The sequence below is a fragment of the Kitasatospora sp. NPDC051705 genome, assembly GCF_044453265.1.
Taxonomy (GTDB): Bacteria; Actinomycetota; Actinomycetes; order Streptomycetales; family Streptomycetaceae; genus Kitasatospora.
The window spans coordinates 42041-99313 of sequence record NZ_JBITCO010000029.1; the positions used below are offsets into that span (position 1 = coordinate 42041).

The following is a 57273-nucleotide window of genomic DNA, read 5'->3' on the forward strand; positions in this document are numbered from 1 at the left end:
GGGGGGGGGGTGTTCGGTGTGAACTTCCCTAACACTCGCCGTTCTGGCCGCAAATCTAACATTTGGCGCCCCCCCCCACAACGGCGCGGGGGGGGGGGGGGGGCGCCCCCCCCCCCCCCCCACCACCCCCCTGACCGGGCGCTACCGGCCGACGTAGGCGGCGAGGTGTTCACCGGTGCGGGTCGAACGGGCGGCGACCAGCTCGGCCGGGGTGCCCTCGAAGACGACCCGGCCGCCCTCGTGGCCGGCGCCGGGGCCGAGGTCGATGATCCAGTCGGCGTGCGCCATCACGGCCTGGTGGTGCTCGACGACGATCACCGACTTCCCGGCGTCCACCAGCCGGTCCAGCAGTCCGAGCAGGTTCTCGACGTCGGCCAGGTGCAGCCCGGCGGTGGGCTCGTCCAGGACGTACACGCCCCCTTTGTCGGCCATGTGCGCGGCCAGTTTCAGCCGCTGCCGCTCGCCGCCCGACAGCGAGGTGAGCGGCCGGCCGATGCCGAGGTAGCCGAGGCCCACGTCGGCGAGGCGCTCCAGGACGCGCCGCGCCGCGGGGATCCGAGCGGGGCCGGCGCCGAAGAACTCCAGCGCCTCGTCGACCGGCATGGCGAGCACCTCGCTGATGTCGCGGCCGCCCAGCAGGTGCTCCAGGACGGCCGGCTCGAAGCGCCGGCCCTCGCAGTCCTCGCAGGTGGTGGCGACCCCGGCCATCACGGCGAGGTCGGTGTAGATCACGCCGGCGCCGTTGCAGGTGCCGCAGGCGCCCTCGGAGTTGGCGCTGAACAGCCCGGGCTTGACGCCGTTGGCCTTGGCGAAGGCGGTGCGGATCGGGTCGAGCAGGCCGGTGTAGGTCGCCGGGTTGCTGCGCCGTGAGCCCTTGATCGGCGACTGGTCGACCGCCACCACGCCCTCCCGGCGCGCGACCGAGCCGTGGATCAGCGAGCTCTTGCCGGAGCCGGCCACGCCGGTGACCACGCACAGCACGCCGAGCGGGACGTCCACGTCGACGTCCCGCAGGTTGTGCCGGGTGGCGCCGCGGATCTCCAGCCGGCCGGTCGGCGTGCGCACCGCCGCCTTGGGGGCGGCCCGGTCGTCGAGGTGGCGGCCGGTGACGGTGCCGCTGGCCCGCAGCCCTTCGAGGGTGCCCTCGAACACCACCTCGCCGCCCTCGGAGCCGGCCCGCGGCCCGAGGTCGACGACGTGGTCGGCGATCGCCATCGCCTCCGGCTTGTGCTCCACGACCAGCACCGTGTTGCCCTTGTCCCGCAGCCGCAGCAGCAGGCCGTTCATCCGCTGCACGTCGTGCGGGTGCAGGCCGGTGGTCGGTTCGTCGAAGACGTAGGTGGTGTCGGTGAGCGAGGAGCCGAGGTGGCGGATCATCTTGACGCGCTGGCCCTCGCCGCCGGACAGGGTGCCCGCGGGCCGGTCGAGCGAGAGGTAGCCGAGCCCGACCTCCACGAAGGAGTCCAGGGTGTGCAGCAGCTTGGCCAGCAGCGGTGCCACCGACGGTTCGTCCAGCCCGCGGACCCAGGCGGCGAGGTCGCTGATCTGCATCGCGCAGGCCTCGGCGATGCCGGTGCCGCCGATCCGGGCGGAGCGGGCCTCCTCGTTGAGCCGGGAGCCGTCGCACCCGGGGCAGGTGGCGAAGGTGACGGCCCGGTCGACGAAGGCCCGGACGTGCGGCTGCAGCGCCTCGCGGTCCTTGGAGAGCATCGACTTCCGGATCTTCGGGATCAGGCCCTCGTAGGTCAGGTTGACCCCGTCGACCTTCACCTTGGTCGGCTCGCCGTGCAGGAAGTCCCGCATCTCCCGGGCCGTGAAGTCACGGATCGGCTTGTGCGGGTCGAGGATGCCCGACTCGGCGTAGACCCGGGTGGTCCAGAAGCTGTCGCGCGTCCAGCCGGGGATGGTGAACGCGCCGTCGGCGATCGACCTGGAGTCGTCGTAGAGCTGGGTGAGGTCGATGTCGGAGACGGTGCCGCGGCCCTCGCAGCGCGCGCACATGCCGCCGTGGTAGACGGCCTTGCGCACCACGACCCGCTCGCCCCGCCCCTTGTCGACGTTCATCGCCCCGCTCGCGGTGCGCCGCGGGACGTTGAAGGCGAAGGCGCTGGGCGGGCCGACGTGCGGCCGGCCGATCCGGCTGAACAGGATCCGCAGCATCGGGTTGACGTCGGTGGCGGTGCCGACGGTGGAGCGCGGGTCGCCGCCCAGCCGCTGCTGGTCGACGGTGATCACGGTGGTCAGCCCGTCCAGGACGTCGACCTCGGGGCGGGCCGGCGTCGGCATGAAGCCCTGGACGAAGGCGCTGTAGGTCTCGTTGATCAGCCGCTGGGACTCGGCGGCGATGGTGCCGAACACCAGGGAGCTCTTGCCCGAGCCGGACACGCCGGTGAACACCGTCAGCCGGCGCTTGGGGAGCTCGACGCTGACGTCCTTGAGGTTGTTCACCCGGGCCCCGTGCACCCGGATCAGGTCGTGGCGGTCCGCGGGGTGCGGCCCGGTCTCGGTGGAGGCCTGGTCCGCCCCGGTGTCCTTGCCCATGGTCTCTCCATCTCGCGGGATGGGGACCGTGCGCGCCCGGCCCCGTCCGGCGAGCCTGCGGCGCCGCCCTCGATTCCCCCTCAAGGAACGCTCGAGGGGCGCTCGAGGGGGATTCGAGGCGTTGCCCCGGGTCAGCGGTCCTGCAGCAGCCCGAGCACGTTGCCGTCGGCGTCGGTGACGGTGGCCACCAGCCGGCCGCCGCCCACGTCGGCCGTGGCGTTCTGCACGGTGGCGCCCGCGGCGGTCACCTCGGCCAGCTTCGCCTGGATGTCCGGGACGTGCCAGTAGGCGACCGGCCCGGTCATGCCCTGCGTCCCCGCCCCGGGCACCAGACCGATGTGCTGACCCGCGATGTCGAAGCCGACGTAGAAGTCCTCGTCGGTCTGCGGCTCGACGCCGAGCAGGGCGGTGTAGAGCTTCTTGGCCGTTGCCAGGTCCTTGACGGGATGCAGAACGGTCTTGATTCCCTGGGTGGCGGTGTCAGCCATGGTCACTCCTGGGGTTGAGATCATGTCAATTGATGCTAGGGAGCATTCCAGACGCGGCGCTTCTCCATTTGTGCTCACTCCAGTGCCGGTCCAGCCGCCGTCGACCGGAAATAAAGACGTCCTTGTCAGGCTGCGAGCGCGTTGCATCCAGAAGGGGAATCACGTGAAAAAGCTCGCATTGGTCACGACGGTGATCGCGGCCAGTCTGGTGGGGTCGACCGTCGCCCCGGCCGCGGCGGACGCTCCCGCGCCGGCCGCCGGCAGCGTCTCCTGGACGCTGTGTCCGGACAACGACCCCGTTCTCGGCGCCCTGCTCAAGGGCCTGGAGTGCGGCTCGGTGCAGGTGCCGCTCGACTACGACAAGCCCAACGGCCAGAAGATCAGCCTCGCGCTGACCCGGGCCAAGCACACCGCCCCCGACGCCCAGTACCAGGGCGTCGTGATCCTCAACCGCGGTCAGTGGCCCGGCGGCATCGGTCGTGACCTGCCGACCCGTTACGCCAAGGGGACCACCGGGCTGGCCAAGGACGTGGGCGCCGCCTACGACTGGATCGGCTTCGACCCGCGCGGTGTCGGGGCCAGCGAGCCGTCGGTCGTCTGCGACCCCGACTACGTGGACCCCGGCCACGCCAAGCCGGACCCGGTGCCGAGCTCGCCCGCCGCCGAGCAGGCGCTGGTGGAGCAGGCCAAGGCCTACGCCAAGAGCTGCGGGGACAAGTACGGCGACGTCCTGAAGCACCTCAGCACCAAGGACGCCGCGCGCGACCTGGACCGGATGCGGATCGCGCTCGGCCAGGACAAGATCACGTACTTCGGCACCGACTGGGGCACCTACCTCGGCTCGATCTACGCCTCGATGTACCCGAACCGGGTCCGCCGGATGCTGCTCGACAGCGTGGTGAGCCCCGGCGGCGCCTGGTACGACGACAACGTCGACAAGAACGAGACCTCGGAGGAGAACGCGAAGATCTTCTTCACCTGGGTCGCCAAGTACGACTCGGTCTACCACCTCGGCACCACCGAGCAGGCCGTCGAGGCGAACTACTACAAGGGCCAGGACGCGCTGCGCGCCACGCCGCTCGACGGCAAGATCGGCCCGGCCGAGTGGACGGACGTCTTCGAGCCGGTGCTCTACCGCAGTTGGACCTGGATATCCCGGGCGAAGGTGCTCTCCGACTGGGTCGTCAAGGGGGACGGGACCTCGCTGAAGGCCACCTTCACCGTCCCGGGCTTCCCGCACCAGAACCGGCAGGCGATGAACAACGCCTCCCAGTGCACCGACGCCTCCTCGCCGCGTGACTGGGACACCTGGCACGACGACTACGCCGGCCAGTACGCCGACGGGAACCGCTTCATCACCTGGACCAACGCCTGGTACAACGCCCCGTGCGCCTTCTGGCCGGTGAAGGCCCAGCCCACGCCGCGGATCGGCAACCGCCAGGTGGACGTGCTGCTGGTGCAGCCCCAGTACGACACCGCGCACGGCGTCTACGGCGCCTACGAGACCCACTGGCTGTTCCCGAACTCCCGCCTGATCGTGGAGAAGGACGGCCACAACGTCGGCGCCGCGCTCTCCGCCAACGGCAACACCTGCCTCAACGCCTACGCCAGCGACTACCTGCGCGACGGCACCCGCCCCGCGGCCGGCGCCTTCGTCGACGCCACCTGCGCGGCGGCGCCGGACCCGGTCCCGACCGCCTCCTGATCCGGATCCCGGCCGGGCTCCCGGTCCGGCTCCGGCACCCGTCTGCCGGGCGGCCCCGCATGGGACAGACATGCGGGGCCGCCTGCACGGGGGGGCTGGTGACCGATGATCAGCCCGGCTTCGGCGGACGGGTGTTCAGCGTGCGGGCGGACGGGTGTTCAGCGTGCGCCGGCGGGGGCGGCGCCGGCCCGGTGGGCGAGCACCAGCACCTCCAGGGTGCGGGTCAACTCGTTGGGCGACGGCATGGAGAGCACCTCCTGGCGCAGCCGCTGCGCGTTCGCCCGGAGGCCCTCGTCCTCCAGCAGGCGGACGATCGCCTCCCTGACCCCGGGGCCGTCCACCTCGGCGGGCTTCATGGAGAGCCCCGCGCCGGACCGTTCGAGGCACTGGAGCTTCAGCGGGAGGTCGAACGCCCGGCTGATCAGCAGCTGGGGGACGCCGTAGCGCAGTGCGCAGCCGAAGGACCACGTCCCGCCGTGGTGCACCATGGCCGCGCAGCCCGGCAGGACCTCGGAGAGCGGGACGGACTCCACCAGGCGGGTGTTGGCGGGCACCTCGGTGAGCTTGCGCTGGGACTCCTCGGGCAGCGTCAGGACCAGCTCCATCTCCAGGTCGCCCACCGAGTCCAGGATCTCCTGGATCTTCTCGACCGGCAGCAGGTGCTGCACCGGGCCGTCGTTGACGGAGTCCCCGAAGGTCATCAGCACCCGTGGCGCCCGCGGCGGTTCGGCCAGCCAGCGCGGCATGACGGTCGGCCCGTTGTAGGGGACGAACTGCATCGGCAGCGTGGTCGGGCGCGGGTCGGGGCGGAACGCCTCCGGCAGCGGGTCGATGGTGAACTGCCCGTTCACCAGGTCCTCGGAGAACTCGAAGCCGTACTTCCCGGCCCAGCCGCCGAGCCACTCGCGCAGCCCGTCGACGCGTTCCTCCGGCGGCTGCTGTGCCATCGCGTGCAGGTAGTCCTCGCGCATCCGGGTGTAGACGTCGACCGAGTACAGCACCCGGGCGTGCGCCGCCCCGACGGCCGCGGCGGCCACCGCACCGGCGAAGGCCTTCGCGCCCCAGAGGACGAGGTCGGGCCGCCACTCGCGGGCGAAGGAGACCAGGTCGTCCATCATCGAGTCGTTGGAGCGCCGGGCCTGCGGCAGCACCAGGTCGTCGAAGACCTTGGTGACGGCCTCCCAGCCGAGCCGCTCCCGGCCGGGGTCGGCGTCGAACAGCGGGCCGAGGTCGTTGCCGGCCGGGCCGCCCTTCGCGGGACCTCCCTTCGCGGGACCTCCCTGTGCGGGACCCCCTCGGCCCGGGCCGCCGCCGGCCGGGCTGCCCCCGGCCGGACCGCCCGCCGCCGGCGCGGGACCCGCCCTGCGCTGGTCCCGCCGCTTCCGCTCCTCCGGGGTCTCGCCGGGCCCGACGCCCAGACCCATCAACCCGGCCCCGGTGACGGCGTCGAGGAGGTCGGGCCAGCCGGCCACCCGGACCTCGTGCCCGGCCGTCTGCAGCGACCACGCCAGCGGCACCAGGTTGAAGAGGTGGGTCTTCCAGGGGAACGGCACGATGAGAACGCGCATGGCGGACGTCCTTAGCTTCAGGGGCGGAAGAATTCGCGGGCGAACGCCTCGCTCACCGCCGCTTCCATCATCCTGACGCGTCCGCTACAGATCTTCTCCAGACTTGCCTGGTGCTCCCGGTCGCCGCGGTCACCGCGACGGTGACGGCGGCGACCACGAGGGTCGCCGGCAGCGGGCCCGTCAGGTCGCAGAGCGCGCCCACGAGCAGGATCGACACCGCCACGCCCGACGGCAGCAGCGTGGCCCGCAGCGTGACCACCGAGGACAGCTCCTCGGCCGAGGCGGTGGCCAGCAGCCGGTTGTTGTAGTGCACGAAGGCGATCTCGAAGAACACCAGGAAGAGCGCGTACAGCACGAGGGTCGGCACCGTGCGGCCGATCAGCACCGCCGCCAGCAGCGGCGGCAGCGGGAGCAGCGCCCAGGCGGCGGAGGGCACCCGGTCGAGGTGGCGCTGGACCGGCAGGGCGGCGAGCGAGCCGGCGAAGACGGCGACCGCCGAGACCGCGACGAACACCCCCACCAGACGGGTCCCGCCGTGCAGCAGGTCGAGCGGGACGACGGTCACGGCCACGGTGTGGAAGCCCTGCCAGAACGCCACCAGCAGGAACCGCCCGAGCAGCCGGCGCAGCGCGGGGTCGTCCACCCGCAGCCGGGTGCCGCCCGTGGCGCCCGCGGCGGCCCGGCCGCCGTCGGATGCCACCGCGGTGGCCGGGGGCAGCGCCCAGGCGAGCAGCGCGGAGAGCGCCAGCGTCGCCACGTTCAGCGCGACCAGCCCGCGCAGGGACAGGATCGAGGCGGCCGGCCCGGCGAGTGCGGCGCCGACGCTGACCCCGGTCAGCTTGCCGATCTCGGCGACGGTGTTGGCCCGGTCCAGCCGCTCCGGCGGCACGGCGCCGCGCAGCACGACCGCGGTGGCCGAGCGGGTGATCGCCTCGAAGTACCCGCGGACGACCACGAGCACGGTGGCGGTCACCAGCAGCGCGCGGCCCGGCGCCAGCAGTGCGGCCGCGGTCAGGGCCAGGCTCGCCGCCTCGGCCAGCCGGACCAGCCGCTCGGGGGCGGGGCGGGCGAGCAGCCGGTTGAGCGGGGCGGCCAGCAGCAGGGCGGGCAGCCAGGGCGCGCTGAGCAGGGCTCCGGCGAGCAGCCCGGAGCCGGTGTCGGAACCGACCCGGGTGGAGAGGCTCACGAGCAGCAGGAAACTCCCGCAGGTATTGACGAACAGTAATGCGGGAGTGGAATTCGGCGAGCGCAGCGCCGTGGGAAACAACGTCATCTCTTCCTCCTTGCGTCCCCCTTCAGGGGTGGAGGATGGCAGAGCTGAACGGATATCGGCGATGGCCGATCCTGTCTATCGTTGAACACATGACAGCAGCTATTGGGGAAAACCCGTGCATCGTGCTGGTGGACGCCTACGCCGGGGTCCGCTCGCTCGTCCTGGAATTCCGTGAGCAGGGATGTTCGGTCGTCCGTGTGCAGAGCACGCGGGATGTTCCGGCCGCGTACCGCGGTTCGCCGCACGTCCCCGGGGACTTCATCGCGGACATCGTGCACGACGGCGATCCGGCGGCGACCGCCGCGGCCGTCGCGGCGTACTCGCCGGTCGCCGTGCTCTCCGGCGGCGAGGTCGGGGTGGAACTGGCGGACGAGCTCGCCGAGCGGCTCGGCCTGCCCGGGAACGGGACCGCGCTCAGCGCGGCCAGGCGGGACAAGCACCTCATGGTCGAGGCGGTGCGCGCCGCCGGCCTGCGGGCGGCCCGGCAGCTGTGGGCCACCGACGCGGACGAGCTGGCCGCCTGGCACGCGGAGCTCGGCGGGCGGGTCGTGGTCAAGCCGCCGCGCGGCGCGGCCAGCCAGGGCGTCCACTTCTGCGACACCCCGGAGGAGTCGGTCGCCGCCTTCCGCTCCCTCGTCGGCGCCGACGACGTCTTCTCCCGGCCCAACCGCGGGGCGGTGGCGCAGGAGTACCTGGCCGGCACCGAGTACATGGTGAACACGGTGAGCCGGGACGGCCGCCACCACGTCTGCGACGTCTGGCGGACCAGCCGGGTCAGCGCCAACGGCGTCGTCGACCTCTGCGACGCGCTGTCGCTGATCGACTCCGACAGCCCGGTCGTCGAGCCGCTCACCGCGTACGGGTTCCGGGTGCTGGACGCCCTCGGCATCGCGCACGGCCCGGCGCACCTGGAGATCCGGATGACCCCCGACGGGCCGTGCCTGGTCGAGGTCGGCGCCCGGATGGCCGGCGGCGGCATCCCGGCGACCGCCGGGCTGGCGATCGGCGAGTCCCAGCCGGAGTGGACCGTGGACGCTTACCTGCGGCCCGAGCGCTTCCACGCCCGGGCGGGCCGCCCGTACCGGGTGCGGAGGTACTGCGCGATCTTCGGCATGGTCTCGCCGGTGGAGGGACTGCTGGAGGAGTACCGGGGGATCGAGCGGATCGAGGCGCTGGAGGGCTTCCACGCCCTGGCGACCCTGGTGGAACCGGGCCAGCCGATCCGGCGGACGGTCGACGACCTGACGTACCCGGTGATCGTGACGCTGCTGCACGACCTCGACGAGGTCGTGCAGCGCGACCTCAACACCATCCGGCACCTCGACGGGGCCGCGTTCTACGGGCTCGAGCGCGGCTGAGGCGGCGTTCGAGCGCGGACCGGCCGCAGTCGAACCTCAGCGGTGGACGGCGGCCGGCTCCAGGCTCGACCAGGACGGCAGCGGCACCCGGTAGACGAAGCTGACCGCGGTGCGCGGCTCCGCCGCCGTCGTGTTGGGCGCCGAGCGGTGCAGCACCAGACCGTCGAACACGACGGCCGAACCGGGTTCCAGCGGCACCGGGACCGGTTCGGTCGTGCGCGGCAGGTGCTCGTCCGCCACGTGCGGCTCGACCGCCCGGGCCAGCGGCGCCTCGCCGGGCAGGCGCTCGCGGTCCCCGGAGTGCGGGAGCAGCCCGAGCAGGTGGGAGCCGGGGTGGAACTCCAGGCAGCCGTTGCGCTCGGTGGCCGGGTCCAGCGCGATCCAGACCGTCACGATGCCGTGCTCGCCGGTGCCGAAGCCGGGCGGCGCGAAGGCCATGTCCTGGTGCCAGGGCTTCGCCGAGCCCACCACGGGCGGCTTGGCCCACAGGAAGGCGTTGACCAGCGTGCCCGGTCCGCCGACGGCGCGCCCGACCACGTCGTCCGCCAGGCCGAGCGAGCGCTGCACGGCGTCGAACTCGGGGACGTGCTCGTGGATCCGGTCGGCCGACCGGAGCACTCCGGGCAGGGCGCCGGAGCCCTGCTGCCAGGCCGCCCAGCCGCCGATGCCGGGCGCCTCCAGCACGAAGTCCCCGGTGGAGACGGTGCGGTCGCGGACGAGGTCGGCCAGCCGGCCCGCCGCGCCGCGGAGCCGGTCGAGCACCTCGCCGGCGGCCAGCCCGGGGAGCCGGGCGAACCCGTTCTCCCGCAGGTCAGGGGAATGGGGATCAACCATTTCTCTCTCTCCCTCGCTGATGTCGGATCCTCGCGGACCCACCCACAGGAATACCGGACCGTTCATGTTCAAGTGATGCCGGAATGCGGCCGTTGCCGCGTTCCGGCGGCCCTGCCTAAGCTTTCGGGCCATGAGGTCGTCCGGCCTCGTGAAAACTGGTTCAGGAAGGAGTGGAACATGTCCGACGGTACTTTCATGGACAGCCGCGACGCCCAGCAGGAGACCAGCAAGTGGTAATCCGCTGACCAGCGAATGCGCCGCCCGTATGGAATTCGATTCCGTACGGGCGGCACGTCGTCCGAGAGAGGTTGAGATGGTAGGAAATCGCGTAACACAGGTCATCGACGTCCCCGCCGACTTGCTGGTGATCGACGACTCCGCCGACGACCGCTACTGGGCCTCGGTCGAGCGCGTCCTCGGCCTGGCCGAGGAGAAGGGCCGGGCCGCCGACGGGGTGCCGCTGCTGGCGAGCCTCGTGGTCTCCCACCCGGAGTGGCCGGTGCGGGCCGGCGCGGTGCGGCTGCTCGCCGAGCACCACCTCGGCGACTCCGCCGCGGACACCGCCGTGGCCGCCGCGACCCACGACACCGTCGACTGGGTCGCGTTCACCGCGCTCAAGGTCATCACCGAGCACCGGATCGCCACCGCCGTCCCCGACCTCATCCGCATCTCGGGCTGGCCCAGCAACTTCACCCGGCCCGACTGGGCGCGCAAGCCCGTCGGCTGCGGCGCCGCGCTCACCAAGCGCGCCCTGATCAGCATCTTCGGCACCCGCGACCCCGCCGAACTGCGCCGCCTGGAGGACGAGTACTTCACCGACATGCGGGCCCGGCTGGACGCCGTGCGCAAGCGCCCCCGGCGCAACCCCGACGTCGTCCTGGTGCCCGGCGGCCCGGCGATCATCGGCGCCGACGAGAAGCCCGACGCCTTCCGGATGGCGCAGGACGACAGCACCCTGCGCGCCGTGGACGTGCCCGCGTTCCTCGTCGACCGCACCACCGTGACCAACGCGCGCTACCGCGAGTTCCTGGAGGAGGTCGGCGACTCCGGCGAGTTCGACCACCCCGACCAGCCGCTGGAGCGCTCGCACCGCCCCGTGCACTGGCACGACCCGCGCTTCAACGCGCCCGACTTCCCGGTCGTCGGCGTCGACTGGTACGACGCGTACGCCTTCGCCCGGTGGGCCGGCGGCACGCTGCCCAGCGAGGTGCAGTGGGAGAAGGCCGCCCGCGGCGTGGACGGCCGCCGCTACCCGTGGGGCCAGCAGTGGGACCCGGAGCGGGTGAACTACGTCGAGCGGTCCTTCGGCGAGCAGGTGGCCGACCTCGACTCGCTGGAGGCCCTGCTGATCACCATCGAGCAGGGCGCGAACCCCGAGCACCCGGTGCTGCCCGCGGACGCCCTCCCGCAGGGCGCCAGCCCGTACGGGGTGCTCCAGATGTCCGGCAACGTCTGGGAGCTGACCCGGACGAACTTCTACACCGGCGAGGACATGGACCCCTTCTTCAAGGGCCGCCACCCGCTGGACTTCATGAACCGCAAGGAGGCGTTCCACGTCCTGCGCGGCGGCACCTGGACCTCGCCCCCGGCCTGCCTGACCACCTTCTACCGGGGCAAGGACCTGATCACCGACCGGCACAACGAGGTCGGCTTCCGCTGCGTGTACGAGGCGGCGGACTGATGCGGCTCACCTCCCTCGGGCACGCCGCCGTCCTGGTCGAGACGGGGACGGAGCGGATCCTCTTCGACCCGTGGCTCACCCAGCGCCTGGACCGCTTCTGGGAGCACCACCCGCCGCTGGGCGACGACCTGGTCCGGGAGGTGCTGGACGAGGGCGTCGACTACGTCGTCCTCAGCCACCACCACTTCGACCACCACCACTTCCCCTCCCTGCGGCGCCTGGTCGACGGCGCCGACGTGGACTTCGACGACAGCCCGCGCCGGAGCACCGGGGTCACCTGCCTGTACCCGGCCGGCCCGGTGCCGCCGCAGCTCACCGCCTCCGGGCTCGGCCACCAGGCGATGGCCTGGACGCTGCGCCGGCTCGGCTTCGAGCGCCTGCACCCGGTGACGCCGGGCGACACCGTGACCCTCGGCGGCGCCGTCCTGCGGACCTTCCCCTCGGCGGTGTCCTTCCCCGAGATGAGCGTGCTGGTGGAGACCGCCGACGCGTCCGTCATGCTCTGCGGGGACGCCCTCCTGCACGAGGCGACCGTGGCCGCCTTCCGCCGCGAGGACACCCCCCGGCTCGACGCGGTGCTGGTGCCCGCGCACAGCGTCTCGCCGCCCGGCGTGCTCACCGAGCGCCGCCCGCTGACCGACCCGGACGCCGTCCGCGCCCGCGCCGTCGCCAACTTCGACCGCTACGTCGCGTCGATCCCGGCCGCCGTCACGGTGCCCTCCTCGTTCGGCTGGCGGGTCAGCGGCGAGGACGGGCACGACTACGACTGGTGCAACCGGGCGATGTTCCCGTTCACGCCCGTCCAGGCCCTGCGCCGCCTCGCCGACCTGGGCCGCGACGGCCTGCTGTGGGGCCCGGGCCAGGTGCTGGAGGTGGCGGACGGCAAGACCGCCCTGGTCGACGGGCCGGTCGGGCCCGACGGGTACGACTTCGAGCAGGTCTACGCCGCGGTGACGCTCGACCCCGGAGTGCGGGTGCCGCCGTTCGACGCCGCCGCGGACCGGGTCGGCCGGCAGACCCGCAACTGCGAGGACCTGCTGCGCGAACTGCTGGACCGCCTGGTGGCGACCGACTACTGGTACCGGGCGATGGACGGCGGCGCCGGACGGCACGTCGTCTCGCTGTACGAGAACCCCGGCGGCGAGAGCTCCTTCCTGCTCGACCCGGTGGCCGGCCGGGTGACCAGGCTCGGCGCCGGGCCGGCCCGCAGCCACCTGACCGGGGCGGAGGGCTGGACCGAGATCGCGGCCAGCACGCTGGAGGCCCTGCTCTCCGGCGAGCTGCTGTTCGGCAGCTCCTTCGCGCTGTGGGCCAGCGACGGCGTCCTGCTCTCCGCGGTCTTCCACCACCCGTCGTTCTACACGCGGCACGTGGACCGCGCGCTGAGGGAGGCGAGCGGCACGTGAACGCCCCGGTCGTCCTCGACCTCGACAGCGGCAGCCTGCGCGGCAACCCGCTGGGCGACCCGCACCGGCGCCGGGTCGAGGTGCACCTGCCGCCCGGGTACGACGGGATCCGCCGCTTCCCGGTGGTGTACTGGCTGCCGGGCTTCGGCGCGTACCCCGGCCTCGGCGGCCGGGCGCTGTCCTTCGGCGCCTCCGTCGCCGACCGCCTGCGCGAGGCCATGGCGGACGGCCGGGTGCCGGCCGCGCTGCTCGTCGTCCCCGACTGCACGACCGCGTACGGCGGTTCGCAGTACCTCGACTCCGCGGCCTCCGGCCGGTACGCCGGGTTCCTCGCCGAGGTCGTGGCGGAGGTGGACCGGCGGTTCGCGACCCTGGCGGAGCCGGCCCGGCGGGCCGTCGGCGGGAAGTCCAGCGGCGGCTACGGCGCGCTGGTCGCCGGGATGACCTCCGAGCTGTTCGGCTCGGTGGTCGCCTGCTCGCCCGACGCCGGCTTCGAGCACTGCTACCTGCCGCTGGTGCCCGGCACGCTCGACACCGTCCGGGCGGCCGGCGGGGTCGACGCGCTGCTGGCCCGCCGCGCGAGCGGCCCGCACGACGTCCCGTTCATGGTCGCGATGAGCATCATCGCGATGGGCATGTGCTACGCCGACGACCCGGCGACGACCCCGGCGGACGCGCTGCCCTGCGACCCCGGCACCGGCCTGTTCCGGGACGCGGTCTGGCGGCGCTGGCTGGAGCACGACCCGGTGCGGATGCTGCCCGCCCACGCCGACCGGCTGTCCCGCCTCGGCCTGCTCCACCTGAGCGTGGGGCAGCGCGACGAGTACGGCATGCACTGGGGGGTCCGCGCGCTGCACGCCGCCCTGGAGGCGCACGGCGTCCCGCACGACTACCGGGAGCACGAGGGCGGGCACCACGGCATCGAGCACGTCTTCACCGACGCGCTGGCCGGGCTGTGGCGGGTGTGGCCGGAACCGGAGCGTGACGCATGTGCGGCATAGCGGGCTTCATCAGCCTGGACGGGCGGCGCGACCCGGGGTGGCTGGACGCCCTGGGCCGCACGATGACCGCGGCCATGGCGCACCGAGGCGAGGGGGCCGGCGCCCCGTACGTCTCCTCGTGCGGCACCGTCATGCTGTGCGCGACCCGGCTGGCGGTGCGCGACCGCAGCGACGCGGGGGCCCAGCCGATGACCGACCCCGGCGGCAGGGTCGTGCTGGTGCACAACGGCGAGGTCTACGGCTCCCGGGCGCCCGGGGCGCCGCTGTGGCCCCGCCGCACCACCTGCGACACCGAGTTCGCGCTCCAGCAGGTCTGCCGCGAGTCCGACCCGGCGGCCGCGCTGCGCCCGCTGTCCGGCATGTTCGCCCTCGCCTGGCACGACACCGCGACCGGCCGCGTGGTGCTGGCCCGCGACCACTTCGGGGTGAAGCCGCTGTTCTACGCCTTCACCCACGGCGGACTGCTGTTCGCCTCCGAGCAGGGCGTGCTGCTGCGCACCGGCCTGGTCACCCCCGAGGTGGACCCGGAGGAGTACGTGCTGCGCTCCTGGATCCGGATGGACGCGGCGGACGACCACACCTGGCTGCGCGGCGTGCGGTCCCTGCAGCCCGCCGAGTACCTGGTGGTGGACCGGCCGGACACCCGGACGCACCGCTACTGGATGCCCACCCCGGTGGACGGCCTGGTCTCCCCGGAGGAGATCCGGGACGCCTTCGACCGGGCGGTCGCCGAGCGCGCCGTCTCCGACGTCCCGCGGGCGGCGGTGATCAGCGGCGGTGTCGACAGCACGGCCGTCGTCTCGGCCCTGACCAGGGCGGGCGTGCCCGTCGACGGGTACGTGCTGCGCTACCAGGACGGCATCGGCGGCTCGGGCGACGACGTGGCGTACGCCGCCGAGGTCGCCGCCGGCCTCGGCGTCCCGCTGACCGTCTGCGACCTGGGCCGCGAGGCCGCCGCCGACCTGGTGCCGGTGCTGCCCACCCGGCTGATGCGGCCGCTGCTGCACGGCGCCGAACTGGCCATGCACCACCTCTACGGGACCGTCGCCGCCGACCGGAACGTGGTCGTCTACTCGGGCCACGGCGCCGACGAGCTCTGGGGCTACCAGGCCGGCCGCTACTTCCCCGTCGTCGACCCGTACGCACCCACCCACATCCACGGGCGCCACTACCTGACCCACCGGCTGCACGCCGACGAACGGCCGGTCTGGGCCCGGCTGGTCGGCTGGATGGCGCAGGAGCTGGGCGTCGACATGTCCGCGGTCACCGACAATGTGTGGGCCCGCACCATGGACGAGTACCGGGCGCTGAAGACGGCGTCCCCGCTCAAGCGCGGCCGGCACCACCTGCTGCGGCGCTTCCTGGTCTACGTCAACGACATGGTGGACGCCACCTCGTCGACCTTCACCCTGGAGGACCGGCCGGTCTTCCAGGACGTCGCCCTCGCCGAACTGGCCTTCCGCTGCCCCGAGCACCTGAAGGACACCGGCGAGCCCGGCAGCAGCCACAAGGGGCTGCTGAAGGAGGCGCTCGCCGACCTGATGCCCGAGTCGGTGCGGCACCGCCGCAAGCAGGGGTTCCCGACCCCCACCGACCCCGGCTACCTGCGCCGGCTGACCGAGCTCGCCGACGGCTTCGGCGCGCCCTTCGGCCTGCCGCCGCTTCCGGCCGGGCTCCGCGCCGAACTGGGCGTCGGCGAATGGATGTTCCTGGCCTCAACCTCCGCCTGGCTGGACCACCTCGCGGAGTTCAGAACCCACCCGAGGAGTCACGGTGAGCAGTTCCGTCCCGCAGTGGCGCTGGCAGATCCTGGACAGCCCCGCCGACCTTGACCCGGTGCCCCCGGTGATCGCGGAGGAACTGGCACAGGACTGGTGCAACTTCGTGGTCTGGCGGCCGACCGTGCTGCCCGCGGGCTGCACCGCCGGCGCCGGGACCCTCCGCCGCGAGGCCCCGCCCGGGCGGGTCGACGCCGAGGGCCGCAGCCCGTGGAGCGACGCCAACCCGGCCGGCTACCGCACCGAGGTCGCCGGCGGCGGGCGCCGGCTGCGGCTCAAGCAGTTCCGGTACGACTGGGCCTTCCCGGCCGCGGACCACCCCTGCCTGTGGGGCAGCGAGAACCGGGCGTCCGGGATCGGCGGGGGCCGGGTGGCGTGGCTCGGGACGGACTACCTGCGCAACCGTGCGGGCAGCGCCCGCCTGGCCGGGACGACCGTCGAACTCTCCGTGCTGGAGGGCGAGTTCACCGACGAGGAGCTGGTCGCCCTGTTCGCCGGGCTGCGGCCGGCGGTGCCGGAGGCGGTGCCGCGGGTACTGGCCACGCCGTTCTCCGAGCTGAGCTACTGGGCGCGGCACCGGGCCGACATGGTGTCGGTGCCCACCGGTGTCTTCCTGTTCCACCGCCGGGGGCGGGAGCACGAGGGCGAGTGGGTCCCCGCCGGGGAGGTCGACGCCTTCCTCACCGGGCAGGGGGTGCCGCTGTCGGTCGCCGGGTACCGCGCCGACAGCGCCGCGACCTTCGGCGACGGCGCCGCCGTGCGCGAGCTGGAGGTCGTCTACACCTGCGCGGACGGCGGCGAACTGCGCCTCACCGCGCAGCGCGGCGGCGGCGGGCGCCTGGAGTTCCCGCCGGTCCGGGACAAGCACCCCGCCACCGAGGAGCTGCACGACCTCGACGGCCGGCCCCTCCACCTCGGCTACGTCAGCGCGGAGTTCGGCGCCTGCGACGCCTGGTGGGAGCACCCGGACGGCTACCGGCTGCGGCTGCTCGGCAGCGCCGGGGCCGGTCTGGGGCCCGCGGACTTCCGCGGCCTGGTCGCCGCGCTCGACGCCGGGCTGCGGCTCGCCGGCCGCGCCGGGGTCCTCGGATGACCGCCGGGGGGCGGACGCTCCTCGACCCCGCCACCGGCGGGCCGGTCACCCGTCTGCCGGACACCGACGCCCCCGGCGTCGCCGAGGCGGTGCGCCGGGCCGGGGCGGCGCTGCACGGCGACTGGGCGGACACCTCCCCGGCCCGCCGCGGCGACCTCCTGCGGGAGCTCGGCGGCCTGCTGCGCGCGGAGCGCACCGAACTCGCGGCACTGGAGCGGCGCACCACCGGCAAGCCCACCGGGCGCGCCCTCGGCGAGGTGGACTTCGCCGCCCGGGTGGTCGACTGGTTCGCCGCGGCGGCCCGGTACCCGGTGGGGGAGACCCACCCGGCCGGCCCGGGCGTGCGCAGCTACACCGACCGGGTGCCGGTCGGGGTGTGCGCGGCGATCGCCCCGAACAACTACCCGCTGCTGCTGGCCGTCTGGAAGGTCGCCGCGGCGCTCGCCTACGGCAACACCGTCGTGGTCAAGCCGGCGCCGGAGACCCCGCTCTCCGTCCGCCACCTGGTCGGGCGGGCCGCCGGGCTCTTCCCGGAGGGCGTGCTCGGCGCCGTGTACGGCGGCGCCGACACCGGACGGCAGCTCTGCGACCACCCGGCCGTCGGCATGGTGTCGTTCACCGGCTCGACGGCGGCGGGGCGCGAGGTCGCGCGGCGCTGCGCGGACGGGCTCAAGCCCGTCACGCTGGAACTGGGCGGCAAGAGCCCCGTCGTGGTGTTCCGCGACGCCGACCTCGACGCGGCCGCCCGGGCCGTCGTCACCGGGTTCACCGGCAACACCGGCCAGATGTGCGTGGCCGGGACGCGGCTGGTCGTCGACCGGGCCGTGCACGCGGAGTTCGTCGAGCGGGTGGCCGGGCTGGCCGCCGCCCTCCGGGTCGGCCGGCCGGAGGACCCGGACACCGACCTCGGCCCGCTGATCAGCGCGGCCGCCGCGGCCCGCGCCGCCGAGGCGGTGGAGGAGGCGGCGCTGCGGGGCGCCAAGGTGATCCTGCCGCCCGGGCGCTCCGGGGTGCGGCGCGACCTCGACGGCGGGTTCTACGTCGACCCGGTCGTCCTGGACGGCACGCCGTCCGGGTGCCGGGCCTGGCGGGAGGAGCTCTTCGCGCCGGTGCTGTCCGTCGTCCCGTTCGGCGGCGAGGACGAGGCGCTGGCGCTCGCCCACGACACCGGGTACGGCCTGTCGGCCTCGGTCTGGAGCTCGGACGCGGACCGGGTCGAGCGCTTCGGCCGCGGCCTGCGGGCCGGCATGGTCTGGGTCAACACCTGGGGCGACACCGAGGAGTCGGTCAGCGTCGGGGGGCTCGGGAGCTCCGGCTACGGGCGCGAGTTGGGCGTCCACGCGGTGGAGGGCTACACCAGGCCCCGCGCCGTCTGGGTGGCCCACCGGCCGGGGCGGTAGGCCGCGGTGGCGCCGCCCGGGGCCGGGCTCGACTTCCGCAGCGACACCCGGACCGTGCCGGACGCGCGGATGCGCGCGGCGATGGCCGGCGCGGCCGTCGGCGACGACGTCTACGGCGACGACCCGACGGTCACCCGGCTGGAGCGGACGGTGGCCGAACTGCTCGGCACCGAGGACGCCCTGCTCACCCCCACCGGCACGATGGCGAACCTGCTCGCCCCGGTCGCGGCGTTCGGCCCGCCCGGCGCCCCCGGTCCGCGGCTGATCGTCGGATCCGGCGCCCACATGGCCTTCCTGGAGTCCGACGGGCTGCGCCGGTTCGGCGGCGCGGAGCTGCTGACGGTGCCCCAGCTGGACGACGGCCGACCCGAACCCGGGGCGCTGGCCGCGCTGCTGGCCGCCGGGGCGGGCCGGCCGACGGTGGTCTGCCTGGAGAACACCAGCATGATGCGCTGCGGCAACGCCCTCGACGCGGGGGCGACCCGCGCGGTGGCCGCGCTCGCCCACCGCTACGGCGCGCACCTGCACCTCGACGGCGCCCGGTTGGCGAACGCGGCGGTGGCGCTCGGCGTCCGGCCGGCGGAGCTGGCGGAGCCCGCGGACAGCGTCGCCTTCTCGGTCTCCAAGGGGCTCGGCGCGCCGGTCGGCGGACTGCTGTGCGGGACGGGCGAGTTCATCGCGCGGGCCCGTGAGCTGAGGACCTGGCTGGGCGGCTCCCTGCACCAGGCGGGCGTCCTCGCGGCGCCCGCCCTGGTCGCGCTCGGCCGCCTCCCCGACCTGGCCGCCGACCACCGGACGGCCGCCGCGCTCGCCGCCGGGCTCGCCGCGGTGCCGGGCGTCGAGCTGATCGGCCCGCCCCGGCCGACCAACATGGTCATGGCGCGGGTGCCGGGGCTGGCCGCGGGCGAGTGCGCCGCACGCCTCGCCGGCCACGGGGTCCGCGTCCTGCCGCTGCCGAACGGCCATGTGCGCTTCGCGGTGCACCGCGCGCACGACATCATCGGAGTGCGCGCCGCCGTCCGGGCGTTCGCGGCCGTGGCGGCCACCGCGCAACCGGCGACCGACGGAGAACTCCCCGGCCGGGGAGCCTCCCTGACATCGATGGAGGAAGCATGACGGACGTGCCACCGCGTGGACTGGAGGAGCGGCTGCGGGACACCCGGGCCCGCCTGGAGGAGGACGTCGACCTCTGGGTCGCGTCCTCGGGCTCCCCGGACGGCCCGGGCGGCGTCCACCTGATCCCGCTGTCCTACCTCTGGGACGGCAGCGCGATCCTCGTCTCGACGCCGCGCGACTCGGTCACCGGCCGCAACCTGCTGGCGGACGGCCGGGTGCGGCTGGGCCTCGGCCCGACCCGCGACGTGGTGATCGTCGACGGCGTCGCGGAGCCGGTGGACCTCACCGAGCTGGGCCGGGAGACCGGGGACGCGTTCGCCGCCAAGACCGGGTTCGACCCGCGCGAACTCAAGGAGCCCTACCAGTACTTCCGGATCCGGCCGCGGCGCATCCAGGCCTGGCGGGAGGCCAACGAGCTGGCGGGCCGCGGCATGATGCGCGACGGCGTCTGGGCCGGCTGACCCGCGCCCGGGCGCCCCGCGCCCCGGTCGGCCGGTCACCGCGGTGACCGCCCGGCCGGGGCGCGCTGCACCGGGGCCCGGGGCCCGGGGCCCGGGGCCGAGCGGCGGAGGTGCGGTGCCGCGGTGGGACGGAGGCGCTGCGGCGCCGGGGTGCGCCCACCCGGAGTCGACCCGTTCTTGACCGGAGCTGAAGAGCGCCTTGCCAGGCTGCGGGGCAAGGCATCCGTCATTTCTGGAAGGTCGAATATGGGAGCAATCGAGGTTCCGGTCCTGATCATCGGCGGCGGCGGATGCGGTCTGTCCGCCTCCGTCTTCCTGTCCGACCAGGGCGTTGAGCATCTGCTGGTGGAACGGCATCCGGAGACGTCGAGGATTCCGAAGGCCCACTACCTCAACCAGCGCACGATGGAGATCTACCGCCAGCACGGCGTCGCCGACGACGTGCTCGCCGAGGCCGCTCCGCTGGAGTACTTCGGCAAGGTGCGCTGGCAGACCACCCTCGCGGGCGACGGCCCGCTGGACCGCCGGCTGATCCACGAGATGGACGCCTTCGGCGGCGGCGAGCTGGAGGAGTCCTACGCGGCGATCGGCCCGGTGCTGCCGGCCAAGCTCCCGCAGATGTGGCTGGAGCCGATCCTGCGCCGCCACGCGGAGGAGCGCAACCCCGGCCGGGTCCTCTTCAACCACGAGGTGACCACCTTCTCCGACGAGGGCGACCACGTGCTCGCCGAGGTGCGCAACGTGGAGACCGGCGAGGTCACCACGGTCAAGGCGCAGTACCTGATCGGTGCCGACGGCGGCCGCTTCGTCGGCCCGGCGGTCGGCATCCGGATGGAGGGCCCGCCCGGGCTGGTCAACACCACGACCGCCTACTTCTCCGCCGACCTGTCCGAGTGGTGGGAGGAGGGCACCCTCATCACCCACTTCCTCAGCCCGGAGGACCCGGACCTCTCCAGCAACCTGATCGAGATGGGCCCGAGCTGGGGCAAGGCCTGCGAGCAGTGGGGCCTGCACTTCGCCCCCGGCCCGCCCGGACGCTGGGACGCCGAGACGGTCGTCCCCCGGATCCGCGAGCTGCTGCGCATCCCGGACCTGGAGATCACCGTCCACAAGGTGACGGACTGGATCGTGGACGCGATCCTCGCCGACCGCTACCGGGTCGGCCGGGTGCTGATCGCCGGCGACGCCGCGCACAAGCAGCCGCCCGCAGTCGGACTGGGCCTCAACACCGGCATCCAGGACGCGCACAACCTGGCCTGGAAGCTGGCCGCGGTGCTGGGCGGGCGGGCGCCCGAGAGCCTGATCGACACCTACGAGGCCGAGCGCCGGCCGATCGGCCGGCAGAACGTCGACTGGGCGGTCTCCGCGGCCGTGCACCACCAGGCCGTGATCGACGCGGTCGGCGCCGGCCACAACATCCCGGCGGGGCGCCGCAAGCAGCGCCTGGAGTCGTACTTCGACCCGTCCTGGCTCGGGGACACCGTGCGGGCCCGCGCCCTGGAGATCTTCCACACCCACCGCGGCGGCTGCCAGTCCCTCGACATGGAGGTCGGCTTCGCGTACGAGGCCGGCGCGGTGCTGCCGGACGGGACCGAGCCGCCGGTCCGCGTCCCGATGCGCAACGAGCACACGCCGACCTCCCGCCCCGGGCACCGGCTGCCGCACGCCTGGATCACCAAGGACGGCAAGCGGCTGTCGACGCTGGACCTGACCGGCCGCACCGGCTTCACGCTGATCACCGGGCCGGAGGGCTCCCCGTGGGCGGAGGCGGCCGCGCGGATCGCGGAGCGGCTCGACGTCCAGCTCGTCACGGCGGTCGTCGGCGCGGGCGCCGAGTTCGCGGACGTGGACGGCGGGTGGGAGGCCGTCCGGCAGATCACCGACGCCGGCGCGCTGCTGGTCCGCCCCGACCAGCACGTCGCCTGGCGCAGCCCGGCCGGGGCCGAGGACCCGGAGCAGGTGCTGACCGGGGTCTTCGCCGCCGTCCTGGGGCGCTGACCCGCGAGCACCGACGAGAAGTGGCCGTGCCCGGTGATCGGGCACGGCCACTTCTCGTTCTCCGGGCGGGTCCCGCCGCGCCGCCGTCCTCGTCGGGCGGGGGCGGGGTGCCGGCTCCCGGGGACACCGGGCAGGCCGTCGCCCGGAACGGCGGACCGTTCCGGGCGAGACCGCTCAGACCCCGACCGCGACGGAGCGCTCGGCGGCGTCCTTCCGCAGCCAGCCGGCGACCTGGTCGGCGGCCTTGCGCGCGGTGGTCATGCAGACGCCGACGCCCACGCCGTCGTACAGCGCGCCGCAGACGGCGAGCCCGGGCTGGGCCGCGACGGTGTCCCGGATCCGCTGCACGCGGTCCAGGTGGCCGACGGTGTACTGCGGCAGGGCGTCGGCCCAGCGGCTCACCCGGGACGCCACCGGGGCTCCGGTGACGCCGGTGGCCTCGGCCAGCTCGGCCGCGGCGACGGCGACCAGGTCGGCGTCGTCGCGCTGCAGCAGGTGGTCCTCGCCGAAGCGCCCGAAGGAGCAGCGGACGATCTCCACCTCGCCGGCCAGGTGCGGCCACTTCACGGTCGTGAAGGTGACCTCCTTGACCGCCCTGCCCTCCACCGCCGGCACCCGGTAGGCCGAGTAGCCGCGGCCGGAGAGCCCGCCGGGGAACGCCGCGCGGGGGTAGGCCAGGGTGACCACGGCGACGCTCGAGTACGGGACCTCGGTGAGCGCGGAGACCGCCGCCGACGTCCCGGAGACCCCGGCGAGCAGGCTGCCCGCGGGGCCGGCCGGCACGGCGACGACGACGGCGTCCGCCTCGATCAGCTCCGGGTCGCCGGCCGGGCCCACCGTCAGCTTCCAGCCGTCCGTGCCGCGGACCAGCTCGCGGACCGGGGCGCCGGTGCGCACCGTGGTGTCCGGGGCGACGGCCAGCACCTCGCGCACCAGCGCGGCGGGCAGGCTGCCGAAGCCGCCCGCCAGCTTGGCGACGCTCACCGGCGGCGGCTTCTCGCCCGGCGCGAGCTCCGGGACGAGCGAGCCGGCCGCGTCGGCGAGCGAGGCGTGCCGTCCGGACGCCTTGGCCAGCGGGGTCAGCGTGGCCTCGAACGACAGGTCCTCGGCGCGGCCGGAGAAGACGCCGGCGAGGAACGGGTCGACGAGGCGGTCGACGACCTCCTGGCCGAGCCGGCCGCCGACGTAGGACGCGACCGAGACGTCGCCGTCCCGGTCGAACGAGGGCAGGGCGAGGTCCTGCCGGGCGCGGTCGACGCCCGCCGCGGACAGCACGCCGGACTTGGCGAGGTCGTCCATGTCGCAGGGCACGCCCATGAACTGACGGTCGGGCTGGTTGCGGATGTCGCCCCTGGTCCAGATCGCCGAGGCGGTGACGCCCGCCGACATGATCTGCTCGCCGAGGCCGACGTCCTTGATCAGCCCGGTGGTCTTGACGCGGTTGGCGTACAGCGACTCGGCGCCCTCGTCGACCGCGACACCCGCCACCTCGGATACCAGCAGCTTGCCGCCGATCCGGTCCGAGCCCTCCAGGACGGTCACCCGGACCGGCTCGTTGCGCAGATAGAACGCCGCCGCCAGGCCCGAGATACCACCCCCGATGATGACCACGTGGGGCTTTCCGTTCACCTGGTCCCGTTCGCTGCCAGCCATTCCACCAGCTCCTTCGTGGTTACGGTGTCGTAGAGCCGCCCCGGCGCCGACGGCCGGCGCCGGGACGGTTTCTTGGCAATGTGGCCGGGGGCTCTGGACCCCCGGTCGAGGGTTCCTGGACCCTCGGCGGTGCTTTCTGGCGGTGCGTCAGTCCCGTGCTGCGGGGCCGAACCAGCGGTCGAGGGCGGCGGTGAGGTCGTCGTCGCTGCCGGGGGCGGTCCAGGCGACGTAGCCGTCGGGGCGGACCAGGACGGTGTCGAGGGGCTCGTCGGGGGTGGTGGTCCAGGTGCCGGTGACGAGGTCGAGGCCGGTGCGGCCGGTGGCGTGCGCGGCGGCCCCGTCGTCCTGGCCGGTGGTGATCAGCAGGCCGTGCCCGGTGTGCAGCAGGTCGGCGACGCGGGTGCGGGTGCCGTCGGCCAGGGTGAGCTCGCGGCCGGGCGCCAGGCGCCGGCCGAGCAGCGGGTGGTCGCCCTTGCCGAGCTCGTAGCGGATGCCGAGGTTGCTGAGCATCCCGGCCAGGTACTCGGCGGCGTCCCGGTGGGCGACCAGCTCGGACATGATGCCGCGGACCGGGTCCATGTCCGCGCCGGTGAGCCGTAGTTCGATCGCCGCCCGGGCGTTGCGCGCCAACTGCTCGCCGACCGCGTGGCGTTCGGCGTGGTAGGTGTCGAGCAGGCCCTCCGGGGCCCGGCCGGCGATCGTGGCGGCGAGCTTCCAGCCGAGGTTCACCGCGTCCTGGACGCCCACGCTGAGGCCCTGCGCCATGGCCGGGGGCTGGATGTGCGCGCTGTCGCCGGCCAGGAACACCCGGCCGCGCCGGTACTGTGCGGCGGCCCGGGAGGCGTCGGTGAAGCAGCTGATCCAGCGGCACTCGCCGTGGTGGATGGACTCGCCGGTGAGCCGCTGCCAGGAGTCGGCGAGGTCGGAGAAGACGAGGGAGTCGCGGTCGCGCGGCGGAGTGCCGGCCTCGTGCACGACGATCCGGGTGACGCCGTTCTCCAGGTCCATCGCCATCACCATGCTGCCGCCCGGCAGGTCCTCGCCGATGCGCCGCTTGCGGGTGTCGATGCCGGTGACGTCGGCGCTGAAGAAGCCGCGGACGCCCTCGGTGCCGGGGAAGTCGATCCCGGCCAGCTTGCGGACGGTGCTGCGCCCGCCGTCGCAGCCGACCAGGTACCCGGCGGTGTCCTCGCCGGGCCCGTCGGGGCCCTCGAAGGCCACCGCGACGCCCCCGTCGGTCTCCCGGAGGCCGGTAACCCGGTGGCCGCGCAGGATCGGCACGCCCAGCTCGACGACCCACTCCTCGAGCATCCGCTCGGTGCGGAACTGGGAGATCCCGCGGTGCCCGTGGTGGTCCTCGGCGAGCCCGCGCAGGTCGATCGGCACCCCGCCGAAGTGGCTGTCGGCGGGTTCGGTGGCGCCGAGCCGGCCCAGCAGACCGCGCTGGTCGAAGCACTCGGCGGTGCGCCTGGTGAAGCTCGCGCCGCGGGACTCCCTGGTCGGGGCCGCCAGCCGCTCGTAGACGACGACGTCCACGCCGCGCAGCCTGAGCTCGCCGGCGGTCATCAGCCCGACCGGGCCCGCGCCGACGACGATCACGTCCCTGGTCATGTGTTCGCTCCTCTTCGGATCGATGCGGCCGGTCACCGGCCGGCGGTGCGGGGGTCGCGGGCGGGGCCGAACCAGCGGTCGAGGGCGGCGGTGAGGTCGTCGTCGCTGCCGGGGGCGGTCCAGGCGACGTAGCCGTCGGGGCGGACCAGGACGGTGTCGAGGGGCTCGTCGGGGGTGGTGGTCCAGGTGCCGGTGACGAGGTCGAGGCCGGTGCGGCCGGTGGCGTGCGCGGCGGCCCCGTCGTCCTGGCCGGTGGTGATCAGCAGGCCGTGCCCGGTGTGCAGCAGGTCGGCGACGCGGGTGCGGGTGCCGTCGGCCAGGGTGAGCTCCCGCTCGGGGGCAAGGCGCCGGCCGAGCAGCGGGTGGTCGCCCTTGCCGAGCTCGTAGCGGATGCCGAGGCCGCTCACGATGCCGGCGATCTGCTCGGCGGCGTCTCGGTGGGCCAGCAGCTCGCCCATCACCTCGCGGATCGGCTCCATCGCGGCCTCGCCGAGGTAGATCTTCTGCGCCGCCTGGGCGTTGCGGACCAACTCCCGCCCGACCGCGTGGCGTTCGGCGTGGTAGGTGTCGAGCAGGCCTTCCGGGGCCCGGCCGGCGATCGTGGCGGCGAGCTTCCAGCCGAGGTTCGCGGCGTCCTGCAGGCCGGCGCTGAGGCCCCAGGCGGCCAGCGGCGGGATCTCGTGCGCGGCGTCGCCGGCCAGCAGCACCCGGCCGCGCCGGAACTCCTCGGCCAGCGCGGCGGAGTTGCCGCAGGCCCAGAGCCACTGGGGCTGCGCCTCGTGGATGGACTCCCCGGTGAGCCGCTGCCAGGCGTCGGCGACCTCGGCGAAGGTGAGCGCACCCGGTTCGGGGCGGGCGGGCAGCGACAGGTCGTGGATGACGACGCGGAAGCGGCGGGGGCCCAGCGGGGTGCAGACCACCATGCTGCCGCCGGGGAGCCGCTCGCCGATCGGCCGCGGGCGCAGGGCCACGCCGGTGATCTCCGCGGTGTACATCCCCCGGGTGGCGGCCCACTCGGTGGCGGGGATGCCGGCGAGCGCGCGGACGGTGCTGCCCGCGCCGTCGCAGCCGACCAGGTAGCCGGCGGTCTCCTCGCCGGGGCCGTCGGGGCCCTCGAAGGAGACCACGACGCCGTCGGCCTCCTCGCGCAGTCCGGTCACCTCGCGGCCGCGGCGCACCGGGACGCCCAGGTCGGCCAGCCAACCGGCCAGTGCCGTCTCGGTCCTGACCTGGGACAGGCCGAGCACGCCGCTGTGGTCCTCGTCGAGCATGTCGAGGTCGAAGCGGACCCCGCCGAAGTGCCCCATCGGGCCCCACCGGAACTCGCCCAGCCGGGGGAGCAGCCCGCGCTGCCCGAGCGATTCGGCGGCGCGCCGGTTGAAGCCGAGCGCGCGGGACTCGTCGGTGGGGGCGGAAAGCTTGTCGTAGACGACGACGTTCACCCCGCCGAGACGGAGTTCTCCGGCCAGCAGCAGGCCGACCGGCCCGGCACCGACCACGATGACGTCAGCTGTTTTCATATTCAGGCCCTCTGCGCTGTGGCAATAGTTGGCCATGGTGAAGCTACCCAGTGCGGTGTTCGACTGCAATGAGTTGAATGCGCACGCAGCAGTCGAACGTTCGACTGTGGATTCAGCGCGTTTGAACGGGAAATCGGGCACGGCAATGTCGGAGGTGCACCCGGCAATTGCGGACCAGCAATGTGAATGCGTGAGCAATTCGGCCCTCGAATGCGGGCCGCCCGGTCTCGCGCGTTCCGTGGCCCCGGCTCCGGTGCGGCGGCGCGCCGGGCCCGGAACGCCCCACACGAAAGGAAGAGACGTGCCGGTCGAGAAGATCGCGCTCATCACCGGTGCCAACAAGGGCATCGGATTCGCCATCGCGCGGCAGCTCGGTGAGCAGGGGGTGGTCGTCCTCGTCGGCGCGCGGGACGAGCTGCTCGGCAAGCAGGCCGCCGACGCGCTGGCCGCCGACGGCGTCACGGCGGTGCCGCTGCGGATCGACGTGACGGACCGCGACTCGGTGGAGGGGGCGGCCCGGGAGGTCGAGCGGCGGTACGGCCGCCTGGACGTCCTGGTGAACAACGCCGGGGTCGCGGGCGGCTTCACCGGGGCGCCCAGCGAGGCGACCGCCGACGACCTGCGGGAGGTCTACGAGACCAACGTCTTCGGCGTGGTCACCGTGACCAACGCGATGCTCCCGCTGCTGCGCCGTTCCGCGGCCGGGCGCATCGTCAACCTGTCCAGCCACGTCGGGTCGCTGACCCTGAACTCGAACCCGGGGTCCCCGCTGGCGGGCGTCAACATGATCGCCTACCAGTCCTCGAAGACCGCGCTGAACGCGGTGACGGTCGCGTACGCCAAGGAGCTGCGCGGGACCCCGATCAAGGTCAACGCCGCCCTCCCCGGAGTGGTGGCCACCGACATCAACCACCACCGAGGTCACCGGACGCCCGCCGAGGGAGCGGTGATCGCGGTCCGGCTCGCCCTGCTGGACGAGGCCGGCCCGTCGGGCGAGTGCCTGGCGGACGACGGATCCATTCCGTGGTAGCGCGGAACGTCCCCAACCAGAAAGAGGAACGGCTTTGCTCCAGATCACGATCAGTGACCTCCAGACCATCATGCGCCAGTGCGCGGGCGAGGCCGAGGACGCGTTGCCGCTCGAGGAGGCGCCCGACCGCACCTTCGAGGAGCTGGGGTACGACTCGCTGGCCCTGCTCGAGACGCACAGCCGGATCGAGCGGGAGTTCGGCATAGCGCTCTTCGAGGACGAGGTCGGCGACGTCGACACGGCCCGGGACCTCGTCGACTACGTCAACTCGCTGTTGCAGCTGAAGGTCATGTCGGCGGCCTGATCCCGCGCGGGGTCGCGGCCGTTCGCGGTCATCACAACCGAGCGCCGGACCGGGCGGGGACCCGGGGGGCACGAGACACGGAGACACACAGTGGCGGTAGAAGAAACGATTCTGGTGCTGGGCGGTACCGGTCGGCAGGGCGGGGCGGTGGCCCGTGAGCTGCTGCGCCGCGGACGCACCGTGCACGCCCTGGTCCGCGACCCGGAGAAGGCGCAGGCGCGCGCGCTCGCCGAGGCCGGCGCCGTCCTGGTCCGCGGCGACCTGGACGACGGGGAGTCGCTGTTCGAGGCGATGCGCGGCGTGCACGGGGTGTTCAGCGTCCAGACCTTCCGGGGCCCGGGCGGCTGCGAGGCCGAGGTGCGCCAGGGCCGGGCGGTGGCCGACGCCGCGGTCCGCGCCGGCGTGCGGCACTTCGTCTACAGCTCGGTGGGCGGTGCGGACCGGGACACCAGGGTCCCGCACTTCGAGAGCAAGCTGGAGGTGGAGCAGTACCTGCGGACGCTGGACCTGCCGACGACCGTGCTGCGGCCGGTCATGTTCCACGACATCCTCCTCGACATCGCCCCGCGCCCGGTGGCGGGCGAGCTGGTGCTGGCCATGTGGCTGGATCCGGAGACCCCGGTGCAGCTGATCGCGACCAGCGACATCGGCGCCTTCGCCGCGGACGCCTTCGACGACCCGCAGGCGTGGCTCGGCCGGGTGGTCGAGATCGCCGGCGAGGAGCTGACCGGTCCGCAGATGGCGGCGGCGTTCCAGGCGGTGTCCGGCGTGCCGACCCGCTTCCAGCAGCTGCCCATCGAGCCGCTGCGCGCGGCCCGCGAGGACCTCGCCAACATGTTCGACTGGTTCGAGCGCGACGGCTACCGGGCCGACCTGCCCGAACTGCGCCGGATCCGGCCGGACCTGGTCTCCCTGGAGACCTGGCTGGGCGACAACTGGACCTCCCCGCTGGCCGCCTCCCGGGGCTGACGGCGGGGTTCAGGTGAAGATCGGATCGCGGGTGCGGGTGCGCTTGAGTTCGAAGAACCCGTCGGTCCCGGCCACGGCCAGGACGCCGTCCCAGAGCCGCACGGCCGCCTCGCCGCGCGGGGTCGGCGTCACCACCGGGCCGAAGAACGCCACGTCCCCCACCGCGAGGACCGGAGTGCCCACGTCGGTGCCGACGCGGCCGATCCCGTCGTCGTGCGAGGCGCGCACCGCGCCGTCGAACACGTCGGATCCGGCCGCGTCGGCCAGGGCGGGATCGAGCCCCGCCGCCGCCAGCGCCGCCTCGTAGGTGGACCGCTCCTTGGGGGCCCTCCCGAGGTGGAACCGGGTGCCGAGCTCGGTGTACAGCCGGCCCAGCACCTCCGGGCCGTGCTTCCGGGCGGCGGCGGCGCAGACCCGCACCGGTTCCATCCGCAGCGCGAGGTCCCGGTGCCAGCGTTCGGGCAGGTCGGTCCGCCCCTCGTTGAGCACGGTCAGGCTCATCAGGTGCCACCGGACGTCGAGGGGCCGGTGCCGTGCGACCTCCAGGATCCAGCGGGAGGTCAGCCACGCCCAGGGACAGGTCGGGTCGAACCAGAAGTCCACCGGGATCTGTTCGTCGTGCGGCAAGGTCGGCTCCTCGGGGGTCTCGGTCGGTCGCGGTCAGTAGTTTCCGAGGCCGCCGCAGACGTTGATCGCCTGCGCGGTCACCGGCGCCGCCACGTCGGACACCAGGTAGGAGACCAGGCCGGCCACCTCCTCGGCGGTGGAGTAGCGGCCGAGCGGGATCTTCGCCTGGAAGCGCTCCAGGATGGCGTCCTCGGTGGTCTCGAAGTGGGCGGCGTAGCCCTCGCGGACGCGCCGCGCCATCGGGGTCTCCACGTAGCCGGGGCAGACGGCGTTGACGGTCACGCCCGTCTTCGCCAGCTCCAGGCCGAGCGCCTTGGTGAAGCCGACGACGCCGTGCTTGGAGGCCGAGTAGGGGGCGCCGAGCACCACGCCCTGCTTGCCGCCGGTCGAGGCGATGTTGATGATCCGGCCCCAACCGCGTTCGACCACGCCCGACTTGAGCACGGCCCTGGTCACCAGGAAGACGCTGTTCAGGTTGGTGTCGATCACGTCGTACCAGAGCTCGTCGGCGATCTCCGCGGTCGCGCCGCCGCCGCTGCGGCCGGCGTTGTTGACCAGGACGTCCACCCGCCCGTACCGCTCCACGGCGGCGTCCACGAGCCGGGCGACGTCCTCCGGCTTGCGGACGTCGGCGGCCAGGCCGTCGGCCCGGTGGCCGTCCGCGCGCAGCTTCTCGACCGTCGCCCGGACGCTCTCGGGGTTCCGTGAGCAGAGGAAGACCCGGAATCCCTGGCCCGCCAGGGTCTCGGCGACCGCCAGGCCTATTCCGCTGGTACCGCCGGTGATCAGTGCTACCTGCTGTCCGTTGTCAGCCATTCCGCCTGCTCCTTTTCGGGGTGTGTGCGGGGTCGGAACAAGCTGACAAGATGGGCCGGATTCCCGGTCGAGGGGTGGTCGAGGTCATCGCGTTCAACTGCCTCAATTCTTCAGTTGAACGTTCGACAGTCAATTCCCATAATGCCGGGTTGCGGCCCTGATAAGCGCCGACCTATCGTCGGGTAATCCACGAAAAAGGCGCTCTGAAGGGAAAGCCATGTCCGCATCGCCCGAGGTCCGTGATCAGTCGGACTCCTACTCGCTGCTCGACCTGATCCAGGGCGCGGTGATCACCCAGGCGATCTCCGTCGCCGCCCGGCTCGGCGTCGCGGACATCCTCGCCGAGGGGCCGCTGGCCGTCGAGGAGATCGCCAAGCGGGCCGGTGCCGACGCCAAGTCCACCCACCGCATCCTGCGCGCGCTGGCCGGCCACGGGGTGTTCGCCGTCCGCCCGGACGGCCGCTACGAGCAGACGCCGCTGTCCGAGAAGCTCCGCGAGGACGCGACCGACTCGATGCGCGGCTTCGCGCTGCTGATGAGCCACCCCCTGCTGTGGGAGGAGTGGGGCCACCTCTTCACCGCCGTGGAGACCGGCGAGCCCAACCTGCCGAAGCTGCGCGGCATGAACGCGCTGGAGTTCTTCCACGCGACCCCCGAGTACGCGGGCGTCTTCTTCAACGCGTTCGGCCGCCTCTCGGAGTCGGAGACCGACCCGATCCTGGCCGCCTACGACTTCTCGCAGTTCGGCACCGTGGTGGACGTCGTCGCCGGCCGCGGCGGCCTCCTGGCGGGCATCCTGCAGCAGTCGCCGGACGTCAAGGGCGTGCTGTACGACTCCGAGGCCGCGACCGTCGACTCGCCGGCGTTCTTCGAGGCGGCCGGTGTCGCCGACCGCCTGACGATCGCGCACGGCGGCCACCTGGACGCGCTGCCGACCGGCGGCGACGCCTACCTGTTCAAGCACATCATCCACGACTTCAGCGAGGCCGACGCCGTCACCGCGCTGCGCAACGCCCGCGAGGCGATGGCCCCCGGCGGCAAGCTGCTGGTCGTCGAGTACGTGCTCCCGGAGAACAACGAGCACCACCTCGGCCACTCCATCGACCTCTGGCTGATGCTGATGCTCGGCGCCCAGGACCGCACGCTGGAGCAGTACTCCGAGCTGTTCGCGAAGGCCGGCTTCACGCTCACCCGGGCCGTCCCGACCACCGCGCCGATCTCGATCATCGAGGCGATCCCGGCCTGATCCCGGCAGGTGAGCCGGTCCCCCATCGCAGAAGTCGAGGCTCAGGACAAGAAAACATGGATACCGATGTCATTGTTATCGGGGCAGGTCCCGCGGGACTGACGCTCGCGGCCGAGCTCCGCCTCGGCGGCGCCGACGTCATCGTCTTCGAGCAGCGGGCCGAGCGGAGCTGGGAGTCGCGCGGCATCGGGTTCACCGCGCGCGCCACCGAGATGTTCCACCAGCGCGGGATCCTGGAGCGGCTGGAGAACATCACCACCACCCGCCAGGGGCACTTCGGCGGCATCCCGATCGACTTCGGGGTGCTGGAGGGGTCGCACTTCGGCGTCCGCGGCGCCCCCCAGTACAAGGTCGAGGAGATGCTCGAGGGCCGGGCGCTGGAGCTGGGCGTGTCCCTGCGCCGGGGCCACGGGTTCACCGGGCTGACCGAGGGCGGGGACGGCGTCACCGCGACCGTGCGGGGGCCGGAGGGCGAGCGGGAGTACTCGGCCCGCTTCCTGGTGGGCTGCGACGGCGGGCGGAGCACCGTCCGGCGGCTGGCCGGCTTCGAGTTCGCCGGCTCCGACGCCACCCGCGCGATGTACCTGGCGGACGTCCGGGGCTGCGACATCAAACCGCGCATGATCGGCGAGCTGCTGCCGAACGGCATGGTGATGTCGGCGCCGCTGGAACAGGGCTACACCCGCATCATCGTCTGCGAGAACGGGACGCCGCCCGACCGCGGCCGCGAGGTGACGTTCACCCAGGTCGCGGACGCCTGGCAGCGGTTGACCGGCGACTCGATCCACCACGGCGAGACGCGCTGGGTGAGCAGCTTCACCGACGCCACCCGCCAGGCCACCGAGTACCGGCGCGGCCGGGTGCTGCTGGCCGGCGACGCCGCACACATCCACCTGCCCGCCGGCGGCCAGGGGTTGAGCGTCGGCGTGCAGGACGCCTTCAACCTGGGCTGGAAGCTGGCGGCGACGGTCCGCGGGCGGGCCCCGGAGGGCCTGCTCGACACCTACCACGCCGAACGCCACCCGGTGGGCGCGCGGCTGCTGCGCAACACCCTGGCCCAGGGCGTCCTCAACCTCGCCGGCCGGTCGGTCGAGCCGCTGCGCGCCGTCATGGCCGAGCTGGTGACGATCCCGGCCGCGGCCCGGCACCTGTCCGGCATGGTGAGCGGCCTCGACATCGGCTACCCGGTCGGCGGGCCGGCGCCCGGGGCGGCGGCGCACCCGCTGCTCGGCGGCCGGCTGGCCGACCGCGAGCTGGAGCTCGCCGACGGCGGCTCCGTGCGGGCCGCGCGGCTGCTGCACCCGGCCCGGGGCGTCCTGATCACCGCCGACGCCTCGGGGGAGACCGCCCGCACCGCCGCCGGCTGGTCCGACCGCGTCGACCTGGTCCGGGTGCGGGAGTTCCCCGCCGGACCGGAGGAGGGCGGCGCCGCGACGGAGTCGGTGCTCGTCCGCCCCGACGGCTACATCGCCTGGACGGCGCCGGACGGGGGCGGTCTCGACGCCGCGCTGCGGCGCTGGTTCGGCGAGGCCCGGCAGGGCCCGTCCGGCGGACACGCCCCGGGTCCGAGACAGGGCCTACGGGCCTCGTAACCGAGAGGAGAACCAACGTGACCGAGAACGCGGTCCGTGAGACCGAGCACGAGATCAACGTCTCCGCCCCCGCCGAACTGGTGTACGCCCTGATCGCGGACGTCACCCGGTGGCCGGAGATCTTCCCCCCGACCGTGCACGCCGAGGTGGTCGAGAAGGACGGCGACACCGAGCTGATCCGGCTCTGGGCGACGGCGAACGGCGCCGCGAAGACCTGGACCTCCAGCCGCCTGCACGACCCGGAGCGGATGAGCGTGGCGTTCCGCCAGGTCCGTTCGCAGCACCCGGTCGGCGCCATGGGCGGCGCCTGGGTGGTGGAGCCCGTCTCCGGGAGCTCCTGCCGGGTGCGCCTGCTGCACGACTTCTACGCGGCCACCGACGACCCGGCCGACCTCGACTGGATCAGCGAGGCCGTCGACCGCAACAGCGCCTCGGAGCTCCGGGCGCTGAAGTCGAGCGCCGAGGCGTCCGGCCCCGACGAGCTGATCACCTTCGACGACACCGTGACCGTCGACGGCCACGGCAAGGACGTCTACGACTTCCTGAACGAGGCGCAGCTCTGGCAGGAACGGCTGCCGCACGTCGCCCGGGTGTCGCTGGAGGAGGACGAGCCGGGGCTCCAGATCCTGGAGATGGACACCCGCACCAAGGACGGCAGCACCCACACCACCCGCTCCGTCCGGGTCTGCCGGCCGTCCACCGCGATCGTCTACAAGCAGGTCGTCCTGCCCGCGCTGATGACGCTGCACACCGGGCGCTGGCTCATCGAGGAGCGGGCCGGCGGCGGGGTGTCGGTGACCTCGCGGCACACCGTGCGGATCAACACCGAGAACATCGCCGCGGTGCTCGGTCCGGAGGCGACGGTGCGGACCGCGCAGGAGTTCGTCCGCACCGCGCTGAGCACCAACAGCCTGGCCACCCTGGGCCTCGCCAAGGCCCACGCCGAGGGTGTCCGCAGCGGGCGCGCCGAGTCGTGAACCCGTCCCGGGGGGCCGCGCCGGTCGTCGTGGTCGGCGCCGGCCCCGTCGGGCTGCTGCTCGCCTGCGAGCTGCGGCGGGCCGACGTCCCGGTGGTCGTCCTGGAGCGGCTGACCACCCCGATGACCGAGTCGCGGGCCAGTCAACTGACCACGCGTACGGCGGAGTTACTCCACGAGCGGGGCTTCGGCGCGCTGCTCGCCGAGGCCGCGCACGAGCCGCGGACGCACTTCGGCGGGCTGGGCTTCGAACTGTCGCCCGTGGACAGCCCCTTCGGGGGCAACTGGAAGGTGCCGCAGTACCGCACCGAGGCCGCCCTGGGCGCCCGCGCGGTCGAACTGGGCGCCACCGTCCTGCGCGGGCACGAACTGACCGGCCTCACCGCCGCACCGGACCACGTGCGCTGCGAGGCCGCGGGCCCCGACGGCCCGCGGCGGATCACGGCGCGGTACCTGGTCGGCTGCGACGGCTCCGGCAGCACGGTGCGCCGGCTGGCCGGCTTCCCGGTGACGGAGACGGCGGCGACCAGGGAACTGCTCCGGGCCGACCTCACCGGCCTGCGGATCCGCGACCGCCGCTTCGAACGGCTCCCCGGGGGCTTCGCGGTGGCGTCCACCCGCGGCGGCGTCACCCGGGTGATGGTGCACGCGTTCGGCGACGCCGTGACCGGGCGGCACGGCGCGCCCGGGTTCGACGAGGTCGTCCGGGCCTGGGCACGGGTGACCGGCGAGGACGTCTCCGGGGGCACCCCGATCTGGCTGGACGCCTTCGACACCGCGAAGGGCCTGGCCGACGCCTACCGGCGCGGCCGGGTGCTGCTGGCCGGCGACGCCGCCCACTGGCACCCGCCGGTCGGCGGCCAGGCGCTCAACCTCGGCCTCCAGGACGCCGTCGACCTGGGCCGCAAGCTCGCCGCGACGGTGCACGGCACGGCCGCCCCCGGACTCCTCGACACCTACCAGGACGAGCGGCGCCCCGTCGCGGCGCGCGTCCTCGACCACGTCGCGGCCCAGGAACACCTGATGTTCGGCGGCCCGGAGGCCGAGCCGCTGCGCGCGGTCCTCGCCGAGCTGATCGGCCTGGAGCAGGTCCGCGCCCACCTGACGGCGACGGCGAGCAATCTCGACGCCCGCCCGTGAGGAACGACCGGTTGTGAAGAACGGATGCGCAGGGAAGGCAGGAAGAGGACAGTGCAGGACTTTGACACGGACGTGATCATCGTGGGGGCCGGCCCCACCGGTCTCATGCTCGCGGGCGAACTCCGCCTGGCGGGGGTCGAGGCCGTCGTACTGGAACGGCTGACCGAGCCGATGCGGCAGTCCCGCGCACTCGGCTTCTCGGCCCGGACCATGGAGGAGTTCGGCCAGCGCGGACTGCTGGAACGGTTCGGCGACATGGGCGTCATCCCGATCGGCCACTTCGGCGGGATGCCGCTCGACTACACCATCCTGCCGGGCGGCAACTTCGGCGTGCGCGGGGTGCCGCAGGCGCTCACCGAGTCGATCCTGCACACCTGGGCGACCGGACTCGGCGCCGGGATCCGCCGCGGCTGGGAGCTCACCGGCCTGACCGCCGGGGACGAGGGCGTCGAGGTGCGGGCCGACACCCCGGAGGGCCCGCGCGCCCTGCGCGCCCGCTACGTGGTGGGCTGCGACGGCGCGCGCAGCGCCGTGCGCAAGCTGTCCGGCATCGACTTCCCCGGCCACGAGGCCACCATCGAGATGCTGATGGCCGACGTCACCGACGTCCAGGTGCGGCTGCGGCCCACCGGTGAGCTCGGCGACGCGGGCATGGTCGTGGTGCTGCCGGTCGGCCCGGACACCACCCGGGTCGTGGTCTTCGAGCGCGGCGCGGGCGTGCGCCCGACCACCGAACCGCCCACCTTCCAGGAGGTGGCCGAGGCGTTCAAGCGGGTGACCGGCGAGGACATCAGCAGCGGCACCCCGCGCTGGCTCAGCTACTTCACCGACTCCACCCGCCAGGCCTCCGAGTACCGCAGGGGCCGGGTCTTCCTGGCCGGCGACGCGGCGCACATCCACATGCCGATCGGCGCGCAGGGCATCAGCGCGGGCCTCGGCGACGCCGTCAACCTCGGCTGGAAGCTCGCCGCCGAGATCCACGGCCACGCCCCGGAGGGGCTGCTGGACACCTACCACGCCGAGCGCCACCCGGTCGGGGACCGCATCCTCGCCAACACGCTCTCCCAGCGCAGCCTGTACCTGGGCGGCCCCGAGATGGCGCCGATGCGCGCGGTCTTCGCCGAACTGATGGCCCACGAGGACGTCCGCAAGCACCTGGTCGGCATGGTCACCGGCCTGGACATCACCTACGGGGCCGCCGAGGGCGACCACCCGCTGCTCGGCCGGCGGCTGCCGGAGTTCCCGCTCCCCGACGGCCCGGACGGCGCGCCGACCGTCTTCGGGCTGCTGCACGGCGGGCGCGGCGTCGTCCTCGACCTGCGCGGCGACGAGGCCCTGGCCGCCGCCGCGGCCCCGTGGACCGACCGGGTCCCGGTCGTCACCACGGCGGCCCGGCCGGAGGGAGCGCTCGCGGACGTCGAGGCGCTGCTCGTCCGGCCGGACGGCTACATCGCCTGGATCGGCTCCGGCGGCTCCGGCGCGGCCGGCCTGACCGACGCCCTGGGCCGCTTCTTCGGCGCCCCCCGTGACACCCACTGAGACGGACACCAGGACCGGACGCCCCGCCACCGCGGGCGTTCCACGCCAGCCACGTCCACGCTGACCAAGTCCACGCTAACCAAGGAGGAAGCATGCCGTTCATCAACCCCGAAGACGGGCACCTGACCGTCCTCAACCTGTTCAAGACCGACTCCCGCGACCGCGTGGACACGCTGGTCAAGGAGATGTCGAAGATCGTCGACACCGCGGACTTCCCGGGCTGGATCTCCAGCACCGTGCACCGCGGCGAGCACACCCCGGGCACCCTGAACTTCATCCAGTGGCGCGGCATGGACGACCTGGAGTCCCGGTACAACGACAGCGAGTTCAAGCACCACACCGTCCCGGTCTTCCGGGAGATCACCACCTACGTCCGGCTGATGCAGAACGAGGTGGAGTCGAGCCTGCGCCACCCGTCGCTGGGTGACGTCACCGAGGTCTCCCCGGACCGCGACGACTACACCGTCATCGAGGTGCTCGGCGTGGACCCGGCCGACCAGCGCGCCCTGGTCGCCCACGAGAGCACCGCCCACTCCTGGCTGCTGGACGTCCCCGGCTACCGCTCGCGGACCGTGCTGCGCGGCATCCGGTCCCGCAACCTGCAGGGCGGCGACAGCACCCTGGCGACGGTCGGCACCGACAACGACTTCGTCGTCGTCTACTCCCAGTGGGCCGGCAAGGAGGCCTACGACGCCTTCCGCACCCAGGCCGAGGCCGACTGGTCCACCGCCCGCAGCGGCTTCGGGGCCAAGCGCGGTTCGCTGATCACCAGCGCCGATTGGAACGGCTACCGCCCGGTGCACACCCGCTCCGCGGGCGACCCGGTGGCGGTCTGACCCCCGCACCGCACGAACCCCGAAGGGGCCCCCGGCAGTCAGCCGGGGGCCCCTTCGGGGTTCGTGCGGTCAGCCGGCGATCGAGTCCCAGTGCCACCGGGAGTCGAAGGAGGAGACCTCGACCTGCGCTCCGGCGGCGACCAGCGCCGCCGCCCGGCTCGTCGCCCGCGCGACGAACCCGGAGAGCCGGTGGGCCGCCAGCAGGTCCTGCTCGTCGAAGGGCAGGCCCTCGCAGCGCAGCAGCCGCAGGTCCATGAAGCCGTTGAACGTCCGCCCCAGCACCTCCACGGCCTGCGGGCTGCGGACGGTGAAGCGGACCCGGGCCGCGACGTGGCCGTTGTGGTGCTGGTCGGAGTAGTACGCGACGTCCGGGATCACCGGCGGCACGAAGTGGTCGCGCGCGGCGATCTCGGGCACCTTCGGGAGGTTGCCGACCAGGAAGTGCCACGAGTTGTACTGCATCCGCGAGGAGATCGCCCACGCGGTGTCGGCCAGGTGCGCGGCGGAGCCGCCGAAGAGCCGGCGGGAGTCCTCCGACGGGACGACGCAGCAGAAGAAGTGCGGGATCTCCCACTCGGCGATCCTGGCGTACTCCTCGGCGCGCAGCGCCGCGATCAGTGCGGGGAGCGAGCGCATCCCCCGGCTCATCGCGAAGTCGGCGTCGAACACCGCGGTCGCCGCGCGCACGCTCTCGTGCACCAGGGACTCCAGCCCGGTGCCGAAGGCGCCGTGCGGTCCGGCCAGCCAGTCCGGCGACGCCGCGACGGAGGCGGTCAGCTCGTCGAGGGTGTCCCCGGCGACGGGGAGCCGCTCGCGCAGCCGCGCGCAGAGCTCGGCCTCCAGCCGGCGGGCGTCGTCCTTGACCGGGCCCGCGACCCGCTCGATCTTGTGCATCAGCGGGCCGTAGATCTCCCGGTAGAGCTGCACCCTCCCGACGAGCTCCCGGCGCCGCGCGGCCAGGGCCCCGGCGAGGGCGTCGAGCGCGGCGACCCCGTGCCCGTCCGGGGCCGGTACGGGCGGCAGCTCCCCGGCGGCCGCGTTGTAGGCGGTGCGGGTCCGCTCCAGCAGCAGGGCCACGTGGTCGAGCGTCAGCTGGGTCCCGTTGGCCTCCTCGATCCGGGCGTAGCCGGCCGAGCGGACCAGCAGGGTGAGGCAGACCACCAGGAGGACGTCGCCGTCCGCCCACAGGTCGAGCGGCACCGTCCCCAGGCTGGTGAGCGTGCAGTCGGGGTGGCCCGGCCGCAGCGTCTTGCCGGTCAGGTTGTTCCGGTCGCGGAAGTTGGTGTACTGGCGTTCGCCGACGTAGAGGACGAACGGCGCGGTCCGCAGCGCCGCCTCCTTCAGGGTGTCGAGCAGCTCGCGCCGGCCCTCGGGGCCGGCCGCCGCCAGCCACCGGCGGCCGTCGGCGACGGACTGCCGCCAGCGCTCGGCGGCCAGGGCCAGTTCGGTCCGGTAGGCGGCGAGGTCCTCGGCGGTCCAGGGCACCCGCAGGACGCCGTCGACCAGGTCGGCGGTGTCGCTCAGTGCGCCCCGGGACGGGACGCGGACGGCGAGCCGGCCGCTGCGGTCCAGCCCGATCTCGCCGAGGAACGCGGTGGCGGCGTCCCCGGGCCGGTCGGGGGCCCGGCCGTCGTCCCGCCAGGACCGGCCGACCAGGACCTTCAGCGCGGCCTCGTCCTCGACGGGCAGCGCCCGCAGCTGGATGTCGGCCGGGACGTGCCCGGCGAGGGTGAGCAGCGTGTCCACGGCGGTGGCGAGGTCCGGCGCGGCCGCGGCCCGCCGCCAGGTCTGCGCGAGCAGCGCCGGGAAGCCGGAGTCCTCGGGGGTCAGGTAGTCGGGCCCGCCGGCGCCGGCGGGGCGGCCGAGCCGGCTGGGCCGCCGGCTCTGCCGGGCCTTGGCCAGCGCCGCGCTGCGGGTGAGGGTGTCGTCCCGCTCGGTGGGCAGGGTCATGAAGTGCCCCTGGCGGTGAGGTCGACGTGGTCCCACATCCGGTCCTCGGTGGCGGTCCACTCCTCGTCCACGTAGATGCAGTCGACGGGGCAGACCATCACGCACTTGGGGCAGCCCGAGCAGAGTTCGGGGATGATCTGGACGTTGAGCCCGTTGTCGAAGATCGCGCCGAACTCGGCCGGGCAGCTGCGCAGGCAGGTGTCGCAGGTGATGCACTCGGACGTCTCGATGCGGCGCGGCGGCTTCTTCCAGTTCTCGTCGCGGGACCGCCGGGCGATCCGTTCCTCACGCGCGGTGGTGGTGACTGAAGGAGTGTCCTTCACCCATGGCATGGTCTTCTCCTCACAAGTGGTGGCCCGTCAGGTCGTGCGGGACTGCTCGTGCGGCGGGCGCCCGGCGGTCGGGCGCCCGTGCGGGTGGCTCAGAACGCGCCGAAGTACTCGCGCTGCTCCCATTCGGTGACGCCGCCGGGCGCGCTCTCCGGGAGCTCGGCCGCGCACCAGGTGTCGAACCGGCGGGCCTCGCTCTCCTTGAGCTTCGCCAGGCAGGACTTGAGCGGTGCGCCGAGCAGTCGTTCGGCGCGGTCGCTCGCGCGGAAGGCCTCGAGTGCCTCGTGCAGGGTGCGGGGCAGCGGCCGGTGGGCGGCGGGCTGCTCCGGAACGCCGGCGAGCAGCCCGTCGAGGCCCGCGTGCAGCTGGGAGGCGATGGCCAGGTAGGGGTTGGCGCAGGGCTCCCCGATCCGGTTCTCGACGTGGGTCGAGCTGCCGCCGCTGAGTATCCGGACCATAGCGCTGCGGTCCTCGAACCGCGAGTCCACCGAGGTCGGCGCGAGCGTGAACTCCGGTGCCAGGCGCCGGTATCCGTTCACGGTCGGCACGGAGAGCAGGCAGAACTCGCGGGCGTGCGACAGCAGGCCCTCGGTGTAGGCCCGGCCCTCGGCGGAGATGGCGTCCTGCAGGCCGTCGCCCTCGGCGAAGAGGTTGACGCCGGTCTTGGCGCTGGTCACCGACTGGTGGAGGTGCCAGCCGCTGGGGTCGAAGCTGTCCAGGCGGGGCAGCGTCATGAACGAGGCGTGGTAGCCGCGCCGCCGGCACTCCTGCTTGAGCTGGGTGCGGAACAGCAGCATGGCGTCGGCGGCGTCCAGGGCGAGCATCGGGTTGAAGGTGGTCTCCAGCTGCCCGGGGCCGGACTCGTGCTCGAAGGAGCGCAGCGGCAGGCCGAGCCGCATCAGCATCGCGGCCAGCGGGTCGGCGACGTGGGCCACCGAGTCGTAGGCGCTGTCCAGGTTGAACTGGTAGCCGGGGTTCACCGCCTCGACCTGCGGGGCCGGGCCCTGCAGGCCGAAGCCGTTGCCCTCGTTGCCCACCGGGCCGCCGGTCAGCCGGGTGAGGTACCACTCGACCTCGAGGCCGATGACCGGGGACAGCTCGTGCCGGGCGTAGTCGGCGCAGACCCGGCGCAGCACGTTGCGGGCGGAGAGCGGGTGCGGCGTGCCGTCGCGCAGGTACTCGTCGCCGAGCACCCAGGCGGTCCGCGGCTCGGTCCGCGGCAGCACCTGGAAGGTGCGCGGGTCCGGGACGAGCACGAAGTCGCCGGCGCCGCGCAGTTCGCCGACCCCGACGCCGGCGTCGGCGAGGAAGTCGACGGCGACGGCGTGGCCGGTGTCGAAGAGGAACGGCCCGGCGCTGAAGTCCATGCCGTTGCGCAGCACCGAGCGGAACACGCCGGCGGGCACGGTCTTGGAGCGGGCGAGCCCGTGCGGGTCGCAGAACACGACCCGGACGAGGTCGACCTCGTCCAGCTGGAGCTCGACCTGCTCGGCGGCGGCGGCCTGCCGTTCGTCCCAGAGCCCGAACTCGGCGACGAACGAGGGGCGCCCCACGCTCTCGTCGCCGCCGTGCAGGGACCATGACCTGGAAACCATGATCATCTTCCTTCCGTTGTGATGCCGGGGGGAGTGAGGGTGAGGCCGAGCGCCGTCTCGACGAGTTCGGCGGTCGAGAGCACCAGGCCGTCGGCACCGACCCGGCCCACGAGCTGGAGCCCGACCGGGAGCCCGGCCGGGGTGAGGCCGACCGGCAGCGACAGCGCGGGCTGGCCGGTCAGGTTGAACGGGTAGGCCGCGGGGGCCCACGACAGCCAGCGCAGGTCCTCGGGGTCGGCCGCCCACGGCGGGGCGATCGCCTCGGCGGCGAACGCCTCGATCGGGACGGTCGCCATCGCCAGCAGGTCGTGGGACTCCATCACCGAGGCCAGCCGGGCCCGCAGGGCGAGCCTGGTCTCCTCGGCGCGGGCCACCGCGGCGGCGCCCAGGGAGCGGCCGTAGCGCACGATCGCGAGCCGGCCCGGGTCGCACCCCGGGTCGTCCTCCGGCGCGGTGCCGTGGGCGTCGGCGGCGGCCAGGATGTCCACCAGGGCGCGGTACGGGTCGGGGAACGGCACCTCGATCCGGTCGACCCGGTGCCCCAGCGCGGCCAGCACCGGCAGGACGCCCTCGGTGACGTCGCGGACCGGCCCGGACGTCCCCGGGAACTCGATCCAGCCGATGCGCAGCCCGGCGGGCTCCGCCGCGGCCACGAGCGGCGTCGTCCCCGAGTCGGGGTCGCGCGGGTCGGCGCCGCCGAGCACCGCCGTCAGCGCCGCGGCGTCCGCCACCGTCCGCGCCAACGGCCCGACGTGCGAGAGCCGTTCGGGGCAGGGCGGCACGTAGGGGATCCGGCCGTAGGAGGGCTTGAAGCCGACCACGCCGCAGAACGCCGCGGGGATGCGCACCGACCCGGCACCGTCGGTGCCGAGCGAGGCGGTGCACAGGCCCGCCGCCACCGCGGCCGCCGAGCCGCCGCTGGAGCCGCCGGCCGTCCGGCCGAGCGCCCAGGGGTTGCGGGTGGGGGAGGAGACCCGGCACACGGTGCTCGCGCTCCAGCCGTACTCCGACGTCGTCGTCTTCCCCACGACGATGGCGCCCGCGGCCCGCAGCCGGGCCACGGACGGGGCGTCGGCGGCGGGCCGCCGGTTGGGCAGCAGCGAGCCGCGCCTGGTGGGGAGGCCCTCTGTCTGGATGAGGTCCTTCACCGATACCGTGACGCCGAGCAGCGGCCGGTCGCGGAAGGCGGCCGGGCCGAGGGCGGCCAGCAGACGGTCGGCCGCCTCGGCCTCGCGCAGCGCGCGGGCCTGCGCGACCTCGACGTACGCGCCGAGGGAGGGGTCCGTGGCGCGGATCGCGCCGAGCACGTCCAGCACGTGCCCGGCGACCGTGGAATGACCTTCGAGGAGGAATTTCCGGGTTTCGGGAATGCTGCGGCAGATCGACTGCCTCGTCGTTGTGGTGGGGACTGACACGAGTCCACTACAGGACATCGGCCGAATTTCCCGCAACTTGCCGATTGCCGGTGTTGCATCTGCGTGCATTCCTCAGTTGAACGGGATTTCTTGCGAATGCGGCGGGCTCCTAGCAGCATGTTTCGGAAGGTAATTCAGGCGCACTTATCACTCAGGAGAAGACCCGATGACCCCACGGATGGACAACCCTTCTCTGGTCGTTCCCGGCACCCTGCAGCCCCTGCTCGACCTGACCGAGGTCATCGGCAAGGTCGGAGTGCCGCAGTCGACCCTCGACCTCATCCGGCTGCGCGTCAGCGAGATCAACGGCCGGGTCTACCTGCTCACCGACGAGCCGGGCAAGGACGGGCCGAAGGACGAGCGTCTGCCGCAGGTCGCCACCTGGCGCGAGGAGTCCTGCTTCACCGGAGCCGAGCGCTCCGCGCTGGAGATGGCCGAGGCGGTCACCCTGATGACCGACCCGCAGGACATGGCCTCGGACGCGGTCTGGGAGGACTCCTCGCAGTACTACACCGACGAGCAGCTCGGCGCGCTGGTCATGCACATCGGCCTGGTGAACTTCTGGAACCGCGTCAACGTCGCCACCAACCAGGAACCCGCCGTCTGGCGCTGAGAAGGAGCCCGACCACCGTGTTGAAGCTCATCAACGCCGGCCTGGGCAGGACCGGCACCACGTCCCTGCAGGTGGCCCTGGACCGGCTCGGTCTCGGCCCCTGCTTTCACATGTTCGACATCGTCGGCGACGAGACCCGGCTCAAGGAGTGGGAGAAGGTCGTCTGCGACGGTGCCGAACCCGACTGGGCCGCGCTCTTCGAGGGCCGCACCTCCGCCGTGGACGGCCCCTGCGCCGTCTACTACCGGCAGATCAGCGAGGCCTTCCCGGAGGCCAAGGTGATCCTCACGGTGCGCGACGCCGAGGGCTGGTACCGCAGCACCCACGACACCCTCTTCCAGTTCGTCCTGCGCAGCGCGGAGAACCCGCCGGAGCCCGGCTCCCACCAGGACCGGCTGCTCCGCGTCACCAGCACGATGGTCTGGGACGGCATCTTCGGCGGCCGGTTCACCGACAAGGACCACGCCATCGAGGCGTACCACCGGCACAACGAGGAGGTCGTGCGGGCCCTCGGCGCGGACAACGTCCTCGTGTACGACGTCAAGCAGGGGTGGGAGCCGCTCTGCGCCTTCCTCGGCGTCGAGGTCCCCGAGGAGGACTTCCCGCACGCCAACGACTCCGCGGCCATGCGGCAGCGGATCGCCCAGGCGGCCGGCGCCGGTCCGGCCCCGACCGGTTGAGCCAGCGAGGGAGCATTCGGTGCTGATCACGGAAATGACGGTCCCCGGCGCGTACCGCGTCGAGCCGGAGACCCTGAGCGACCGCCGCGGGTACTTCTTCGAGTCGGTGAAGACCAGCGCCCTGCTGGCCGCCAGCGGCTGGGAGTTCGCGGTCCGCCAGGTCAACTACTCGGTGTCGAGGCGGAACACCCTCCGGGGCATCCACGGCACCAAGGTCCCGCCCGGCCAGGCGAAGTTCGTCACCTGCGTGCGCGGCAGCGCGCTCGACATCGCCGTCGACCTGAGGGTGGGGTCGCCGACGTTCGGCCACTACGACGTCACGTACCAGAGCCCGGAGACGGGGACGGCGGTGTACCTGCCCGACGGGATCGGTCACGCCTTCCTGGCCCTGAGCGACGACACCTGCATGAGCTACCTCTGCTCGCAGGAGTACGTGCACGGCACCATGATCGACGTCGACGCGCTCGATCCGGCCCTGGGCCTGCCCTGGGACCTGAAGGAGGAGCCGATCCGCTCGGACAAGGACGCCGCGGCGCCCACCCTGGCCGAGGCGGCGGCGGCCGGCCTGCTGCCCACCTACGAGGAGTGCCTCCCCCGGCCCTTCCCCGCGCTGGTGAACGGCGGCCGCTAGCGGCCGTGCCGGAACGCCGGAGCACCCCGCCGGCCGGACGGCCACCGACCGGGACGCGCCCGCACCACGAGCATCCGCACGACCGCGGGACGGGCAGGCGCACGACGCCAGCACGACGCCAAAGGGAACGGCAGCCGGAGTCCGCGGACTCCGGCTGCCGTTCCCTTTCCCCTTCCCGTGACCGCCTCACCCGGTCCCGCCGACCGGGCCCTCCTGGCCCAGGGCGTGCTCGCGGATCCGGGCCATCAGGGCGGCCTGCCGCACCAGCTCGTGGTGGTGGGCCGGCCGCGCCGCCGGGTCGCGGACGGCGTCGTGGAAGGCGGTGAAGACGCCGAGGAACTGGTCCGAGGCGGGGGCGGTGATCAGGGTCTCGCGGTCCCGCTGCTGGAGCCGCAGGACGGGGCGGGCGTCCCGGGAGGGGGTGAAGGCCCACTCCAGCACGAGCCGGCCCTCGCTGCCCCAGAGGTCGTAGGTCGACCGGTAGCTGTGCGACAGGCCGAAGGAGCAGTTCGCGGTGACGCCGTCGTCGCCGCGCAGCAGCGCCACCCCGGAGACGTCCACGCCCAGGCCGCCGTCGAACTCCAGCCCGGCGCCCAGGACCCGCGCGGAGTCCCCGAGGTACTCCTGGGCCGCGCGGACGGGGTAACAGCCGACCTCCCAGAGCGCCCCGCCACCGAGGTCGGCCTGGTACTTGATCCCGTTCGGGTCGGTCGGGGGGATGCCGAACGCGCCGTTGAAGGCCCGGAGCCGGCCGATGGCCCCCTCGGCCAGCAGGGAGCGCGCCAGCTCGTGCTGGGGGTGCCGCAGGAACGCGAAGTTCTCCATGATGAGCAGTCCGCGCTCCTCGGCGAGCGCCACGAGGGACCGGGCGGTCTCCTCGCTGGGCACCGCGGGCTTCTCGATCAGGACGTGCTTCCCCGCGCTCAGCGCCCGGTGCGCCCACTCCGCGTGCTGGCTGTTCGGCAGCGGGATGTAGACGGCGTCGACGCCGGGCGTCTCGAGGAGCCGGTCGTAGCCGGCCACGGCCTCGCAGTCGAACGGGGCCGCGACGCTCTTGGCCTTCTCCTGGGAGCGGCTGGCCACCGCCACCAGGTGGAACGGTGACTGCCGGATCGCCGGCAGGGCCCTCCGGACGGCGATGTCGGCGCACCCGATGATGCCGATGCCGGGGCCCCGCTCGGATTCGTGAACGGGTGACAGATCTTCGATTTTCACAGGTCCACCTAAGCGACAAGAGGAATTCACGTGCCTGAATCGGGATGAGGTCAGCGTAGGTAGCCGCCGCTTTGTCCGTCAACACCCGCGGATAAACGCGGCCCCGGGTCGCAAGGTCTCTTTCGGTCGCCACTTCCCCCGATATAAAGTGCGGTCATTCGCCTAATTGGCACGAATCCACTGAGGAGGCGGCACGGTGAAGGGCATCATCCTGGCCGGCGGCAATGGTACGAGGCTCCATCCGATCACGCTCGGTGTCTCCAAGCAAATGCTCCCGGTTTACGACAAGCCGATGATTTACTACCCGCTGTCGGCCCTCATGCTGGCGGGGATCACCGAGATCGAGATCATCACCACCCCCGAGGACCAGGAGATGTTCCGCCGGCTGCTGGGCGACGGCTCCTGGCTCGGCATCACCCTCACCTACGCCGAGCAGGACAAGCCCCGGGGGCTCGCCGACGCCTTCCTGGTGTCCGAGGAGCACATCGGCGACGACTCGGTGGCCCTCGTGCTGGGCGACAACATCTTCCACGGCTACGAGTTCGGGCCCATGCTCCAGCGGGCCGCGCAGGACCTGGAGGGCTGCGTCCTCTTCGGCTACCCCGTGCGCGACCCGGAGCGCTACGGCGTCGGCACCGTCGACGAGCGCGGCCGGCTCGTCGCGATCGAGGAGAAGCCCGAGAAGCCGCAGACCAACATGGCGATCACCGGGCTCTACCTCTACGACAACCAGGTCGTCGACATCGCGCGGCAACTCCGGCCGTCCGAGCGCGGGGAGCTGGAGATCACCGACCTCAACCGGGTCTACCTGGAGCGCGGCGAGGCCACGCTCATCCCGCTGGGCCGCGGATTCGTCTGGCTCGACACCGGGACCCACGACGCGCTGATGGAGGCCGGGGACTACGTGCAGGTCCTGGAACACCGTCAGGGCGTGCGCATCGCCTGCCTCGAGGAGATCGCCTGGCGCATGGGCTACATCGACCAGGAGACCTGTTTCCGGCTCGGCAGCCGTCTCGCGAAATCGTCCTACGGCCAATACATCATGGAAATGGCGCAGGCCGGCTGACCGAGCGGGGTCCCGGAACACCGAATTCCCCTCCCACCGAAAGAGGTTCGATCGCCGTGAAAATCCTGTTCACCGTCGGGGGCAGCCAGGCGGCCGTCTTCGGCGTCGCCCCGCTCGCCGCGGCCGCCCGGAACGCCGGCCACGAGATCCTGGTGGCCGCCGACGAGCCGCTGATGGCCGCCGCGGCCTCGGTCGGCCTGCCCGCCGTCTGCATCACCCCCGAGCGCATGCGGTACGGCCAGGAGGCCATGACCGCCACCGCCCGCATCGACGCCCTGCTGGAACTGACCGGGGCCTGGACCCCCGACCTCGTGGTCGGCGGCCTCTCCCACGTCCCGCGGGCGCTCGCCGCCAAGCTGAAGGTCCCCTACGTCCGGCACATCTGGCACATCGCCCCGATGGCGCGCCGCGACCGCAAGGCGGTGGAGGAGCTGCAGCCGGAGCTGGAGCGCCTCGGCCTGTCCGAGCTCCCGGCCCCCGACCTCTTCATCGACCTCTGCCCGCCCTCCGTCCGCCCGGCCGGCGCCCCCGAAGCCCGGTCGATGCGCTGGGTGCCCCGGGTCAGCCAGCGCCGGGTCGAGCCCTGGATGTACACCCGGCCCGAGGGCCGGAAGCGGGTGCTGATCACCGCCGGGACCCGCAACCTCGTGCTCGACGCCGCCGGGAGCTCGCTGCGGGGGCTGGTCGACGGGCTCACCGCGGCCGGGGCCGAGGTGCTGATCGCGGCACTGCCCGAGGCCGCCGAGCAGTTCGGCGCGGAGCTCGGCGACGTCCGGATCGGCTGGATCCCGCTGGACGTGGTTGCCCCCACCTGCGACCTGGCGGTCCACCACGGCGGCGCGACCACCGCCATGACGCTGATCAACGCGGGCGTGCCGCAGCTGATCATCCCCGACAACGGCTACGGCAAGGCCGTCGCGGAGGCCGTCCGCGACTTCGGCGCCGCCCTGATCGTCGACAAGCACCGGCCGGAACCGGGCCGGACCCCCGACGAGGTGATCGCCGCCGGCTGCCGGGAGATCCTCTCGGACCCGCGCTTCGCCGAGCGGACCCGGCTGCTCGCGAAGGAGAGTGCGTCGCTGCCGACCCCGTCCGAGGTGCTGCGGGAGCTGGAGGCCCTCGTCGCCCCCTGATCCCGTGCACCAGATCGTCGCCATGCCGGCCGGTAGTCTCACCGGCCGGCATTCCGTTTGCCCGGACGGGCTGACGGGCTGACGGGCTGACGGGCTGACGGGCCGGCGGACGGGCGGCGGCCGGGCGCCGGGCGGCCGGGCAGGGGCGCCGCGCTACGCCCCGGGGCCTCCGTCCGTGGCGCTGGCCCGCCCCGCGGGGCCGCGGAAGGCCGCCGCGGCGGCCCGCCACCGGCGGTCGTCCGCCGTCGGCGCGCGGGCCGGGAAAACGCGGATCGCCCCGAAGCCGACGGAGGGGGCTCCGTGGTCTCGGGGCGATCCGGGTCACCGGGGGCGAACCCGCCGGGTGGGTCAGACGAGCGCCTCCAGCTTGGGCACGATCTCGCCGGGGGTCGGCAGGGACGCGATCTCCTTGGCGAGGAACTGGGTCCGCTCGGTGTAGCTGGGCGTCTCCAGCAGCTCCTTGCAGGCCGCGGCGATCACGGCGCCCGGCTCCTTGTCGGGCTCCTGCTCCTGCGGCCACAGCGTCTTGGCGGCGCCGAAGTCGCTGATGGCCTTGGCGATGGCCTCCCGGTGGTAGTTCGGCGGGAACTCCGGCGGGTTCTCCGGGATGATCAGCTGCGGCACGCCGTTCGCCATCAGGGTCGTGGCGGTGGTGGCGCCACCGTGGTGGACCGCCAGGTCACAGGTGGCGGCGGCGACGTCGACCGGGATCCAGCCGACGCGGGCGTCGCCCAGCTGCGAGCCGAAGCGCTCGGCGGCACCGGGGGAGGCCGCGATCAGGACCTCCGCGCCCAGCTTGTCCAGCTCGCTGACCAGCAGCGGCATGGACCAGCCCGGGTCGCGGAACATCAGGCTGCGGAAGCCCGAGGTGACGAGCACGCGACGACGGCCCTCGGGCTTGGTGTACATCCACCGCTCGAGCCGGCGCTGCGGGTTGCTCGGGATCCAGCGCACGGACTGGGCGGCGGGGTCGTGGGACGGGCGCAGCGACGGCGGGGTCGAGTCGAGCAGCAGGTCGGGCTTGAGCAGCCCGTCCACGCCCAGGCGCTCCAGCTCGGGGCGGAGCTCCTCCTCGGCGCCGGGGTCGATGCCGGTGAGCGGGATGCCCAGGTACTCGACCTGACGGACGTACGGGACCTTGAGGTGGGCGGCGAGCAGCATCGCCGCGTAGCTCTGCGAGCTGCCGACCACCACGTCGGGGGTCCAGTCCTTCGCCAGCTCCAGGAGGGACTCCACGCCGGCCAGACCCATCCGGGCGAAGCCGCGGCCCTGACCGATCATCTCCTGGTCGCCGAGCTCGCGGGGGAAGCGCAGGCCCCGGCCCGGGTTGGTGATCCGCATGAAGTGCCGGATCGGGTCGACGGTGAAGCAGAACGTGGGCAGGCCGATGGCCTCCGCGGTCTCCACCCACGGCTCGTGGGCGGCCAGGATGACCTGGTGGCCCGCGTTGCGCGCGGCCGTCGCCAGCGGGGCGGCGGCGTAGTAGGTGGCCTGGCTGCCTGTGGTGATGAACAGGATTTTCATGGCACTCCGGATGCTTTTTGTGAGACGGCCTGACGCATTTATGGGCTGCATCGATGTTCCCCAGTGGCGGCTTTTTCTGTCAATCACCGGCAATTGGCGGCGGTGTTCGATTGCGGATTTCGCGCAGTTGAACGGGATGAACGCGGGCCTCGTTTTCACGGGGTCGACGATGGCAACATCGAAGAAGTCAGCACCGTCGGCGGCCCACCACCATGGGGTCACCGCGTGTGGCGACGAAGCCGCAGGAAATCCGATACCGAAAGACGGTGGCACCCATGAACAGCCTGATCTACAACGCTCGCATGGCGCTGCGCGACATCATGGAAGTGAACATCTACTCGCAGGGCAACGACAAGGTCTACCTGACCGTTTTCCCGGACCTCGTCTGGGAGGGCACCGAGGAGACGCAGACCGAGAAGGTCATCCAGTTCGTCCTGGGCCGCCTGCACGACATGGAGATGGACATCGCCGGCGAGGACGCCGTGCAGACCCTCCTGGACGGCAAGGCCGTGGAGATCGTCCGCAAGGCCGCCTGAGCAAGCCGCTGCGCCGTGCCTTCGCGTCCGCGGGGCCCGGTGGCCATCCCCGAGGAGGTACGTCGGTCTTGATACCCCGTTATTCACTGCCCGAGATGGCGGAGCTCTGGTCGGACCAGGCCCGGTACACCACCTGGGCCGAGGTGGAGGTCCTGGCCTCCGAGGCGCAGGCACTGCTCGGGCGGGTGCCCGAGGGCGCGCTGGCGGACATCCGGCGGGCGCGGGTGCCGTCGGCGGCGCGCGTCGCGGAGCTCGAACGCGAGCGGGACCACGAGATCCTCTCCTTCCTCGCCGCGTTCTGCGAGGACCTGCCGGACGACTCGGCCCGCTGGGTCCACCACGGCATGACCAGCTACGACCTGGTGGACACCGCGCTAGGGTCCACCCTGGCCCGGGCCTGCGACGTCCTGATCGGCGCCACGGCCCGCCTGCGCGGGGTGCTGGTGGAGAGGGCGGTCGAGCACTGGGACACCCCGTGCATCGGGCGCACCCACGGCATGCACGCCGAGCCCACGACCTTCGGCCACAAGCTGGCCGGCTTCGCCTTCGCGGTCGACCGCTCGGTCGGGCGGCTGAGGCAGGCGCGCGAGCAGGTCGCGGTCGGCACGATCTCCGGCTCCGTCGGGACGTACGCGCTGATCGACCCCTTCGTCGAGGAGCACGTGTGCGCGGCCCTCGGCCTCGGCGTGGAGCCGGCGCCGAGCCAGGTCGTGGCCCGCGACCGGCACGCCCAGCTCGTCGCGGCGATCGCCACGCTCGGCGCCTGCGTCGAGCAGATCGCCGTCGAGGTGCGGCTGCTGTCCCGCAGCGAGGTCCGCGAGGTGGAGGAGCCCCGGACCGTCGCGTACCAGGGGTCCAGCGCCATGCCGCACAAGCGCAACCCGACGACCGGCGAGCGCCTCACCGGGCTGGCCCGGCTGCTGCGCGGGTACGCCGGGACGATGCTGGAGAACGTGGCGCTCTGGCACGAGCGGGACCTGTCCCACTCCTCCGTTGAACGGGTCGTCCTGCCGGACGCCATGACCGTCGCGCACTACCAGGTGACCTCGGCGGCCGACCTGGTGCGGGGCCTGCAGGTCTTCCCCGGCCGGATGCGCGACGCGATCGACCGGACCAACGGGCTGGTGTACAGCTCGGCGGTGCTCGCCGACCTGCTGGAGGGCGGGAGCGAGCGGGAGCGGACCTACCGGATGATCCAGGACGCCGCGAACGGGGAGGACTTCCTCGGCCGGCTCAGGGCCGAGGGGGTCGCCACGGACCACCTGGGACCGGAGCGCTTCCTGGTCCACCATGACGTCATCTACAAGCGACTGGAGAGCCTTCGTGAGCTGGAGCATTGAGCGGGAGAGCGGTCCCGACCTCGACCTCGAGGAGGTTCTGCGGGTCTACCGGGAGTCCGGCCTCGGCGAGCGCCGGCCGGTCGACGAGACCGAGCGGATGGCGGCCATGGTGCGCAACGCGAACCTGGTCGTCACCTGCCGCGTCGACGGCGAGCTCGTGGGCATCGCGCGCAGCGTCTCGGACTTCGCCTACGTGACCTACCTGTCCGACATCGCCGTCGTCCGCAGCCACCAGCGGTCCGGCATCGGCCGGGAGCTCATCGAGGCGACCCGCAAGGAGGCGCCGCAGGCCAAGATCGTCCTGCTGTCGGCCCCCGCCGCGACGGAGTACTACCCGCACATCGGCTTCAGCGCCCACCACTCCGCCTGGGTGCTGAACCCCTGAGTCCGTGAGGGTCCGCCCGAAGTGCCCCGCGCCGGCCACCGGCGCGGGGCACTCGTGGTTCCCGGGGGCGGGGTGGTCCGCGGGGGTGGGCGCCGGGGGCGACCGTGCCGGAGCGGACGGCTCGCCCGCGGCCGCGGCGGGGACGGTGCGGCCGGCGGCCGGGCGACGGACGGCGGGTCGCTCGCCGACGGGTGCCGCACCGCCCCCGCGGTCCCACGGCGCGGCGGTGGCCCCCCACCCGGCGGCCGGGCCGGGGGCACCGACACGGGACGAGGGGACGGGCGCCGTGACGGGACGGCGCCAGGGCGGGACGACGGGACGGCGCCCCCGGGAACCCTCCCGGTGGCGCCGTCCCGTCGTCTCGGTGCGGGCCGCGCTCTCGCGGCGCCGGCTCAGGCGACCGCCATCTCGGTGTCGCGGTTGACGAGCGCCGCGTAGTGGCCGCCGAGGGCGAGCAGTTCCTCGTGGGTGCCGCGCTCGGCGACCCGGCCGCGCTCCAGCACGACGATCTCGTCGGCGTCGCGGATGGTCGACAGCCGGTGGGCGACCGTGATGGTGGTCCGGCCGGCGCTCGCCGCGTCGATGGCCTCCTGGACGGCCTGCTCGGTCTGGGTGTCGAGCGCGCTGGTGGCCTCGTCGAGCACCAGGATGGGCGGGTTGCGCAGGATGGCCCGGGCGATCGCCAGGCGTTGCTTCTCCCCGCCGGAGAAGCGGTACCCGCGCTCGCCGACGACCGTGTCGTAGCCGTCCGGCAGGGACATCAGGTAGTCGTGGATGTGGGCGACCTTCGCCGCCGCGACGAGCTCCTCGTCGGTCGCGGCGGGCTTGGCGAAGCGGAGGTTGTCGGCGACGGTGGCGTGGAACAGGTAGGTCTCCTGGGAGACCACGCCGACCGCGGCCGAGAGCGTCCCGAAGGACAGGTCGCGCACGTCGACGCCGTCGATCGTGACGGTGCCGGTGGTCGCGTCGTACAGGCGCGGGATGAGGTAGCTGAGGGTGGTCTTGCCCGAGCCGGTCTCCCCGACGATGGCGAGGCTGCGCCCGGCCGGGACGGTCACGTCGACGCCGTCCAGCGTCGGCCGCTCCGCCCCCGCGTAGGAGAAGCCCACCCCCCGCAGGCGGACCTCGCCCCGCAGCACCGCCGGCTCGACGGGCCGCTCCGGCTCGGCGACGTCGACCGGCAGGTCGAGGTACTCGAAGATCCGCCCGAACAGCTCGAGCGAGCTCTGGATGTCCAGCCCGATGGTGAGCAGCCGCTGGGCCGGGCGGAACAGGCTCTGCTGCAGGGTGGTGAAGGCGACCAGGGCGCCGAGGGAGATGGCCATCCGGCCGCCGTGCGAGGTCAGCCCCGCCACCCAGTAGATCACCGCGGGCATGGAGGCCATCACGATCCAGATGGTGGACTGGTACCAGAGGCCGGCCGTGCTGGCGCGCACCTCGATGCCGGTGAGCTTGCGGGACTGCCGGGCGAAGTTGTCGCTCAGCGACCGTGACCGGCCCATGGTGTGGCCGAGCATGATCCCGCTGACCGAGAGCGACTCCTGCACGATCGAGGAGAGTTCGGAGAGCTGGTGCTGCCGCTCCCGGGAGATGACGCGGCGCTCGTCGCCGACGTGGCGGCTGACCCAGACGAACCCCGGGAGCATGATCAGCGAGGCCAGCGTCAGCCGCCAGTCGAGCAGGACCATCGCGGTGGTGGTGGCGATGACGATCGTCAGGTCCGACACCAGCGCGGTGGCGGTGGTGGTCACGGTGACCTGCATCCCGCCGATGTCGTTGGCGATGCGGGACTGCACCTCGCCGGTGCGGGTCCGGGTGAAGAAGGCCAGCGACATGCGCTGGAGGTGGGAGTACACGGAGGTCCGCAGGTCGTGCATGACCAACTGGCCGACCTTGGCGGACACGTGGGTCTGCCAGACGTTGAACGTGCTGGTGGCGATCGAGACGAAGATCATGCCGAAGGCGAGGAGCGACAGCAGCCCGGTTCTGCCCTGCGGCAACGCCACGTCCATGATCTCGCGGATCAGGAAGGGGTTCACGAGGGAGACCAGGGACGAGCCCGCGACCAGGGACGAGACGAGTAACAGGTTCTTCCGGTACGGGCGGAACAGCCTGAGGATGCGTCTCTTCTGGACGGGAGGCTGAGCGGTGGACGACCCGGTGGTGCTCACCCTGGTCTCCTTCTCTTGTGGTCAGTTCCAGTCGACGGAACGCAGGACGAGGGCGGAGTTGAAGCCGCCGTGGCCCCGGGCCAGGACGAGTGCCGTGGTCACGGGCGCGTGCCGCGGCTCGGTGACCAGATCGAGGTCGTAGTCGGGGGAGGGGGTGACGTTCGCGGTCGGCGGGATCACCCCGTCGCGCATGGCCAGCAGGGCGGTGGCGACGTCCAGCGGGGCGGCGCCCGACCCGAGCCGGCCGGTCATCGTCTTGGGCGCGGTGACGGGGACCGCCCGGGGCCCGAAGAGCCCGGTGATCGCCGCGGCCTCGATCCGGTCGAGCTCCGGGGTGGCGGCCGCGTCGGCGAAGACGACGTCGACGTCGCCCGGCGACAGGCCCGCGTCGTCGAGCGCGATCTCGATCGCCTTGCGCAGGGTCGGCTCCCGGCCGCTGTCCGGGCCCGGGTCGAAGGTCGCCCCGTAGCCGCTGATCTCGCCGTACACCCGGGTCGCGCCGCGCCGGCGGGCGGCCTCGGCGTCCTCCAGGATCAGCAGGGCGCCGCCCTCGCCGACCACGTGCCCGGTGGCGTCGGCGTCGAAGGGGAGGTAGGCCCGGTCGGGGCGCTCCTCGGTGGTCATCCTCCCGGTGGTGAGCTGGGCCGCCCAGCCCCACGGGCAGATGGCGGCGTCGACGCCGCCGGAGAGGATCAGGTCGCTGCCCTTGCGGATCAGTCGGCGTGCGTGGGCGAGGGCGTCGAGGCCGCCGGCCTGGTCGCTGACGACCACGCCGCTGGGGCCGCGCATGCCGTGCCGGATGGAGATCTGGCCGGTGTTCACCGCGTAGAACCAGGCGAAGGACTGGTAGGCGCTGACGTACTGGCTGCCCTGGCTCCACAGGTTCTGGAGCTGGTCCTGGCCGAACTCGAAGCCGCCGGAGCTGCTGGCGGTCATCACGCCCATGCCGTACTCGTCGGCCGCATCCGTGCACACCCCGGCGTCGGCCAGGGCGTGCTCGGCGCCGACGAGGGCGAGCTGGGTCATCCGGTCGGTCTGCGGGATGAGCCGGCTCGGCAGGTGTTCCTGCACGGTGAAGCCGTCCACCTCGCCGGCGAGCTTCGACGGGTACTGCTCGGGGTCGAAGCGCTTGATGCGGCCGATGCCGCTCCGGGACGCGCGGGTGGCGTCCCAGTAGTCGTCCACGCCGAAGCCGTTCGGGGAGACGACGCCGATGCCGGTCACCACGACCTGGGTGCTCATGCCGCGGTGCCCCTGTCCGGTCGGGCGAGGACCATCGCGCTCTGGAAACCGCCGAATCCGCTGCCGACCGTCAGCACCGTGTCGGTGTGCCAGTCGCGCGCGGTCAGCGGCACGTAGTCGAGGTCGCACTCGGGATCCGGCTTGTGCAGGTTCGCTGTCGGGGGCACCACGTGGTTCTCCATGGCCAGGACGGATGCGGCGATCTCGATCGAGCCGATCGCGCCGAGCGAGTGGCCGACCATCGACTTGATCGAGCTCACGGGGGTACGGCGGGCGTGGTCGCCGAGGCTGCGCTTGAAGGCGCTGGTCTCGTGACGGTCGTTCTGCTTGGTGCCCGAGCCGTGCGCGTTGATGTAGTCGACGGCCTCGGGGTTCAGCCGGGCCTCGTCCAGCGCGACCCGGATGGCCTCGGCCATCTCGCGGCCGTCGGGGCGCAGTCCGGTCATGTGGAAGGCGTTGCAGCGGCTGGCGTAGCCGGCGATCTCGGCGTACACGTGGGCGCCGCGCCGGCGTGCCGACTCCAGCTCCTCGAGGACGAACATCGCCGCGCCCTCGCCCAGGACGAAGCCGTTGCGGGTGAGGTCGAACGGCCGGGAGGCGTGCTCGGGGTCGTCGTTGCGCGGGGTGGTGGCCTTGATCGCGTCGAAGCACGCCACGGTGATCGGCGAGATCGGCGCGTCGCTGGCACCGGTGATCATCACGTCGACCGAGCCGTCGCGGATCAGTTCGGCCGCGTAGCCGACCGAGTCGATGCCGGAGGTACAGCCGGTGGAGACCACGGTCGAGGGGCCCTCGGCGCCGACCGCCCAGGCGACCTCGGCGGCGAAGGAGCTCGGGACGAAGTAGTTGTAGAGGTGCGGGACGGCGTACTCGTGGTCGACCAGGCCGAGCCGGCCGCCGTCGCTGACCACCCGGTACTCCTCGTCGAGGCCCATGGTGGCGCCCACGGCGCTGCCGACCGCCACGCCGACCCGGTGCGGCGCGAGGCCGGGCAGGTCCAGGCCGCTGTCCGCGAGCGCCTCGCGGGCGGTGACCAGGGCGAACTGCGCGGCGCGGTCGGTGCGCCGGATCTCCTGCGGGCCGAGCCCGTGCTCCCACGGGTCGAAGTCGACCTCGGCCGCGACGCGCGAGCGGAACGGCGCCGGGTCGAAGAAGGTGATCCCCCTGGTCGCCGTGCGGCCCTCGCTGAGCAGGCTCCAGAAGTTCTTCGCGCCGATTCCCCCCGGTGCCACCACCCCGACGCCGGTGATGACCACCCGCCGGCCCGTCATTCGGACTCCCAGGTGTAGAACCGCTGGGCCATGGCGTCCGCGGGGGAGCGCCAGGTCGACGGGTCGTAGGCCTGGATGAACGGCTTGAGGTCGTCGCTGATGCGGACGAAGCGCGGGTCGCCCTTCGCCTGCTCGATGAGCCGGCCGCCGTTGTCGTCCTCGAAGTCCTGGAGATGGAAGTACAGCCCGTTGTACATGAAGAGCTGACGTCGCCGAGTCCCCATGCGATGCGGCATCTCGGTCTCGTCGAAGGCGCTGAAAAGCCGAGCCACCTCAGCGCTCGAACGAGGGTCCATCTTGGCCACTATTAGATTGCTGTGCATTTGACCGCCTCCTCAGGGGGTTTACCGGGACTACCGCAGATCCTTGACCAGCGCCGCCCACCGGGCGAGCTCCTCATCCGACAAGGGGGGCAGACAGGGCTGGTCGGCAGGTGGGATTCTGAGGTCCCGCCATTCGTAGGGGGGACACACTCCGGTCGCCGCCCGCCCCATCCACATCAGACCCTCGGCGAAGTTCTTCCATAGGGATCGCAGGACGGACCTGGGTCTCGCGCCCATGTCAATCTCCAATCATCGGGGAATATCGCCCATCGCCACGATGGGTGAAGCCCCTCA

48 protein-coding genes are annotated in these 57273 nt (G+C 73.2%); 28 read left to right on the forward strand and 20 right to left on the reverse strand.

Translation table 11 applies throughout. From position 1 onward, the window contains the following. Positions 1-141: 141 nt before the first annotated feature. Both ACIA8Q_RS28210 and ACIA8Q_RS28215 read right to left on the reverse strand, forming a co-directional pair. Complete coding sequence (locus ACIA8Q_RS28210) at positions 142-2541, reverse strand: excinuclease ABC subunit UvrA (protein WP_360217427.1); 2400 nt, start codon at positions 2539-2541, stop codon at positions 142-144. 131 nt (positions 2542-2672) lie between these two features. Next, positions 2673-3029 (reverse strand): VOC family protein, encoded by a 357-nt coding sequence (locus ACIA8Q_RS28215; protein WP_360217424.1) that lies wholly within the window; start codon positions 3027-3029, stop codon positions 2673-2675. A gap of 163 nt (positions 3030-3192) precedes the next feature. Between ACIA8Q_RS28215 and ACIA8Q_RS28220 the strand changes: the two genes are divergently transcribed. Then, entirely contained in the window at positions 3193-4734 is a 1542-nt protein-coding gene (locus ACIA8Q_RS28220) for an alpha/beta fold hydrolase (RefSeq protein WP_360217421.1), read from the forward strand. A gap of 158 nt (positions 4735-4892) precedes the next feature. On the opposite strand, the gene ACIA8Q_RS28225 is transcribed toward ACIA8Q_RS28220, so the two are convergent. Continuing rightward, positions 4893-6302, reverse strand: a complete 1410-nt coding sequence (locus ACIA8Q_RS28225; protein ID WP_396317906.1) for a nucleotide disphospho-sugar-binding domain-containing protein — start codon at positions 6300-6302, stop codon at positions 4893-4895. Positions 6303-6369: 67 nt separating this feature from the next. After that, on the reverse strand, positions 6370-7575 hold the full coding sequence (locus ACIA8Q_RS28230) for an MFS transporter (protein ID WP_396317907.1): 1206 nt from the start codon (positions 7573-7575) through the stop codon (positions 6370-6372). Between the two features lie 89 nt (positions 7576-7664). Between ACIA8Q_RS28230 and ACIA8Q_RS28235 the strand changes: the two genes are divergently transcribed. Continuing rightward, positions 7665-8933 carry an ATP-grasp domain-containing protein gene (locus tag ACIA8Q_RS28235; protein WP_360217412.1) on the forward strand — a complete coding sequence of 423 codons (1269 nt, stop codon included), beginning with the start codon at positions 7665-7667 and terminating at the stop codon, positions 8931-8933. Positions 8934-8969: 36 nt separating this feature from the next. On the opposite strand, the gene ACIA8Q_RS28240 is transcribed toward ACIA8Q_RS28235, so the two are convergent. Then, positions 8970-9767, reverse strand: coding sequence for a phytanoyl-CoA dioxygenase family protein (locus ACIA8Q_RS28240; protein WP_360217409.1), 798 nt, complete (start codon positions 9765-9767; stop codon positions 8970-8972). A gap of 313 nt (positions 9768-10080) precedes the next feature. Here ACIA8Q_RS28240 and ACIA8Q_RS28245 point away from each other — a divergent pair, with 313 nt between their 5' ends. The 9 genes from ACIA8Q_RS28245 to ACIA8Q_RS28285 all read left to right on the forward strand — a co-directional run bounded on the left by ACIA8Q_RS28245 (position 10081) and on the right by ACIA8Q_RS28285 (position 21701). After that, positions 10081-11448: an SUMF1/EgtB/PvdO family nonheme iron enzyme gene (locus ACIA8Q_RS28245; protein WP_360217406.1), complete on the forward strand. Its 1368-nt coding sequence runs from the start codon at positions 10081-10083 to the stop codon at positions 11446-11448. Continuing rightward, entirely contained in the window at positions 11448-12854 is a 1407-nt protein-coding gene (locus ACIA8Q_RS28250) for an MBL fold metallo-hydrolase (protein WP_360217403.1), read from the forward strand. Before ACIA8Q_RS28245 ends, ACIA8Q_RS28250 begins: the two co-directional genes overlap by 1 nt. Further along, on the forward strand, positions 12851-13855 hold the full coding sequence (locus tag ACIA8Q_RS28255) for an alpha/beta hydrolase-fold protein (RefSeq protein ID WP_360217400.1): 1005 nt from the start codon (positions 12851-12853) through the stop codon (positions 13853-13855). The genes ACIA8Q_RS28250 and ACIA8Q_RS28255 overlap by 4 nt, the downstream gene beginning before the upstream one ends. Beyond that, a complete protein-coding gene (locus ACIA8Q_RS28260) occupies positions 13843-15687 on the forward strand; it encodes an asparagine synthetase B family protein (protein WP_396317908.1) in 1845 nt (614 codons plus the stop codon). Before ACIA8Q_RS28255 ends, ACIA8Q_RS28260 begins: the two co-directional genes overlap by 13 nt. Continuing rightward, positions 15629-16726 (forward strand): hypothetical protein, encoded by a 1098-nt coding sequence (locus ACIA8Q_RS28265; RefSeq protein ID WP_360217394.1) that lies wholly within the window; start codon positions 15629-15631, stop codon positions 16724-16726. The genes ACIA8Q_RS28260 and ACIA8Q_RS28265 overlap by 59 nt, the downstream gene beginning before the upstream one ends. Further along, positions 16723-18126: an aldehyde dehydrogenase family protein gene (locus ACIA8Q_RS28270; protein ID WP_360217391.1), complete on the forward strand. Its 1404-nt coding sequence runs from the start codon at positions 16723-16725 to the stop codon at positions 18124-18126. Before ACIA8Q_RS28265 ends, ACIA8Q_RS28270 begins: the two co-directional genes overlap by 4 nt. A gap of 6 nt (positions 18127-18132) precedes the next feature. Continuing rightward, positions 18133-19242 carry a GntG family PLP-dependent aldolase gene (locus tag ACIA8Q_RS28275; RefSeq protein WP_360217388.1) on the forward strand — a complete coding sequence of 370 codons (1110 nt, stop codon included), beginning with the start codon at positions 18133-18135 and terminating at the stop codon, positions 19240-19242. Then, positions 19239-19703, forward strand: a complete 465-nt coding sequence (locus ACIA8Q_RS28280; protein WP_360217385.1) for a pyridoxamine 5'-phosphate oxidase family protein — start codon at positions 19239-19241, stop codon at positions 19701-19703. Before ACIA8Q_RS28275 ends, ACIA8Q_RS28280 begins: the two co-directional genes overlap by 4 nt. Before the next feature lie 246 nt (positions 19704-19949). After that, the gene (locus ACIA8Q_RS28285; RefSeq protein ID WP_360217382.1) at positions 19950-21701 is read left to right on the forward strand and encodes an FAD-dependent monooxygenase; all 1752 of its coding nucleotides are present in this window, start codon (positions 19950-19952) and stop codon (positions 21699-21701) included. A 174-nt stretch (positions 21702-21875) separates the two neighbouring features. Here the strand turns inward: ACIA8Q_RS28285 and hemG are convergent, their stop codons facing one another. The 3 genes from hemG to ACIA8Q_RS28300 form a co-directional block, all read right to left on the reverse strand. Further along, positions 21876-23354 carry a protoporphyrinogen oxidase gene (gene hemG / locus ACIA8Q_RS28290; RefSeq protein WP_360217379.1) on the reverse strand — a complete coding sequence of 493 codons (1479 nt, stop codon included), beginning with the start codon at positions 23352-23354 and terminating at the stop codon, positions 21876-21878. 147 nt (positions 23355-23501) lie between these two features. Beyond that, on the reverse strand, positions 23502-24965 hold the full coding sequence (locus tag ACIA8Q_RS28295) for an FAD-dependent monooxygenase (protein ID WP_396317909.1): 1464 nt from the start codon (positions 24963-24965) through the stop codon (positions 23502-23504). 32 nt (positions 24966-24997) lie between these two features. Further along, on the reverse strand, positions 24998-26485 hold the full coding sequence (locus ACIA8Q_RS28300) for an FAD-dependent monooxygenase (RefSeq protein WP_396317910.1): 1488 nt from the start codon (positions 26483-26485) through the stop codon (positions 24998-25000). A gap of 301 nt (positions 26486-26786) precedes the next feature. Here ACIA8Q_RS28300 and ACIA8Q_RS28305 point away from each other — a divergent pair, with 301 nt between their 5' ends. The 3 genes from ACIA8Q_RS28305 to ACIA8Q_RS28315 all read left to right on the forward strand — a co-directional run bounded on the left by ACIA8Q_RS28305 (position 26787) and on the right by ACIA8Q_RS28315 (position 28788). Next, positions 26787-27515 carry an SDR family oxidoreductase gene (locus ACIA8Q_RS28305; protein ID WP_360217371.1) on the forward strand — a complete coding sequence of 243 codons (729 nt, stop codon included), beginning with the start codon at positions 26787-26789 and terminating at the stop codon, positions 27513-27515. 34 nt (positions 27516-27549) lie between these two features. Next, the gene (locus ACIA8Q_RS28310) at positions 27550-27819 is read left to right on the forward strand and encodes an acyl carrier protein (RefSeq protein ID WP_360217368.1); all 270 of its coding nucleotides are present in this window, start codon (positions 27550-27552) and stop codon (positions 27817-27819) included. 90 nt (positions 27820-27909) lie between these two features. Next, the gene (locus tag ACIA8Q_RS28315; protein ID WP_360217365.1) at positions 27910-28788 is read left to right on the forward strand and encodes an NmrA/HSCARG family protein; all 879 of its coding nucleotides are present in this window, start codon (positions 27910-27912) and stop codon (positions 28786-28788) included. A 9-nt stretch (positions 28789-28797) separates the two neighbouring features. Here the strand turns inward: ACIA8Q_RS28315 and ACIA8Q_RS28320 are convergent, their stop codons facing one another. Both ACIA8Q_RS28320 and fabG read right to left on the reverse strand, forming a co-directional pair. After that, positions 28798-29415 (reverse strand): DsbA family protein, encoded by a 618-nt coding sequence (locus tag ACIA8Q_RS28320; protein WP_360217362.1) that lies wholly within the window; start codon positions 29413-29415, stop codon positions 28798-28800. A 33-nt stretch (positions 29416-29448) separates the two neighbouring features. Beyond that, entirely contained in the window at positions 29449-30231 is a 783-nt protein-coding gene (fabG, locus tag ACIA8Q_RS28325) for a 3-oxoacyl-ACP reductase FabG (RefSeq protein ID WP_360217359.1), read from the reverse strand. 217 nt (positions 30232-30448) lie between these two features. Here fabG and ACIA8Q_RS28330 point away from each other — a divergent pair, with 217 nt between their 5' ends. The 6 genes from ACIA8Q_RS28330 (at position 30449) to ACIA8Q_RS28355 (ending at position 37560) form a co-directional block, all read left to right on the forward strand. Beyond that, positions 30449-31477 carry a methyltransferase gene (locus ACIA8Q_RS28330; RefSeq protein ID WP_360217356.1) on the forward strand — a complete coding sequence of 343 codons (1029 nt, stop codon included), beginning with the start codon at positions 30449-30451 and terminating at the stop codon, positions 31475-31477. Positions 31478-31533: 56 nt separating this feature from the next. Next, a complete protein-coding gene (locus tag ACIA8Q_RS28335) occupies positions 31534-33069 on the forward strand; it encodes an FAD-dependent monooxygenase (RefSeq protein WP_360217353.1) in 1536 nt (511 codons plus the stop codon). A 17-nt stretch (positions 33070-33086) separates the two neighbouring features. Continuing rightward, positions 33087-34046 (forward strand): aromatase/cyclase, encoded by a 960-nt coding sequence (locus ACIA8Q_RS28340; RefSeq protein WP_360217350.1) that lies wholly within the window; start codon positions 33087-33089, stop codon positions 34044-34046. Continuing rightward, positions 34043-35185: an FAD-dependent monooxygenase gene (locus tag ACIA8Q_RS28345; RefSeq protein WP_396317911.1), complete on the forward strand. Its 1143-nt coding sequence runs from the start codon at positions 34043-34045 to the stop codon at positions 35183-35185. Before ACIA8Q_RS28340 ends, ACIA8Q_RS28345 begins: the two co-directional genes overlap by 4 nt. A 24-nt stretch (positions 35186-35209) precedes the next feature. Further along, positions 35210-36724 carry an FAD-dependent monooxygenase gene (locus tag ACIA8Q_RS28350; protein ID WP_396317912.1) on the forward strand — a complete coding sequence of 505 codons (1515 nt, stop codon included), beginning with the start codon at positions 35210-35212 and terminating at the stop codon, positions 36722-36724. Positions 36725-36816: 92 nt separating this feature from the next. Further along, on the forward strand, positions 36817-37560 hold the full coding sequence (locus tag ACIA8Q_RS28355) for an antibiotic biosynthesis monooxygenase (protein WP_360217343.1): 744 nt from the start codon (positions 36817-36819) through the stop codon (positions 37558-37560). Positions 37561-37629: 69 nt separating this feature from the next. On the opposite strand, the gene ACIA8Q_RS28360 is transcribed toward ACIA8Q_RS28355, so the two are convergent. The 4 genes from ACIA8Q_RS28360 to ACIA8Q_RS28375 all read right to left on the reverse strand — a co-directional run bounded on the left by ACIA8Q_RS28360 (position 37630) and on the right by ACIA8Q_RS28375 (position 42750). Continuing rightward, positions 37630-39510 carry a hypothetical protein gene (locus tag ACIA8Q_RS28360; RefSeq protein WP_360217341.1) on the reverse strand — a complete coding sequence of 627 codons (1881 nt, stop codon included), beginning with the start codon at positions 39508-39510 and terminating at the stop codon, positions 37630-37632. Next, on the reverse strand, positions 39507-39842 hold the full coding sequence (locus ACIA8Q_RS28365; protein ID WP_360217338.1) for a 4Fe-4S dicluster-binding protein: 336 nt from the start codon (positions 39840-39842) through the stop codon (positions 39507-39509). Before ACIA8Q_RS28365 ends, ACIA8Q_RS28360 begins: the two co-directional genes overlap by 4 nt. A gap of 89 nt (positions 39843-39931) precedes the next feature. Then, positions 39932-41434, reverse strand: a complete 1503-nt coding sequence (locus ACIA8Q_RS28370; RefSeq protein WP_360217335.1) for a glutamine synthetase family protein — start codon at positions 41432-41434, stop codon at positions 39932-39934. 2 nt (positions 41435-41436) lie between these two features. After that, positions 41437-42750 (reverse strand): amidase family protein, encoded by a 1314-nt coding sequence (locus ACIA8Q_RS28375; RefSeq protein WP_360217332.1) that lies wholly within the window; start codon positions 42748-42750, stop codon positions 41437-41439. Positions 42751-43027: 277 nt separating this feature from the next. Here ACIA8Q_RS28375 and ACIA8Q_RS28380 point away from each other — a divergent pair, with 277 nt between their 5' ends. From ACIA8Q_RS28380 to ACIA8Q_RS28390, 3 genes are read left to right on the forward strand one after another with little or no spacing between them, the layout of a single operon-like run. Then, positions 43028-43462, forward strand: a complete 435-nt coding sequence (locus ACIA8Q_RS28380; RefSeq protein ID WP_396317913.1) for a carboxymuconolactone decarboxylase family protein — start codon at positions 43028-43030, stop codon at positions 43460-43462. Between the two features lie 17 nt (positions 43463-43479). Further along, positions 43480-44142, forward strand: coding sequence for a sulfotransferase family protein (locus ACIA8Q_RS28385; protein WP_360217326.1), 663 nt, complete (start codon positions 43480-43482; stop codon positions 44140-44142). A 19-nt stretch (positions 44143-44161) separates the two neighbouring features. Further along, entirely contained in the window at positions 44162-44773 is a 612-nt protein-coding gene (locus ACIA8Q_RS28390; protein WP_360217323.1) for a dTDP-4-dehydrorhamnose 3,5-epimerase family protein, read from the forward strand. A gap of 186 nt (positions 44774-44959) precedes the next feature. Here the strand turns inward: ACIA8Q_RS28390 and ACIA8Q_RS28395 are convergent, their stop codons facing one another. Continuing rightward, entirely contained in the window at positions 44960-45988 is a 1029-nt protein-coding gene (locus ACIA8Q_RS28395; RefSeq protein WP_360217320.1) for a Gfo/Idh/MocA family oxidoreductase, read from the reverse strand. 196 nt (positions 45989-46184) lie between these two features. Here ACIA8Q_RS28395 and rfbA point away from each other — a divergent pair, with 196 nt between their 5' ends. Together rfbA and ACIA8Q_RS28405 are read left to right on the forward strand one after the other, a co-directional pair. Next, on the forward strand, positions 46185-47054 hold the full coding sequence (gene rfbA, locus ACIA8Q_RS28400; RefSeq protein ID WP_360217317.1) for a glucose-1-phosphate thymidylyltransferase RfbA: 870 nt from the start codon (positions 46185-46187) through the stop codon (positions 47052-47054). Positions 47055-47110: 56 nt separating this feature from the next. Beyond that, entirely contained in the window at positions 47111-48187 is a 1077-nt protein-coding gene (locus tag ACIA8Q_RS28405) for a nucleotide disphospho-sugar-binding domain-containing protein (protein ID WP_360217315.1), read from the forward strand. 348 nt (positions 48188-48535) lie between these two features. Here the strand turns inward: ACIA8Q_RS28405 and ACIA8Q_RS28410 are convergent, their stop codons facing one another. Continuing rightward, positions 48536-49711 (reverse strand): nucleotide disphospho-sugar-binding domain-containing protein, encoded by a 1176-nt coding sequence (locus tag ACIA8Q_RS28410; RefSeq protein ID WP_360217312.1) that lies wholly within the window; start codon positions 49709-49711, stop codon positions 48536-48538. 275 nt (positions 49712-49986) lie between these two features. Here ACIA8Q_RS28410 and ACIA8Q_RS28415 point away from each other — a divergent pair, with 275 nt between their 5' ends. The 3 genes from ACIA8Q_RS28415 (at position 49987) to ACIA8Q_RS28425 (ending at position 51972) form a co-directional block, all read left to right on the forward strand. After that, the gene (locus tag ACIA8Q_RS28415) at positions 49987-50247 is read left to right on the forward strand and encodes a hypothetical protein (RefSeq protein WP_360217309.1); all 261 of its coding nucleotides are present in this window, start codon (positions 49987-49989) and stop codon (positions 50245-50247) included. Between the two features lie 68 nt (positions 50248-50315). Beyond that, positions 50316-51587, forward strand: a complete 1272-nt coding sequence (gene purB / locus ACIA8Q_RS28420) for an adenylosuccinate lyase (RefSeq protein WP_387900750.1) — start codon at positions 50316-50318, stop codon at positions 51585-51587. Then, positions 51571-51972 (forward strand): GNAT family N-acetyltransferase, encoded by a 402-nt coding sequence (locus ACIA8Q_RS28425; protein ID WP_396317914.1) that lies wholly within the window; start codon positions 51571-51573, stop codon positions 51970-51972. The genes purB and ACIA8Q_RS28425 overlap by 17 nt, the downstream gene beginning before the upstream one ends. Positions 51973-52364: 392 nt before the next feature. Here ACIA8Q_RS28425 and ACIA8Q_RS28430 read toward each other — a convergent pair whose 3' ends face one another. Genes ACIA8Q_RS28430 through ACIA8Q_RS28445 form a run of 4 tightly spaced genes read right to left on the reverse strand, consistent with a single transcriptional unit; the run spans position 52365 to position 56979 of the window. Beyond that, the gene (locus ACIA8Q_RS28430; protein WP_396317915.1) at positions 52365-54143 is read right to left on the reverse strand and encodes an ABC transporter ATP-binding protein; all 1779 of its coding nucleotides are present in this window, start codon (positions 54141-54143) and stop codon (positions 52365-52367) included. Positions 54144-54164: 21 nt separating this feature from the next. Beyond that, complete coding sequence (locus ACIA8Q_RS28435) at positions 54165-55385, reverse strand: ketosynthase chain-length factor (protein WP_360223252.1); 1221 nt, start codon at positions 55383-55385, stop codon at positions 54165-54167. Further along, entirely contained in the window at positions 55382-56656 is a 1275-nt protein-coding gene (locus tag ACIA8Q_RS28440; RefSeq protein ID WP_360223255.1) for a beta-ketoacyl-[acyl-carrier-protein] synthase family protein, read from the reverse strand. The genes ACIA8Q_RS28435 and ACIA8Q_RS28440 overlap by 4 nt, the downstream gene beginning before the upstream one ends. Continuing rightward, positions 56653-56979, reverse strand: coding sequence for a TcmI family type II polyketide cyclase (locus ACIA8Q_RS28445; protein ID WP_360223258.1), 327 nt, complete (start codon positions 56977-56979; stop codon positions 56653-56655). The genes ACIA8Q_RS28440 and ACIA8Q_RS28445 overlap by 4 nt, the downstream gene beginning before the upstream one ends. Between the last annotated feature and the right edge of the window lie 294 nt (positions 56980-57273).

Bases quoted from the DNA above. Each gene is read 5' to 3' on its own strand.
- ACIA8Q_RS28210 (WP_360217427.1), bottom strand. From the start codon at position 2,541: ATGGGCAAGGACACCGGGGCGGACCAGGCCTCCACCGAGACCGGGCCG.
- ACIA8Q_RS28215 (WP_360217424.1), bottom strand. From the start codon at position 3,029: ATGGCTGACACCGCCACCCAGGGAATCAAGACCGTTCTGCATCCCGTC.
- ACIA8Q_RS28225 (WP_396317906.1), bottom strand. From the start codon at position 6,302: ATGCGCGTTCTCATCGTGCCGTTCCCCTGGAAGACCCACCTCTTCAAC.
- ACIA8Q_RS28230 (WP_396317907.1), bottom strand. From the start codon at position 7,575: ATGACGTTGTTTCCCACGGCGCTGCGCTCGCCGAATTCCACTCCCGCA.
- ACIA8Q_RS28235 (WP_360217412.1), top strand. From the start codon at position 7,665: ATGACAGCAGCTATTGGGGAAAACCCGTGCATCGTGCTGGTGGACGCC.
- ACIA8Q_RS28240 (WP_360217409.1), bottom strand. From the start codon at position 9,767: ATGGTTGATCCCCATTCCCCTGACCTGCGGGAGAACGGGTTCGCCCGG.
- ACIA8Q_RS28245 (WP_360217406.1), top strand. From the start codon at position 10,081: ATGGTAGGAAATCGCGTAACACAGGTCATCGACGTCCCCGCCGACTTG.
- ACIA8Q_RS28250 (WP_360217403.1), top strand. From the start codon at position 11,448: ATGCGGCTCACCTCCCTCGGGCACGCCGCCGTCCTGGTCGAGACGGGG.
- ACIA8Q_RS28260 (WP_396317908.1), top strand. From the start codon at position 13,843: ATGTGCGGCATAGCGGGCTTCATCAGCCTGGACGGGCGGCGCGACCCG.
- ACIA8Q_RS28270 (WP_360217391.1), top strand. From the start codon at position 16,723: ATGACCGCCGGGGGGCGGACGCTCCTCGACCCCGCCACCGGCGGGCCG.
- ACIA8Q_RS28280 (WP_360217385.1), top strand. From the start codon at position 19,239: ATGACGGACGTGCCACCGCGTGGACTGGAGGAGCGGCTGCGGGACACC.
- ACIA8Q_RS28285 (WP_360217382.1), top strand. From the start codon at position 19,950: ATGGGAGCAATCGAGGTTCCGGTCCTGATCATCGGCGGCGGCGGATGC.
- hemG (WP_360217379.1), bottom strand. From the start codon at position 23,354: ATGGCTGGCAGCGAACGGGACCAGGTGAACGGAAAGCCCCACGTGGTC.
- ACIA8Q_RS28295 (WP_396317909.1), bottom strand. From the start codon at position 24,965: ATGACCAGGGACGTGATCGTCGTCGGCGCGGGCCCGGTCGGGCTGATG.
- ACIA8Q_RS28300 (WP_396317910.1), bottom strand. From the start codon at position 26,485: ATGAAAACAGCTGACGTCATCGTGGTCGGTGCCGGGCCGGTCGGCCTG.
- fabG (WP_360217359.1), bottom strand. From the start codon at position 30,231: ATGGCTGACAACGGACAGCAGGTAGCACTGATCACCGGCGGTACCAGC.
- ACIA8Q_RS28330 (WP_360217356.1), top strand. From the start codon at position 30,449: ATGTCCGCATCGCCCGAGGTCCGTGATCAGTCGGACTCCTACTCGCTG.
- ACIA8Q_RS28335 (WP_360217353.1), top strand. From the start codon at position 31,534: ATGGATACCGATGTCATTGTTATCGGGGCAGGTCCCGCGGGACTGACG.
- ACIA8Q_RS28350 (WP_396317912.1), top strand. From the start codon at position 35,210: ATGCGCAGGGAAGGCAGGAAGAGGACAGTGCAGGACTTTGACACGGAC.
- ACIA8Q_RS28355 (WP_360217343.1), top strand. From the start codon at position 36,817: ATGCCGTTCATCAACCCCGAAGACGGGCACCTGACCGTCCTCAACCTG.
- ACIA8Q_RS28360 (WP_360217341.1), bottom strand. From the start codon at position 39,510: ATGACCCTGCCCACCGAGCGGGACGACACCCTCACCCGCAGCGCGGCG.
- ACIA8Q_RS28365 (WP_360217338.1), bottom strand. From the start codon at position 39,842: ATGCCATGGGTGAAGGACACTCCTTCAGTCACCACCACCGCGCGTGAG.
- ACIA8Q_RS28370 (WP_360217335.1), bottom strand. From the start codon at position 41,434: ATGGTTTCCAGGTCATGGTCCCTGCACGGCGGCGACGAGAGCGTGGGG.
- ACIA8Q_RS28380 (WP_396317913.1), top strand. From the start codon at position 43,028: ATGGACAACCCTTCTCTGGTCGTTCCCGGCACCCTGCAGCCCCTGCTC.
- ACIA8Q_RS28410 (WP_360217312.1), bottom strand. From the start codon at position 49,711: ATGAAAATCCTGTTCATCACCACAGGCAGCCAGGCCACCTACTACGCC.
- ACIA8Q_RS28415 (WP_360217309.1), top strand. From the start codon at position 49,987: ATGAACAGCCTGATCTACAACGCTCGCATGGCGCTGCGCGACATCATG.
- ACIA8Q_RS28435 (WP_360223252.1), bottom strand. From the start codon at position 55,385: ATGAGCACCCAGGTCGTGGTGACCGGCATCGGCGTCGTCTCCCCGAAC.
- ACIA8Q_RS28440 (WP_360223255.1), bottom strand. From the start codon at position 56,656: ATGACGGGCCGGCGGGTGGTCATCACCGGCGTCGGGGTGGTGGCACCG.
- ACIA8Q_RS28445 (WP_360223258.1), bottom strand. From the start codon at position 56,979: ATGCACAGCAATCTAATAGTGGCCAAGATGGACCCTCGTTCGAGCGCT.